The 57671-nt window shown below is 58.3% G+C and carries 54 protein-coding genes and 1 pseudogene (2 of these 55 running past the window's edge); 29 read left to right on the top strand and 26 right to left on the bottom strand.

Features of this window, described 5'->3' with window-relative positions; translation table 11 throughout:
- Positions 1–185, bottom strand: partial view of a hypothetical protein gene (locus ASE04_RS16025; RefSeq protein WP_056818934.1) — the start only. The gene continues 250 nt to the left of window position 1, outside the view; the window shows 185 of its 435 coding nt (coding positions 1–185); its start codon is at positions 183–185; its stop codon lies off the left edge, out of view.
- Positions 186–786: 601 nt separating this feature from the next.
- Here ASE04_RS16025 and ASE04_RS16020 point away from each other — a divergent pair.
- The 3 genes from ASE04_RS16020 (at position 787) to ASE04_RS16010 (ending at position 3044) form a co-directional block, all read left to right on the top strand.
- On the top strand, positions 787–1533 hold the full coding sequence (locus tag ASE04_RS16020; protein WP_056818932.1) for an SDR family NAD(P)-dependent oxidoreductase: 747 nt from the start codon (positions 787–789) through the stop codon (positions 1531–1533).
- A 387-nt stretch (positions 1534–1920) separates the two neighbouring features.
- The gene (locus tag ASE04_RS16015) at positions 1921–2691 is read left to right on the top strand and encodes an alpha/beta fold hydrolase (protein ID WP_443216874.1); all 771 of its coding nucleotides are present in this window, start codon (positions 1921–1923) and stop codon (positions 2689–2691) included.
- 89 nt (positions 2692–2780) lie between these two features.
- Positions 2781–3044, top strand: coding sequence for a LuxR C-terminal-related transcriptional regulator (locus ASE04_RS16010; protein ID WP_056818930.1), 264 nt, complete (start codon positions 2781–2783; stop codon positions 3042–3044).
- Positions 3045–3106: 62 nt separating this feature from the next.
- Here ASE04_RS16010 and ASE04_RS16005 read toward each other — a convergent pair whose 3' ends face one another.
- Complete coding sequence (locus tag ASE04_RS16005) at positions 3107–3358, bottom strand: hypothetical protein (RefSeq protein ID WP_056818928.1); 252 nt, start codon at positions 3356–3358, stop codon at positions 3107–3109.
- Positions 3359–3467: 109 nt separating this feature from the next.
- On the opposite strand from ASE04_RS16005, the gene ASE04_RS16000 reads away from it, so the two are divergent.
- Positions 3468–3902, top strand: coding sequence for a hypothetical protein (locus tag ASE04_RS16000; protein WP_056818925.1), 435 nt, complete (start codon positions 3468–3470; stop codon positions 3900–3902).
- 51 nt (positions 3903–3953) lie between these two features.
- Here the strand turns inward: ASE04_RS16000 and ASE04_RS15995 are convergent, their stop codons facing one another.
- Complete coding sequence (locus tag ASE04_RS15995) at positions 3954–4706, bottom strand: SDR family oxidoreductase (RefSeq protein WP_056818923.1); 753 nt, start codon at positions 4704–4706, stop codon at positions 3954–3956.
- A 265-nt stretch (positions 4707–4971) separates the two neighbouring features.
- On the opposite strand from ASE04_RS15995, the gene ASE04_RS15990 reads away from it, so the two are divergent.
- Both ASE04_RS15990 and ASE04_RS15985 read left to right on the top strand, forming a co-directional pair.
- Positions 4972–5610 carry a response regulator transcription factor gene (locus tag ASE04_RS15990; RefSeq protein WP_056818921.1) on the top strand — a complete coding sequence of 213 codons (639 nt, stop codon included), beginning with the start codon at positions 4972–4974 and terminating at the stop codon, positions 5608–5610.
- Positions 5611–5880: 270 nt separating this feature from the next.
- The gene (locus ASE04_RS15985; RefSeq protein WP_056818919.1) at positions 5881–6642 is read left to right on the top strand and encodes an SDR family oxidoreductase; all 762 of its coding nucleotides are present in this window, start codon (positions 5881–5883) and stop codon (positions 6640–6642) included.
- Between the two features lie 334 nt (positions 6643–6976).
- Here the strand turns inward: ASE04_RS15985 and ASE04_RS15980 are convergent, their stop codons facing one another.
- From ASE04_RS15980 to ASE04_RS15965, 4 genes are all read right to left on the bottom strand, one after another.
- Entirely contained in the window at positions 6977–7945 is a 969-nt protein-coding gene (locus ASE04_RS15980) for an alpha/beta fold hydrolase (protein WP_056818917.1), read from the bottom strand.
- 150 nt (positions 7946–8095) lie between these two features.
- The gene (locus ASE04_RS15975) at positions 8096–8686 is read right to left on the bottom strand and encodes a hypothetical protein (protein WP_156408809.1); all 591 of its coding nucleotides are present in this window, start codon (positions 8684–8686) and stop codon (positions 8096–8098) included.
- A 200-nt stretch (positions 8687–8886) separates the two neighbouring features.
- On the bottom strand, positions 8887–9606 hold the full coding sequence (locus ASE04_RS15970) for a winged helix-turn-helix domain-containing protein (RefSeq protein WP_056818914.1): 720 nt from the start codon (positions 9604–9606) through the stop codon (positions 8887–8889).
- Positions 9607–9668: 62 nt separating this feature from the next.
- Positions 9669–10088, bottom strand: a complete 420-nt coding sequence (locus ASE04_RS15965; protein ID WP_056818911.1) for a cupin domain-containing protein — start codon at positions 10086–10088, stop codon at positions 9669–9671.
- Between the two features lie 88 nt (positions 10089–10176).
- Between ASE04_RS15965 and pdxR the strand changes: the two genes are divergently transcribed.
- Positions 10177–11586, top strand: coding sequence for a MocR-like pyridoxine biosynthesis transcription factor PdxR (pdxR, locus tag ASE04_RS15960; RefSeq protein WP_056818909.1), 1410 nt, complete (start codon positions 10177–10179; stop codon positions 11584–11586).
- Positions 11587–11702: 116 nt separating this feature from the next.
- On the opposite strand, the gene ASE04_RS15955 is transcribed toward pdxR, so the two are convergent.
- The 5 genes from ASE04_RS15955 to wrbA all read right to left on the bottom strand — a co-directional run bounded on the left by ASE04_RS15955 (position 11703) and on the right by wrbA (position 17271).
- Entirely contained in the window at positions 11703–12863 is a 1161-nt protein-coding gene (locus ASE04_RS15955) for an adenylate/guanylate cyclase domain-containing protein (RefSeq protein ID WP_056818906.1), read from the bottom strand.
- 413 nt (positions 12864–13276) lie between these two features.
- Positions 13277–13648, bottom strand: a complete 372-nt coding sequence (locus tag ASE04_RS15950; RefSeq protein ID WP_056818904.1) for a response regulator transcription factor — start codon at positions 13646–13648, stop codon at positions 13277–13279.
- A 72-nt stretch (positions 13649–13720) separates the two neighbouring features.
- A complete protein-coding gene (locus ASE04_RS15945) occupies positions 13721–14359 on the bottom strand; it encodes a response regulator transcription factor (RefSeq protein WP_056818902.1) in 639 nt (212 codons plus the stop codon).
- Positions 14360–14445: 86 nt separating this feature from the next.
- Positions 14446–16518 carry an ATP-binding protein gene (locus ASE04_RS15940; RefSeq protein ID WP_056818900.1) on the bottom strand — a complete coding sequence of 691 codons (2073 nt, stop codon included), beginning with the start codon at positions 16516–16518 and terminating at the stop codon, positions 14446–14448.
- Positions 16519–16641: 123 nt separating this feature from the next.
- Positions 16642–17271 (bottom strand): NAD(P)H:quinone oxidoreductase, encoded by a 630-nt coding sequence (wrbA, locus tag ASE04_RS15935; RefSeq protein WP_056818898.1) that lies wholly within the window; start codon positions 17269–17271, stop codon positions 16642–16644.
- Between the two features lie 373 nt (positions 17272–17644).
- Here wrbA and ASE04_RS15930 point away from each other — a divergent pair, with 373 nt between their 5' ends.
- From ASE04_RS15930 to ASE04_RS15900, 8 genes and pseudogenes are all read left to right on the top strand, one after another.
- The gene (locus tag ASE04_RS15930; protein ID WP_056818896.1) at positions 17645–18073 is read left to right on the top strand and encodes a CBS domain-containing protein; all 429 of its coding nucleotides are present in this window, start codon (positions 17645–17647) and stop codon (positions 18071–18073) included.
- 100 nt (positions 18074–18173) lie between these two features.
- On the top strand, positions 18174–18794 hold the full coding sequence (locus ASE04_RS15925) for a glutathione S-transferase family protein (protein ID WP_056818894.1): 621 nt from the start codon (positions 18174–18176) through the stop codon (positions 18792–18794).
- A gap of 55 nt (positions 18795–18849) precedes the next feature.
- Positions 18850–19488 (top strand): annotated as a pseudogene (locus tag ASE04_RS32060) (mechanosensitive ion channel family protein); the annotation flags it as partial.
- 282 nt (positions 19489–19770) lie between these two features.
- On the top strand, positions 19771–20352 hold the full coding sequence (locus tag ASE04_RS31625) for a cyclic nucleotide-binding domain-containing protein (RefSeq protein WP_244490436.1): 582 nt from the start codon (positions 19771–19773) through the stop codon (positions 20350–20352).
- 128 nt (positions 20353–20480) lie between these two features.
- A complete protein-coding gene (locus tag ASE04_RS15915) occupies positions 20481–21194 on the top strand; it encodes a nitroreductase (RefSeq protein WP_056818890.1) in 714 nt (237 codons plus the stop codon).
- A 107-nt stretch (positions 21195–21301) separates the two neighbouring features.
- A complete protein-coding gene (locus ASE04_RS15910) occupies positions 21302–22225 on the top strand; it encodes a LysR substrate-binding domain-containing protein (protein WP_056818889.1) in 924 nt (307 codons plus the stop codon).
- Positions 22226–22373: 148 nt separating this feature from the next.
- Positions 22374–23294, top strand: a complete 921-nt coding sequence (locus tag ASE04_RS15905; protein ID WP_056818887.1) for a LysR family transcriptional regulator — start codon at positions 22374–22376, stop codon at positions 23292–23294.
- A 643-nt stretch (positions 23295–23937) separates the two neighbouring features.
- Complete coding sequence (locus tag ASE04_RS15900) at positions 23938–26346, top strand: PAS domain-containing protein (RefSeq protein WP_244490425.1); 2409 nt, start codon at positions 23938–23940, stop codon at positions 26344–26346.
- Here ASE04_RS15900 and ASE04_RS15895 read toward each other — a convergent pair.
- From ASE04_RS15895 to ASE04_RS15880, 4 genes are all read right to left on the bottom strand, one after another.
- On the bottom strand, positions 26339–26698 hold the full coding sequence (locus tag ASE04_RS15895) for a response regulator (RefSeq protein ID WP_056818885.1): 360 nt from the start codon (positions 26696–26698) through the stop codon (positions 26339–26341). The genes ASE04_RS15900 and ASE04_RS15895 overlap by 8 nt on opposite strands.
- Positions 26699–26715: 17 nt before the next feature.
- Positions 26716–32328, bottom strand: a complete 5613-nt coding sequence (locus ASE04_RS15890) for a trifunctional serine/threonine-protein kinase/ATP-binding protein/sensor histidine kinase (protein ID WP_056818883.1) — start codon at positions 32326–32328, stop codon at positions 26716–26718.
- Positions 32329–32441: 113 nt separating this feature from the next.
- Complete coding sequence (locus ASE04_RS15885; protein ID WP_056818881.1) at positions 32442–33065, bottom strand: hypothetical protein; 624 nt, start codon at positions 33063–33065, stop codon at positions 32442–32444.
- Between the two features lie 320 nt (positions 33066–33385).
- Positions 33386–33802: an RrF2 family transcriptional regulator gene (locus tag ASE04_RS15880; protein ID WP_056818879.1), complete on the bottom strand. Its 417-nt coding sequence runs from the start codon at positions 33800–33802 to the stop codon at positions 33386–33388.
- A gap of 105 nt (positions 33803–33907) precedes the next feature.
- Here ASE04_RS15880 and ASE04_RS30130 point away from each other — a divergent pair, with 105 nt between their 5' ends.
- The 4 genes from ASE04_RS30130 to ASE04_RS15850 all read left to right on the top strand — a co-directional run bounded on the left by ASE04_RS30130 (position 33908) and on the right by ASE04_RS15850 (position 37367).
- On the top strand, positions 33908–34588 hold the full coding sequence (locus ASE04_RS30130; protein ID WP_200960732.1) for a DUF1971 domain-containing protein: 681 nt from the start codon (positions 33908–33910) through the stop codon (positions 34586–34588).
- On the top strand, positions 34581–35795 hold the full coding sequence (hmpA, locus tag ASE04_RS15870) for an NO-inducible flavohemoprotein (protein ID WP_056818877.1): 1215 nt from the start codon (positions 34581–34583) through the stop codon (positions 35793–35795). Before ASE04_RS30130 ends, hmpA begins: the two co-directional genes overlap by 8 nt.
- 170 nt (positions 35796–35965) lie before the next feature.
- The gene (locus ASE04_RS15865; RefSeq protein ID WP_056818875.1) at positions 35966–36445 is read left to right on the top strand and encodes a carboxymuconolactone decarboxylase family protein; all 480 of its coding nucleotides are present in this window, start codon (positions 35966–35968) and stop codon (positions 36443–36445) included.
- 364 nt (positions 36446–36809) lie between these two features.
- Complete coding sequence (locus tag ASE04_RS15850) at positions 36810–37367, top strand: YceI family protein (RefSeq protein WP_156408808.1); 558 nt, start codon at positions 36810–36812, stop codon at positions 37365–37367.
- Positions 37368–37470: 103 nt separating this feature from the next.
- Here ASE04_RS15850 and ASE04_RS15845 read toward each other — a convergent pair whose 3' ends face one another.
- Positions 37471–37848 carry a GFA family protein gene (locus ASE04_RS15845; protein ID WP_056818866.1) on the bottom strand — a complete coding sequence of 126 codons (378 nt, stop codon included), beginning with the start codon at positions 37846–37848 and terminating at the stop codon, positions 37471–37473.
- Positions 37849–38106: 258 nt separating this feature from the next.
- A complete protein-coding gene (locus ASE04_RS15840) occupies positions 38107–39075 on the bottom strand; it encodes an MBL fold metallo-hydrolase (protein WP_082597366.1) in 969 nt (322 codons plus the stop codon).
- 409 nt (positions 39076–39484) lie between these two features.
- Here ASE04_RS15840 and ASE04_RS15835 point away from each other — a divergent pair, with 409 nt between their 5' ends.
- Both ASE04_RS15835 and ASE04_RS15830 read left to right on the top strand, forming a co-directional pair.
- On the top strand, positions 39485–39895 hold the full coding sequence (locus ASE04_RS15835) for a cupin domain-containing protein (protein ID WP_056818864.1): 411 nt from the start codon (positions 39485–39487) through the stop codon (positions 39893–39895).
- Between the two features lie 207 nt (positions 39896–40102).
- Complete coding sequence (locus ASE04_RS15830; RefSeq protein ID WP_244490424.1) at positions 40103–41044, top strand: SDR family oxidoreductase; 942 nt, start codon at positions 40103–40105, stop codon at positions 41042–41044.
- 229 nt (positions 41045–41273) lie between these two features.
- Here the strand turns inward: ASE04_RS15830 and ASE04_RS15825 are convergent, their stop codons facing one another.
- The 8 genes from ASE04_RS15825 to ASE04_RS15790 form a co-directional block, all read right to left on the bottom strand.
- Positions 41274–42998, bottom strand: a complete 1725-nt coding sequence (locus ASE04_RS15825; protein ID WP_056818859.1) for an ABC transporter substrate-binding protein — start codon at positions 42996–42998, stop codon at positions 41274–41276.
- Between the two features lie 76 nt (positions 42999–43074).
- A complete protein-coding gene (locus ASE04_RS15820; protein ID WP_056818857.1) occupies positions 43075–43356 on the bottom strand; it encodes a DUF2160 domain-containing protein in 282 nt (93 codons plus the stop codon).
- A gap of 15 nt (positions 43357–43371) precedes the next feature.
- Positions 43372–44199 carry a carbohydrate ABC transporter permease gene (locus ASE04_RS15815; protein WP_056819128.1) on the bottom strand — a complete coding sequence of 276 codons (828 nt, stop codon included), beginning with the start codon at positions 44197–44199 and terminating at the stop codon, positions 43372–43374.
- A gap of 25 nt (positions 44200–44224) precedes the next feature.
- Positions 44225–45091, bottom strand: coding sequence for a carbohydrate ABC transporter permease (locus ASE04_RS15810; RefSeq protein WP_037178749.1), 867 nt, complete (start codon positions 45089–45091; stop codon positions 44225–44227).
- Between the two features lie 3 nt (positions 45092–45094).
- Positions 45095–46165 carry an ABC transporter ATP-binding protein gene (locus ASE04_RS15805; protein ID WP_056818856.1) on the bottom strand — a complete coding sequence of 357 codons (1071 nt, stop codon included), beginning with the start codon at positions 46163–46165 and terminating at the stop codon, positions 45095–45097.
- A gap of 12 nt (positions 46166–46177) precedes the next feature.
- Complete coding sequence (locus tag ASE04_RS15800; RefSeq protein ID WP_056818854.1) at positions 46178–47254, bottom strand: ABC transporter ATP-binding protein; 1077 nt, start codon at positions 47252–47254, stop codon at positions 46178–46180.
- 45 nt (positions 47255–47299) lie between these two features.
- Complete coding sequence (glpD, locus tag ASE04_RS15795) at positions 47300–48817, bottom strand: glycerol-3-phosphate dehydrogenase (RefSeq protein ID WP_056818852.1); 1518 nt, start codon at positions 48815–48817, stop codon at positions 47300–47302.
- Between the two features lie 141 nt (positions 48818–48958).
- Positions 48959–49756, bottom strand: coding sequence for a GntR family transcriptional regulator (locus tag ASE04_RS15790; protein WP_082597365.1), 798 nt, complete (start codon positions 49754–49756; stop codon positions 48959–48961).
- 158 nt (positions 49757–49914) lie between these two features.
- Between ASE04_RS15790 and ASE04_RS15785 the strand changes: the two genes are divergently transcribed.
- The 8 genes from ASE04_RS15785 to ASE04_RS15745 form a co-directional block, all read left to right on the top strand.
- Positions 49915–51171, top strand: a complete 1257-nt coding sequence (locus ASE04_RS15785; RefSeq protein ID WP_056818850.1) for an ABC transporter substrate-binding protein — start codon at positions 49915–49917, stop codon at positions 51169–51171.
- 111 nt (positions 51172–51282) lie between these two features.
- Entirely contained in the window at positions 51283–52398 is a 1116-nt protein-coding gene (locus tag ASE04_RS15780; protein WP_056818848.1) for an ABC transporter ATP-binding protein, read from the top strand.
- On the top strand, positions 52395–53285 hold the full coding sequence (locus ASE04_RS15775; RefSeq protein ID WP_056818846.1) for a carbohydrate ABC transporter permease: 891 nt from the start codon (positions 52395–52397) through the stop codon (positions 53283–53285). The genes ASE04_RS15780 and ASE04_RS15775 overlap by 4 nt, the downstream gene beginning before the upstream one ends.
- A 2-nt stretch (positions 53286–53287) precedes the next feature.
- On the top strand, positions 53288–54166 hold the full coding sequence (locus ASE04_RS15770; RefSeq protein ID WP_082597364.1) for a carbohydrate ABC transporter permease: 879 nt from the start codon (positions 53288–53290) through the stop codon (positions 54164–54166).
- 18 nt (positions 54167–54184) lie between these two features.
- Complete coding sequence (locus tag ASE04_RS15765; protein WP_056818843.1) at positions 54185–54679, top strand: GNAT family N-acetyltransferase; 495 nt, start codon at positions 54185–54187, stop codon at positions 54677–54679.
- Positions 54680–55095: 416 nt separating this feature from the next.
- Positions 55096–55845, top strand: coding sequence for a GntR family transcriptional regulator (locus ASE04_RS15755; protein WP_056818840.1), 750 nt, complete (start codon positions 55096–55098; stop codon positions 55843–55845).
- 67 nt (positions 55846–55912) lie between these two features.
- A complete protein-coding gene (locus ASE04_RS15750; RefSeq protein WP_443216871.1) occupies positions 55913–57436 on the top strand; it encodes a putative N-acetylmannosamine-6-phosphate 2-epimerase in 1524 nt (507 codons plus the stop codon).
- Between the two features lie 43 nt (positions 57437–57479).
- Positions 57480–57671: the beginning of an ABC transporter substrate-binding protein gene (locus ASE04_RS15745; RefSeq protein WP_056818836.1), read on the top strand. Its footprint extends 1134 nt past the window's final position; only the first 192 of its 1326 coding nucleotides appear in the window; the start codon lies at positions 57480–57482; its stop codon lies off the right edge, out of view.

Genomic DNA, 57671 nt, shown 5'->3' with positions numbered 1-57671 from the left:
CAGTCGAGGGATTGCCTGGCCATGCGCGCGTGAAAGCCTGCAACGAGTTGGTCGTCACTCGCGGTCGGCTTAACCTTTGGTTGTTCAGACGGAAGCAAGGCCATCTTTTCGTCGGCGATCGACGGTGGCCTGAGGTTCGCGGTTGAAAACACACTATAAATCGAATTGTAGGACCCAACTTTCATGACGCTCCATTTCCCGTTGATGGCGGTAGGTGGGCGCAAGCTGGGTCGAGTGGCTTGCTTCAAGCTTGCCAAAAACGAGTATTGGCTAGCCATGTTGCAACCGCAACCATATGTATATTTATGATTGTGGTGGTGGCGAAAGCTCGCGTCAAAATGCGCACTCAAACGAGCGTATAGCTGTACGGAATGTGATGCCCGTGGCCTATTGCTCTTCTCAGAAGCAAGGGTACCGAGATGACTCGAGGAAGGCTGACAACGGCCGCGGTGCGTTCTCGATGCTCGGTAGAGATCGCGATTTCCCGCAGTGCTCGGCCCGGTTTCCCGGCAGGTGTCGGGACATAGTATTGCGGTCCACGGCAACGGTACGGGTGGTCAATCCGTACCGTTGCCGCACAGCCTAGCGCACGATCATGAGATCGGGCGTTGTCACAGTATCCAGCTGTCGCGATCCCCTTTTCGAAAGGCGCGACCAATCCGCGTAGCTGGCTGCACTGCGAAGTCATTCGGCAACTTCAGGAACGAATGATGTTCCGGTCGGGCGGCTAATACCGATCGTCCCGGACGCGTATCTCAGTGACATCGAGAAACGGAGCAGTGGAAAATGAAATCGTTAGCTGGAAAAGTCGCAATCATCACCGGCGGAAACAGTGGCATAGGCAAGGCGACCGCCAAGCGTTTCGCGGAGGAAGGCGCGCAGGTTCTCATTACTGGTCGCCGCCAGGATGTCGTCGAGGCCGCGGCAGTGGAAATCGGCCAAGATGCCTGGGGCGTTTGCGGAGACGTTGGCGAGCCCGACTTTCATAAACGGTTGGCAGATATGGTGCAGCGGAGGTTCGGTGCCGTTGATATCTATGTCGCAAACGCGGGCGTGATAAACCTCGAAGGCTCGGCGACAGTCACGGAGGCCGAATTCGACCGGCATTTCGACATCAACGCGCGCGGCGTCTTCTTCGGGGTGCAAGCAATTGCACCCTTGATCCGCGACGGCGGGAATATCATCGTCACCAGTTCGCTCGCAGCCACCAAAGTACTTCCGCAGCACACGGTTTATGCGGGCTCGAAGGCGGCGCTAGCGGCTTTCGCGCGGAATTGGGCGCTTGAGTTCAAGGATCGTCGTATCCGGGTCAACATCCTGAGCCCTGGCCCCGTCGAGACCGAAATCCTGGGCAAGCTCGGGGTGAGCGATGCTGACCGCCCCGGGTTCCAGGCCCATATGGCGGGCCTCATCCCCGCAGGTCGCATGGGACGACCCGAAGAGCTCGCCGAGGCAGCACTGTTCCTCGCGTCAAAAGGCTCTTTCGTCAACGGTGTGGAACTGATCGTCGACGGCGGAATGCATCTGACCTGAGACCGAATTTCATCGACCCGCTTCAAGGCGGGTCGATGTCGGACTAGCCCAGCTCAGCCCCTCGACCGCCAATGCTACTTCTACAGCAGGCCGGGCCCGCATTCGTTCGCGGAACACCACCAGCGACTTCGGCGGTGAGAACAACGATCGTGTCGCTTACCGTTTGATGCAGTGTGTCGTTGCGCTTGAGGGGAACAAAAGGCCAAACGAGCTCCATTGATTGCCTTAGCAAACCTTTGTTTGGGTTGAGGTGCGAGGGGGCGGCAACGAAACTGTTTTCGCCGTTTGCCGTCAGATCAGACACGAAACGCTTCCTACCCAAAATGATCCACCAAGTGCCGACGGCGGGTAGGGCCTCTAAACATCAAAGGAAAGCAGATGCGCAACATCGCACGGCTCGCGGTCGCGGCGGGCCTCTATATGGCATCCTCAATCATGGGGAACGCGGATACGCCGAAGCCGACAATCGTCTTGGTTCACGGGGCCTTCGCGGACTCGTCCAGCTGGAACCTGGTGGTGACCCGTCTCAAGAAGGATGGATACCCTGTCGTGGCCGTCGCCAACCCTCTGCGTGGCGTCAAGAGTGATGGGGATTACGTCGCCAACGTTATCAAAAGCGTGAAGGCTCCCGTTGTTCTGGTCGGACACTCCTACGGCGGTTCCGTCATAAGCGACGCGGCAAGTGATGCCCACAACGTTAAGGCGCTGGTGTTCGTCGCCGCTTTTGCGCCCGAGAAAGGTGAGTCAGCTGTAGACCTGTCCAGCAAATTTCCAGGCAGCACGCTGGCACCTACTCTGGCGTCGCCCGTCGTCTTGCCTGGCGGCGAAAAGGATCTTTACATCGATCAGGGCAAGTTTCCCGAGCAATTCGCAGCCGACGTTCCGGCTGCTACTGCACGCCTCATGGCCGTAGCCCAGCGACCGATTACCGACGCGGCGCTGGCCGAGCCGGCTCCCGCAGCAGCCTGGCAGGCTATCCCGTCATGGTTCATCTACGGTGACGCAGACAAAAACATTCCACCAAAGACCCTGCAATGGATGGCTGAGCGAGCAAAGTCGCGAAAGACCGTCGCCGTCGAAGGTGCTTCTCATGTCGTCATGATCTCTCACCCCGGCGAAGTGACCAAACTTATAGAAGAGGCTGCGTCGGCGAACTGATAGCTGGAGGCAGGAGCTACGCTGGCCAAGGCTCCTGCTTCCAAGTCCGTCCGCCAGCAGCCGACAAGAACGAAAGGCGGAGCTCTACCATGGCGCATCAAGCAAAGCTGCCCGGCGTGAACTTGGCCGCACGGCTTGCGCGGCCGAGCGGGATAACGCGACTATTGATCGAAACTCTGACACCTCGCGAACGCGAAGTGATGGAATACGTCCTTATCGGAGAAACCAACAAGCAAATCGCGCAGCGTTTCAAGGTTGGCGAGATGGATGATCAAGCTCCATCGGAGCCGGATGATGAAGAAAATGGGGCGGGTTCGCTGGTGCAATTGCTAAAAATGCACCAGTTCCTCTAAGGCAAATCGAGATGGCGTCAGGAGCCGGCTTCTCTTTGTTCTGAACCAAAAATACTCGGCGATTAACCTCTGGACCCCAGCTCAGCGACGGCCGCGAGGTCGGCGTCACCGTTGCGGGCAACGGTATCTTCGACGTGCAGCAGCAAGTACGGCATACCGGTCTTGGCGAGCGCGGAGTCGACATCCTCCACTTCTGCTTCGGTCTCGATGGCGACAAGGTGCTTTTCGTCGGACACGACGCCCGCAAACTGTAGAAGCGCGTATTTCGCATCGAAAAGCTCCCCATTGGGAAGATAGGCTATAAATTTCTGCAAGGTCTGCTCCCACGCCCTGTTGTTGCGCTCAGTGCCCAAACCTTTGTTTGGGAAGTTTCGAGTATGTCACGGTGATAATTTCTTCGGCAGTCAACCGAAGGAGAATGAAATGCAAATCGTCAAATTTTCTGTGCTCGCAATGGTGTGGTTCAATGTGATCCTAGCCGCCTGGCTTTCGCTGCACATGCTTTATGATCCCGAAGGCTGGTACTATTTCGTTCCGGGCGTAACCGATACCGGGTTTTACAACCAGCATTTCATTCGTGACATCGGCATTATCCAGGGATTCATTGCGCTGGCTTTCGCGATCGGTACTTTCAAGCCCGAGCGCCGAGTCGAACTCTGGGCAGCCGCCACCCTCTGGCTGATTGCCCACGCGTGCTTCCATCTATGGGAAGTCGCCGTTGGCATATGCTCGGCCTCGGTCATCGTGCGTGATTTCCCCGCGGTGAGCCTCCCGGCGCTTTTTGGTATCGCGGGCACTGTTTGGGCTTGCACGAATCCTGGGATGGCGGGGAAAAGAATGGCAGCTGTTCGCCTTTGATCGGAAACCTCCAAAGCCGTTGCCGGAGCCATGCTGGTTCCGGCGATCTTCTCAAGCACGCAGGGTCCTCGATAGCCAGTCGTGGTATGTCAGCTTTCCGCGAGCGGCAGGAATTGATGGCACCAGACCCTCATGGCGCACCGAAACCCCAAAATACGGTGCGTTTGGATCTGCCGTCACTGGCCTGTTATCCTCGGTAATAGTCATCAGTTCGTTCGCGAGTTCTACGAGATCTGCAGGTTCAGGACCTCCGATCTCTACAATCGAATTTCGAGGTTGCTCGGCGATAAGCTTCGCTATCCAGGCCGCCACTTCGTCGCCGGCAATCGGCTGAAGCCGAACCATCGGGAGGCGAATGACACCATTGTCCGCAGACGAGCCTACGATACCGCCCAGGAATTCGAAGAACTGCGTAGAGCGGACAATCGTGTGCGGCAAGCCGGAAGCACGGATCAGGTTTTCCTGGACGAGCTTTGCACGGAAATAGTCATTCTCGACAAGACTTTCGGCTCCGACCACCGAGAGGGCGAGATAGTGCCGGATGTTGTGTTTCCTCGCCGACTTCAGCAGATTGGTTCCTGCTTGCTTGAAGAAGCCGAGCGCGTCTCCACTGCCAAACGAACCGAAATTCGTGACGTCTATTACGGCATCCGCACCATCGAACGCTTCGTCCAGGCCCTTGCCCGTCAACGCGCTTACTCCAGTGCTGCTGGATGCCTCGACGACGTTCCTCCCATCACGTTCGAGATACTTGACCACCCTTGAGCCCATCGTGCCGCTAGCGCCGACCACTACCACCTTCATGTCAAACTCCATAAAATCTGGGACGATGGATCGTAGGAGCTTGTGGTCCGCGTTGCGACTAAACGAAGTTTTGCCTTGACCCAGGGACTTCGATGCCGCGCATTCTCGCAGCCCGCAATGGCCGGAGAAGAGGGTGACGCGGAGGAACCTAAACGAAGGTTTATGATCAAGATCGGACCGAGCTGTGGTATATCTGCGCGCAGGGTCAAGGTTGACCAAGGGCCGACCGTGGCAATCGCAGGGGCCTGAGATGCGGGGTAGCAATATGCAAATCGCGAATGGGAAACCGGGCGTGCCCGCCGAACCCATCGTTTACGTCGTGGATGACGACGAGGAGATGCGCGAGGCGCTCCTTGATCTCTTCCTGGTTACGAAAAAGCGTGCTTCCGCATTCTCTTCCGGTTCGGAGTTCTTCCAGTGCGCCGACACCACGGCGCCGGGATGCGTCGTCGTTGATTTGAGGATGCCTGGCTGTACAGGCCTCGACCTGCAGGATCGTCTCATTTCGATAGGAAGCAAGCTCCCTGTCATCTTCCTGACCGCGTTCGCCGACGTGCCCACCAGCGTTCGTGCGATGAAGGCGGGGGCTACCGACTTTATAACCAAGCCGTTCGTCAATCAGGACCTTCTTCAGGCTGTCGAGCATGCCATCGAGATGGACAGCAAGCGCCGGGACACGGACGCCGAGGTTGAACGGGTAAGGGGGCTTGCCGAAACGCTCACGCCCCGTGAGACGGAGGTTATGCTGGCTGTCGTGCGCGGTCTGATGAACAAGCAGGCGGCTTACGAGCTTGGCATCAGCGAGATGACCGTAAAACTGCACCGTATGAGTGTCATGCGTAAGATGCAGAGCCGCTCGCTACCCGATCTGGTCCGTAAGGCAGAGATGTTGCTGCGGAACTGAACAGCAGGATCCAGTCCCCACTTCCTTCGATAAGAGCGAAAACGGAAACGTTCGCGCACAGCCGCGGAGCCGATGCGGGGTATCCCCAACCTACGTTTAGCTATGCTGTCCGGCTTATTCTCCTAGACTTTCGGCGGGTCAGATCCCTCGGTCGCAGAGCAGATTAACTCTCACGGAGCGGTCGAGCGTCCAAGGCGACAGGGACTGACCGTGTGTGTCTATTGCGCCAGTTCCGGCGCAATGGATGGATCACCATAATAGGAGCGAACAATGAAAATCGTCGTGATTGGCGGAACCGGCCTGATTGGTTCGAAACTCGTGAAGCGCCTCGAGACCAAGGGCCATGAGGTGATTGCCGCTTCTCCGGCGTCCGGTGTGAATGCGGTAACCGGGGAGGGACTTGCTGAGGTGCTCGCGGGGGCGCAGGTCGTTGTCGATGTTGCGAACTCTCCATCCTTCGAAGACAAGGCAGTTATGGAGTTCTTCCAGGCATCGGGGCGTAACCTGCTGTCCGCCGAAGCCGCTGCCGGCGTGAAGCATCATGTGGCGCTATCGGTCGTCGGTACCGACCGGTTGCAGGACAGCGGCTATTTCCGAGCCAAGCTGGTGCAGGAGAACCTTATTCGGGAATCGAATGTTCCGTTTACCCTGGTTCACTCCACCCAGTTCTTCGAGTTTATGTTCGGCATCGCTCAGTCCGGTGTGCAGGGTGACAAGGTCCACCTTTCTCCCGCGTTGATGCAGCCAATCTTTTCCGATGATGTCGCGGACGCGCTCGCGGAAATCGTGTTGGGCTCACCTTCGAACGGAGTGAAGGAGATTGCAGGACCGGAGCCGATCCGCATTGCGGATGCAGTCGAGAAGTACCTGCGTCAGATCGGCGACAAGCGCGAGATCGTCGTCGACAACAAGACACCGTATTTCGGCGCGGTCCTCGATGACAAGACGCTGATGCCGACTGCTGGCGTACTTCTGGGTCGGACGGCTTATTCCGAGTGGGTGAAGACGGCCACCCCGCCACCAGCCCGTTGATTGCAGCCGTAATCGGCGATCTGCCGGGTATCTAAAGTGAATGTGGGATCGAGAAAAGCTTTTCGGTCCCGCTTTTCTCAGTAACCGGTGCCGGTGTTGCGGCAGCCGCAGACGCGTAGCACATTGATCGATGGTCGTTTCATCGACGCCATTTCTATGGCGCTTTTTCTCGATGAGCCGGATTGTTGCCAGCGGTCTGATGTGTAAGCGAATCTCCCGCGGCCGCGCACTGCCTGGAGTCGAGTTGAAGGTGCGCACGGGCTGACGGCAGTATTGAAAAGCTGAGTTTGAGAATCGATGGGGGGCGTTCGTTGCCGAGCGCCCCCCAAGGCTGTTAGGCCTGGATGAATGCAAGGATGTCAGCGTTGATGACATCTGCATGAGTGGTAGCCATGCCGTGAGGCAGCCCCTTATAAATCTTCAGGGTCGGCTTTTTGAGGAGCTTCGCGGAAAGCTCGGCGGAGTCGGCAACTGGGACGACCTGGTCATCATCGCCGTGGAGTACGAGCGTCGGTACGTCGATGATCTTGAGGTCCTCGGTAAAGTCGGTCTCAGAGAACGCCTTGATGCCGAGGTAGTGCGCGTTTGCTGCTCCCGTCATGCCCTGTCGCCACCAGTTCTTGATCATGGCGTCGTTGGGCTTTGCGCCATCGCGGTTGAAGCCGTAGAACGGGCCGCTTGCCACGTCAAAATAGAACTGCGAGCGATTGGCGGCGAGCGCAGTGCGGAACCCGTCGAAGACTTCCACCGGCAGGCCGCCGGGATTGGATGGCGTTTTGACCATAATGGGAGGTACTGCCCCGATGAGCACCAGTCTGGATACACGACCCTTGCCGTGACGTGCCGTATAACGCGCTGCCTCACCGCCGCCAGTCGAATGACCAACGTGGATCGCATTGCGAAGATCGAGGTGCTCGACCACTGCGGCGACGTCTGCCGCATAATGATCCATGTCGTGGCCGTCGCTTACCTGGGCAGACCGGCCATGTCCTCTGCGATCATGTGCGATGACACGGTAGCCCTTGCCGAGGAAGAACAGCATCTGATTGTCCCAGTCGTCTCCGCTGAGCGGCCAGCCATGGTGAAACACGATAGGCTGCGCGTCTCTTGGACCCCAGTCCTTGAAGAAGATCCGGGTACCATCGCTTGCGGTGACAAAGTGGTCGTCGCCGGAGGTCACTGCTTGAGCCTTCTTTTTGTTTGCCGCGGTCGCCGGCTTACCGCCGACCGCCGCGGCTGCAGCGAGTGTCAGTGTTCCTGCCACGACGTTGCGTCGCGTCGCGCTAAGAGAAGATCTGTTCATCGTTTTCTCCACAATAAAGTAAGGATTTATTGTATTGACCGTCAAAATAGAGTGCCAATACAAGAAAATATATTATATGTATTGATTTTATATCGTAACTATACGTACGTTATATATGCGCCGATGGGTGTTTAGCTGATAAAAACATAACTATATAAGCAACCGTGGAGTTACGGAATGACGGCCGTTTGCCGATTCCGGCATTGCCGCCAACGTCTTCTCGACCGGCAGGTTCTCTCGCCACTCGTATAGATCGGTTCCAGCTTGATGATCTCCGACTATGAGGTCTCGCTCAACAGCGAGGAAAAACTCGGCATGTATCCGGTCGCTGAAGCCAGCAAACAACATGCGCTGCATGCGCGAAGTTGAATGCCGTTCTCGGACTTCGATCTCGACGATCCCGATCGTCGCATCCCAATGCGCGACCGTCAGCGGGTTCTTTTCGGATCGGAGAGCGAGATCCGAATACGCGTAGATTTCGGGTAGTTCGAAGAACTCATCAATCTCGGCGCGTCCGACTTGCTCGTGGTCCGGCTGCCAATTGTTGAGACTCAGAGGCCCCATATGATACTCGGAGAAGAGTTGTCCCTCCTCTACGCGATCCCGGCATCTGTAACCAAACCCGTTTTTGCACAACGCAAGTTGGACATCAGCACTGTCGAATGCGAAGGGTCTGTCGCGGATGCGATCAATGATCCGTTTTAGATCTCGCAGATAGTCCGTATAGGAAGTGACAGCCATGATAGGACCCATGATGCCCGCATCCGTCGACGATTGACGTCGTGATCGGACGGCGCTGATGATCAGGTAAAACTGTTCCTGCGAGCGACCGCCAGGAAACGATCTGACGTTCCCTTGAGACGCTTTGCAGTCCCGCTTGACCCTAAATCTCTAGCGACGGTGCTTAAAGCTATACGGAAGTTTGCGGTCGTTCGCCGAGGCTACCGTCGGGGTGGGTTTCTGAGCTCGAAGGCGACCTCGCTATCGAATAAATAGCCAGAGCCGCGTACCGTCCGGATCAGTCGCGGCTTTGCGGAATTGGGTTCGACCTTTCGACGGAGCCGCAAGATCAGGGCATCCAGACTACGGTCGACGATTTCCCCCTCATGAAGTCTGCTTGCGGAAAGCAAACGCGCCCTTGTCAATATCGTCCGCGGACTGGCTAGAAATACCGTCAGCAGGTTGAATTCCGCAGTTGTCAGCTTGATCTCACCGACTTCGGGATGGGTCAGTAATCGTTGACGAAGGAAAAGCTCATAGCCGCTGAACGTGTACGAACGCCGGTCTTGCCGGAGGTTGGAGGCCGGTTTGTTTCGTATCGCGGCCTTTAGGCGGGCAACAAGCTCGCGGTTTCCGACCGGCTTGCAAATGTAGTCGGTCGCGCCGGCTTCCAGGCCGCGAACTTTTTCCTCTTCTATGGTTTTCTCCGCCCCGACGACCAATATCGGCGCGTCGGTAACTCCCGTGAGATGGCGGATGACGCTTACCATTTCGTCGATCGCTATCTCGATCAGGAGAGCGTCCACCACCTCCCGGGCGAGAATGCCCAAAAGGTGGTTGCTTTCGGTGACGTGGGTGGCGCGCATATCGTGTCGCCCCATGAGCTCGGTAAATTCCAACCTCGTCGCCTGATCCCGATCGAGTACCAGGACGTGCTTCATCAAGAGCTCCGCGGATGCTGCTTTTCGAAATTCAGGGTGTCTTGGAGAAAGCTGCGGCGCGACTACGGCTTGATGTCCGTCACCAGGTTCTTCTCATCGCTGTCGACAACGAAAACGGCAAGGAGTTTGGCAGGTTCGGTGGTGCTGGCGTTGGCACTCACTCCGTGGCGATCTCCCGGAAGCTCGGAGAAGTTCTCCCCGGCCTTAAAGATTTTCTCCGGGCCGTCATTGACCTTGCTCTTAATTGCGCCCTCGAGAACCGTCGCGTAGATGAACGCCGATTTGGGGTGAATATGTGCCGATGAAGAGCCGCCCGGTCCATACTCGACGAGTACACCTTTCATGCTTTTTCCCGGCACGTTCGGTAGCGGTTGATCGAAGACGATCGATATTTTCGCGGACGCTCCGTGGACGTCCGATGCGTTTGCCGTATGCGTTGACAACGATGCGGCGGCCAGTATCAAAAGGGCTCGGATAAACATGTCGACTCCTGCAAAGTGAATTTTCGCGACCTTGGTCCACGGTGCCGAAACCCGATAGGCCCAATAAGATAGAAAGGCGTTGTACCGAATGACGGGTGCGTTTCTCCCGTTGGTGAACCGTGAGCATAAGGTCTCGATTACCCAACAGATTTTCATTGGTATGCGCACGGCGATCTTGAGCGGCACGCTCGAAAAGGGATCGCGCCTTTCGTCCTGGCAGGACCTTTCGGTACAATTGGGCGTGTCTCGGGGGACCGTAAAACGGGCCTACGATCTGCTGAAAGATCACGGCTTCATCGTCACCAAGGGACGGGGTGGAAGCTGGGTGTCCACGGCACTCCCCGTGGGGGCGATCGAAACCACGCCGCAGGCGCGCGCACCTCGGGGATTGTTCTATGATTTCGAGGAAGGCCCCCAGTACTTTCAGTTGGGCGTTCCAGCGCAGGACCAATTCCCGTCAAAAGCCTGGCACGGTGCCTGGCGCAGGGCGATCGCAGCAGAAAGTTCGCGACCGCAGATTTACCCCGATCCAAGAGGGCTGCTTTCGCTGCGGCGCGAGGTGGCGGGATATCTGGCGACTGCCCGTAGCTACAGCTGTCATCCCAGCCAGGTCTTTATTACGTCAGGTTTCGCCGGCGCGCTCGGAATTGTGCTTGGCGCCATGGGATTTCGTGGCAGCAGAGCGTTCGTGGAGGACCCCGGATTCCCCCGCACGCGGCACGCGCTGCAGCAAGCCGGAGTGGAGACCATCGCGGCGCCTGTTGATCGCGAAGGGGTGAGGCTCCCATTTGGCGAAGAGGGTGCACAGCTTGCGGTTATAACTCCGGGCCAACAAGCACCGCTCGGAATGCCTCTGTCTGCGACCAGACGCGCAGAGATACTGCATTGGGCCAACGAGACTGACGCCTGGATCATAGAAGACGACTACGCCGGTGAATTGCAGCTGTCGGGGAGGGCATTGCCGGCTTTGGCTGCCGATGACAGATTCGGCCGGGTGTTCCACATCGGGAGCTTTAGCAAGACGCTCAATCCAGGTCTGCGGCTTGGCTTCCTCGTCGTGCCTTTAGCGCTTGCCGACATGTTCGGTGCATTCGTGGGGCATCTCGCGCCGGCCGGCTCGGTTGTCGCCCAGCAAGCGGTGCAGAACTTCATGTCTGGCGGGCACTTCTACAGGCATCTTCGACGGATGAAAGCGTTGTACGCTCGACGGAAGGCGTTGCTGGTCGAGAACCTATGCCGCGAGATTCACCCTGGAATTCGTTGCGAGTATGAGGGAGCGCTGTCGGTTCGATTGTTCTTCCCGAGATCCGCTGATGATGTGGCGATCGCGGCGGAAGCCCAAAGGGCCGGCCTCGGCGTGCTTCCTCTTTCTCCATGGTATCAATCTCATGGCCCCGGAAAAGGCCTGCTCCTTGGAATTGCGAACGTCAGGGACCGCACAGTTCGCGGAAAGTGCGAAATGCTGTCGCAGGTCATTTCATCCCATACGTCAGGTTAGCTTGATCCAAGACCGCGCCGACCAGTGGCCCAACTCTCCTTGGAACAACGAAGTGTCGCGGTGTTAGGCGAAACGCCCTCCGACACAGCAGACAACCCATTTGATAACGCCGATCCTCAAATCCTGAGGGCGTGTACCTCGATCATTTCATCGAAGCCCTTGACGCTGTGCATTCCGAGGCAATCCGTCTGCCCCGCGCATCCGGCGGAAGCCACGAAGTCTCCCGAAATCAACACGGGTCTTTTTAGCTGCTTCGTCAAAGTTTCAAGCCTCGAAGCGAGATTCACGGCGGGACCAATGACAGTGAAATCCAATCTTCGCTTGGAACCGATGTTTCCATACATCACTTCGCCGACGTGAACCCCGGTCCCGAACTGGACCGGAAACTTCGCGGAATTGCGCCGCGCCGAAGCCTCGTAAGCGGCGGTCAACGCTGCGATCAGCCTCTGACATGCGCCAGGTTCGTCAAGGGGAAAAACCGCGAGCAAACCGTCGCCCATGAACTTCAGGATCTCGCCGCCGTGCTTTTCGATCGGATCGGCCACCAGATCGAAGTATTCATTGAGGATGTCGATCACCTGATCTCGGTGTTGGCTGCCGGAAAGAAGAGTGAAGTTCCGCAGATCGCAAATCATAATGGCTGCGCTCAAGGTCGTCCCGCTTCCCCGGGTCGTCGCGCCATCCAAAATTTGTTCGCTGGCGTGCGGTCCGACATAGGTTTGAAGCAGCGTTCGCGCCAACTGGTTTTTGAGACGGATTTCGGTGATCAGTGAGAAAATTGGCAACACGCTTCGTATCAGGGCGATGTCTGCGTCGTCGAACCCCGTCGGCCTGTCCGTGGCAAACGTAATCAGATGCCGGCGGCCTTGTGTGTGGTCGAGCGGCCAGGCCGCATAGTCGGTGTGACCTTGCTGGCGTAGCTCTTCGTATATGGGAAATATGTGAGGTCCGTGGATTTGAATCTTCTGACGGACCTCGTTTCCGGTGGCTATCACCACGCGAAACGGACTTCTCAAGAAAACGTCGGTGGCCTCAACGTCATAGGCAACCGTGTGAACATCCGCGTCGGGGTGTCCTCTGGTCCAGATGACGCGAGTGCCCAGCCACTGCGGATGATGAACTCTGAAGTGCAAGGTCGCACGGCTTAACGCGATGCCGGCTTTCACAAGGCGCTCGCAGAGATGCACGAATATCTTTTCGGACGCGGCTTCGTCTCGAAGGCCTAGCGAGAGCCATTCAATGACCTCTAACTGCCGATCAGGTGTTTTCGCGTTCATCTCTCGCTCCTCCCGTCGAAGGCAATGCCAGACCCAGGTCAACGAGACCAGAGCTCACGTATAGCCGCATGTTCGGTTTCTCATGCCCGCTTGGACTGCAAATTAGGTGCAGGATCCTCATGGACTTTCATTCTCGCGATTTTCGAGGTCCGGCAAACGGTCGGAAGTGTGATGTTGAATGGGAACCCCGAGGGATATGCTTGGGGTATATAGATCGGAACTAGAGATCGTTCGTTGGCAGAGAGGCGGTTCCGCGCGGCCTCCTTCCATAGCGATTTCGCCAGGCGGATGAAGCCCCTGAAGCCCCGCTCTCCAAACACGATGCTGCACTCCCGTTGCAATGCACAGGAAACTACGCGCTCCGGCAATCGAAATGAACTATACGTCCGTTTGGGCGCTGAGATCCGCTATGCTTAATACCTGCTCTTGGTGGAGATAAATGCGAGAAGGTCGGCGGAGTTGATGGGCTTTTCGAGAAAGCCCGCTGCGCCGCCACGTATCGCCGCCGCCTTGGTCCTGCTGTCAGCGAACGACGTCATGATACACACCGGTGGCCCGCCCTGTTCGACCAGCGATTCCAATAGTTGGAGACCGCTGGTGCCGGGCATTTTGAGATCGGCGAGCACGCAATGCACTTTGGTCGCATCACCGGATGCGAGAAATTCGTCCGCGGAGCTATAGGTCTTGCTGTCGATGCCCATTGCGTCGAAGAAGTCGTGCAGTGACTCAAGTACGAACCGATCATCGTCAACGATTGCGACTGTGGGGTGTGGCTTGGGACGCATTGAACCTCTGATTGTGACGTTGGCCGTGACAGGCCTGTCCTTGTGTTGTTTGTCGGGAGGTTAAGACTTTTCCTAGCCGATGAGTTCAAACTGGCGGACGAGTTCCGCGAGGGATTTCGCGCGCATCTTTCTCATGCCGCTGCCGCGGTGAAGCTTGACCATGATTTCGCTGATGCCGAGTTCGAACGCGATTTGCTTGTTCATCAATCCGCTCGCCACGAGACCGAGGATCTGTATTTCGCGTGGCGTGAGCGCCTCCGCGCGCGTTCGCATCTCCATCCGGTGGGCTCGCTCTTGCTGCTTGCTCTCATCCAGATATAAGGCGGACTTTATGGCATCCAGCAGTTCTTTCGTTCGAAGCGGCTTTTCAAGGAAGTCGACCGCACCGGCTTTCATCGCGGTCACGCTTGTCGCCACGTCGCCGTGTGCGGTCATGAAAACCACGGGAAGGTCATAACCGTCGCCAGTCAGCTTCGCCTGGAATTCAATGCCATTGACACTCGGTAACCGGACGTCGAGGAGCACGCATCCCGAGGCGGCTGTCGACGCTCTTGCAAAAAAAGAAGCCGCGTCCTCGAACGCTTCCGCCTCGATATCCAGTGCTTGGAAAAGGTCGAGCAGCGACAGTCGAAACTGTTCGTCGTCCTCGACGATGTGGACGACCTGAGGGGGCAACACTAGGCGCTCGGCGGGTTCGGCAACCTCTGCCATGACGGGTCCTCCAACCGGAATTGATGGCATCAGATCAGCATTCATTGTACCATCCTGTCCTCCTCAATCAAGTAAACCAAAGTTTGCTATCTATCTGCAATTAAACGAGGAAATGTTTCAATTGCAACCTCTTGCGAGGTGTCGGCGACCGGTAACGCAACGGTAAACACGGCACCTCGCACTCCCTCGTTGGCAACCGTTATCGTTCCGCCGTGATCGGCAATGATCGACCGGCAAATGGCGAGCCCCATTCCCATCCCGTCCGGTTTCCGCGAGAAGAAACCGTCGAAGATCTTGTCGATGTCGTCAGGTTGAATCCCTCCACCGGAATCCCTGACCACGAGCGATACCGTGTCCGCCGTGGGGGCTGTCTCGACCGAGATCTCGCGAATACCCGGGTTGGTCGCCACTATCGCCTGTATCCCATTGATCAGAAGGTTAACGATCACCTGTTGGACCTGGACGCGGTCGCCCAAGACTCGCCGCAGGCCGCCTGCAAGCCGTGAGCTAATGGCTATGTCATGCGCTTGGCTTTCCGATCTCACGAAAAGAACGGATTCTCGGACAATGTCGTTCAGATCGACTAGGTCGCGGACGGGATCGGATTTTACGGCCATATCCTTTATTCGCCGGATCACCTCGTTAGCCCGATGCGCGTTCTCCATGATCCGCGCCATGATGGTCTTGACCTTCGGCAAGTTTGGTTCGTCTCGGGCCAGCCACCGGATTCCTGTATCGGCATCGGTAACGATCACGGACAGCGGCTGGCGCACCTCGTGGGCTATCGATGTCACCAATTCGCCAAGAGCTGAAATGCGGGCGGCGTGAGCGAAGTCGGCTTCTATCTTCCTCAGTTGTCGTTCGATCCGACGCTGCTCCGTGACGTCGATCATCATGATCAGCGTCTTGTCCAACTTCTCGGGATATTGGGGAAACGTGACATAGAACAGAACGTCGAGCAACTCGCCGTCGAACGTGAGGATTTTCATTTCTTCGCTGTAGTTCCTTTCACCACCGAAGTGGGCAATCACCACGCGAGCCGCTGCAGCAGGTGTGCCGGCGAAAAGATATGATACGTCCCGCAGGCAGTCTTCTCTTCGTTGTCCTCGAAAGAGACGCATTGCACTGTCGTTTACCTCGGTGACCACAACCGCCTCGCTGGCAAAGCGAACCATGTCGGGTTGCGTTGCAAGGTAGTCTTCGATGTTATCGACGCCGGATGCCTTGAGCCTCTCGATGACGCCACTCATGACACGAGCATCTACCTGCCACACGGGGAGAGGAATGTTGTCGATGAGGTTGCGGTAGCGTTGCTCGCTCGCGGCGATTTCCCAGTAGGTTTCCGGATCGCTCCACGAGCCTGTCACGCTGACTGAAAGGAGAGATGGATGATCTGCGTCGGCCTGCCAGACGGTAAGTGTGTCGGGTCCGACGATCCTTCTAAGTATCGCGGTGTCGCGTTCCGCTATCGGCAGTACCGCCAGCGTCATTTCGAGCAGGGCATCCCTGTGGTTCTTCGGCCAGCAGCGGTACGCACTCTTGCCGATGACCGCGATCGGGGAGCCCTCGTTTGCGAACAGCTTGGCGGCAGTGAGGTTAAGGTCTTTGATTTTGAGATGGTCGGCTACCAAACGAGGATCGGTAGAGGATAGATGGCTCGCTCCGCTCTCGGTGTCGCCGTTCATTTTCCGGAGCGCGGAGGTCGCACCCGATACATCGATACTCCAAACGGCTACCCAGTCTCTTTGGATGCCGACCGAATGGCCCTCGACTATGCGCGGATCTGCCCGGCGGGCGAACTCGATGAACAGGTCCTTGGCGGTGTCATCGCGTCGATGGGCCCTTACTCGAATTTCGACGAGCACAGGCACCCCATCCGCCATACGTCGCTGCACAATACCCTGCCATGAGCGCCTTAGCACTATCTCGTCGCGTGTCGGTCCATCGCCTGATGTCCGAAATAGCTCTGCCGCGGTCTTTCCGACCGCCTCTAAATTCACGATGCCGTATAGCAGGTGCGACGCCTCGTTCCAATGAACGATGCGACCGTCCGCGTCATAGACAACAATGCTTTCGCTTGACCCGTCGGTGATTTCGGCGGTCAGCTTGTCCATGACACGCCTTGTGCAATCGACATCCATGTTGATCTGATCGGCCATAGCACTTGTTCAACAATCCGCTGGTAGCTACTCGCTCTTACTCGGATTGCTCCGTTGGTTCCGTGGACGCCGTTCGGCGGTGTTGAGGGGCGGCGTGTCGACGACACACCGCCAGCCCCGTTGTCAGGCAGCAGCGGCGGGAACTTTCGCGTGGATCAAACCACGAGCCACCGCGGTGACGCGGCGACCTTGAAACCGCGCTACAGCCAGATGGTCATCATCGGGCTTCAGGCTGTCGCGGGCGGAAACGTGTGTTGCGCCGTAGGGAGTGCCGGCCTTGAACATGGCTGGATCCGAATAGCCGAGCGGGACGATGATGAGCCCGAGGTGGGCCATCGGAGTATAGATAGAGAGAAGGGTGGACTCGTTGCCACCATGGAGGGAAGAGGTCGAGCCGAAAACCGAACCAACCTTTCCATTGAGCTTGCCCTGGAACCAGAGGCCGCCGAGGCCGTCGATATAGGCCTTCAGTTCGGACGAGATAGAGCCAAAGCGGGTTGGTGTTCCGAATACGATGGCATCGGCCCACTCGGCGTCTGCTTCACTCGGCGCTTCGTACTTGCTATTCATAGCCTTGGCATTGTCGCTCCAGCCCGGCACTTGCGACATCACTTCGTCGCTGACGAGTTCGCGAGTGCGGCGGACGCGGACTTCGGCGCCCTCTTCGATCGCTCCCTGTGCAATTGCGTTTGCTAGAATTTCGGTAGAGCTGTTCCGCGAATAGAATGCGATCAGCACCTTGGGTTTCGACATATCTGCCTCCGGCTTGCTGCTGTTGGCCCGTGCCACAGCGTTGCGCGGAAAATGGCGAACCCTAACGGCCGGAAGAAGCCGTCAAATGCCGGACTGTGCGTCCAAAAATTTGGACGATGATATTTGGGATCTCCGCTTCATAGAAAGTTCCCCGCCCGCAGCGGGCGAATCCGGCCGCCAGCGTCCATGATTTTGGACGCTCCGTTTTCGCTGCGCCGACTTCTGGCCAAGCGATTGTGGCTCTACGGTTCGGCAAATCGCGCCATTCAAAACGCGAAGAAACGATAAAAAGCAAAGATGGGGACGAGGTCGAAGCAGTTCCGAGGCGCGACGGGTTTTGCAGTGAAACACCGATGAATGGGAGGAGGGCAATATGTCTGTACATGCGATTTTGATGGAAAAGGGATGCGATGTCGTCACCGCTTCAAGCACCGATACCGTGAAAGATGCGTGTCGTTTGCTTTATTCGAACCACATCGGCGCGATAATCATCGTTGATCGCGAGAGCCGCATCGAAGGCATTTTCACCGAACGGGATGTCGTTGCGGCGATCGCTCAGCATGGAACTGCTTGCATGGATATGGAACTTTCGGAAGTCATGTGGAGGAACGTGGTTTCCTGCACCCGAGCGACGAGCATCAACGGGCTGATGGATGTCATGAACAAGCACAGGGCGCGACATCTCCCTGTGGAGCAAGAAGGCCATTTGGTGGGCATTGTCTCGATTGGTGACGCCGTGAAGCATCACATCAGGGCAATCGAATACGAGTCGAATTACATTCGCTCATACATCATCGGTTGAACCGGGAACGTAAAATGCAATCTCAAATTTGATAGCCAGGCCCGTGGGTTAGAGGCTAAGCTGCGACTCGTTCGATCAGAGAGGCGAGGGGACGCACGCGATGCTTAGGCTCTATGACAGCCGTTACTCCGGCAACTCATGGAAGATAAGAATCCTGCTCAACCAACTGGGGCTCCCTTTCGAGAGACGCACGCTCAACCTAGAATCTGGCGAGACCAAGACCGACGCCTTCTTCGCACTGAGCCGTTTCAGCCGCGTCCCAGTCTTGGAACTCGAAGACGGCCGAACGGTGGTGGAGTCGTCCGCCATCCTTTTGTATCTAAGCGACGGTACAGAATATCTGTACGACGATCCGTACCTTCGATCTCAAGTCATCGGCTGGATGTTCTTCGAGCAAGGCGATCTTCAGCGCTATCTCGCCATGGCCAGAGTCTATCATATTCGTGGCTTGGCCGACAAAATGTCCCAGCAGATCGAGCGGCTGCATGCAGACGGCTATCTGGGGCTCGAAAAACTGGAGCGTTGGCTCGTTGGCCACGAGTGGCTGGCGGGTGATCGCTACACCGTCGCCGACCTGGCGGTCTTCGCCTATGTTTCGCTGGCACACCAGGGCCAATACCAAATGGAGCGGTTTCCAGCCATTTCCGCATGGCTCGCGCGGGTGAAGGCGCAGCCGGGATGGATCGATATATTCGACCAGAGCCCCTACCAATTGGTTTAATATCGGGGCAGCCCTCCAGGAGATAGGATTGATGGCAAAAATCCTCTGAAGGGCGATGGGCACGAGGTTATGTGGCCCGTCGCGAACGCGGGTCTCAATGCCTCAAGATACGTTCTTGCTCACTGTTTTGATCAACCTGCTCGGCGTCGCCGGTATTGTCGTCTGGCATCTGCAGGGACGCTCCAGGCCGAATGAACGCCTGGTAACCCAGATCGTATTTTTCCTCGCGATGACCGTGACACTCGTATTCGCGCGGATCGTGCCCTTTCGGTTTGATGCACCGCATCTTGACAGCAGTGGCTCTCTCACGGTCCTCGCCAAAATACTCTGGTGGACACACCTCTGTTGGGCGACCATCGGTTTTGTTCGGATTTACATCGTGCTTGACGGCAGGCCACGGGAAGCCCGCCTGATACAGGACCTCCTTGTCGCGATCGTTTACCTGGGCGTGTTGCTGTCCGTTATGGCCTTCGTTTTCGGGGTTCCGATCGGAACCCTTTTGGCGACGTCTGGGGTTTTCGCCATCATTCTCGGCCTTGCTCTGCAGAACACCCTTGGCGACGTCTTCTCCGGCATCGCCCTCACGCTTGGGAGACCTTACACGATTGGAGATTGGATATTGCTTCCAGACGCCACCGAGGGCCGTGTGGTCGCCAGCAATTGGCGTTCGACCTACCTCCTCACGAGCGCCCACAATCTTGTCGTGATGCCGAACAGCGTGCTTGCCAAACAGGGATTGACGAACGTTAGCAAGCCCGATGAAACACATCAGATCGTTCTCGCTGTCCGGATTGTCCCGACACATGCTCCCGCGTTTATTCAGAAGGTAATGTTGGAAGCGCTCAGCAGCTGTAACAGTATCGTCCAGGAGCCCCCATCGAGCGTGTCCCTGATCGGGATCGATGCATCCGCAATCGATGTTCAACTCTACTTCAGGGTCATGAACCCCGGACAGCGAAGTTCCGCTCGAAACGACGTGATCGACCTTGTTTACAGGCACTGCAACGCGAACGGCCTTGTCTTCGCGCGACCCCTGGGCACACAAGTTTTTCAAGATAGCGAGATCGCTGTCCCAAAGACTTCCGCACTGGCATTGCTTAGATCGATCGCGCTGTTCTCGGATTTGTCCGAGGGCGAACGGGAGCAGCTGTCTGCCGGCGCCGTCGAGAAGAAGATCGCGGCGGGGGAGGAGTTGCTGGCAAAGGGCTCGGTGTCTGGTAGGATTCTCCTTATCGGCGAAGGCGTCGTGCTGTTACGCGACCAAGGCGAAATCGTAGCGAGACTTGCGCCGGGCGACATGCTGGGAGCCCGAGGCGTGCTTGCAGGCCAACCCGAGAGCCATCAAGCTTTAACACTTACACCCGCTACACTCTATGAGATTGAAAAGGCGACCTTCGACAACCTCGTTACTGGCAGAGCCGGATTGGTCGAGGATTTGGCGCGGCGCGTAGAACATCATGGCTCGCAGAATGTTTCTGGGTCACCGCTCCCCATCAAGTCCGACGGAACGCGTGCGGACCTTGTCCACGCAATCCGGACCATGCTCGGGGGAAACTAGCGAAGTGAAGGAGCCGGGCGCGGGCATCGTTCAACTGAGTTGGACCATGCATACAAGCTCTGCAACTTCTGACACGTTGAAGAGCGATTAGTCTTCCAAGAGCTCAGGAAGACGAAGGGGGAGCTGTCATGCACGTCAATCCGAAATGGGACGAACCCGATTTCGATCGAGCAACCGTCGTTGATCAGATCATGCTGGAAAGGCGCGCCAAACGAGGATTTCTGGGTACTCCTGTCCCCACCGAGACTGTCATCGACATCCTCAACGCAGCCCGTTTCGCTCCGAGCTCGAGCAATACGCAGCCATGGCGATGCTATGTGCTCACGGGCAGCGCGCGCGACCGCATCACCACGAGAGCGGTCGAAAACTTTCGCGCCGGGCCCGAAAATCTGGTACCGGAGTACCCGTTTTTCCCGCAGCCGCTGCATGATCCGTTCATCAGACGCTTCAATCTTTTTCGCGGCCAGCTTGGGGATGCTGTCGGCGTCCCTCGGAGCGACAGATACGGCAGACTGAAGGATGTGGAACGGCAGTTCAGGTTCTTTGGAGCGCCCGTCGGTATGATCTTCACGATGGACAGGAAGCTCGAATGGGCGAGCTTCATCTGTTACGGATGCTTCCTGCAAAACCTGATGCTTGCAGCCAGAGCAAGGGGATTGGATACATGCGCCCAGCAGATTTGGTCGCTCCAGCATCATTTGCTACGCGAAGAGCTCGGATTTCCGGAGTCGGATATGGTGATAGCAGGCATGTCTTTGGGATGGGCGGACGATAGTCTTCCCGAAAACAACATGACGAACCACAAGTTGGCGATCGAAGACTTCGTTGAATTCGTTGGCTGAACGCACCAGTGACTTGACGTCACACCTAAGAGCCGCCGATTAATTGGGTCGTTGCGATGTCTGGCGATGACCTTTCGTGCTTTCATTCGCCAAACTGATAGGCGCCCATGCTCGACCTCAAAGACGTGTACTTCTTCGTCCAAGTCGTTGATCGCGGCGGGTTTACCGCAGCTGGCGAGAGCCTTCGTGTACCGAAGTCGACCCTCAGCCATCGAGTCCGGGAACTGGAGGACTCACTTGGCGTGCGGCTCATAAATCGCACATCCAGACAATTCGGTATGACGGATGTCGGAGCTGAATTTTACCAGTATGCGCTTCAACTGCTTCATTCAGCGGACACCGCCGAAGAATCCGTTCGCCAAAGACTGCACGAGCCAAGCGGAACGATCAGGATTACGACAGCGGTCGAGATTGCCCAGTTCGCTCTACGCGACGTGATTCCAACCTTCCTGAATCGATACCCCAAAGTGAGGATCGTGGAGATCGCTACCGATCGGCTGGTGGATATGGTTGCCGAGGGATTCGATCTGGCTTTGCGCGGGCATGTGGCCTCCCTCCAAAACTCCACTCTCGTTCAGCGGGGGATTGCCAGTGTGCCGTGGTATCTCTTCGCAAGTCCGGAGTATCTCCGCAACGCAGGAGACGTGACAGAACCAGAGGCGTTGTCATCGCACTCGACATTGGCGAACGACCGCCATGGTGCGGATTTGTGGCGCTTAAAGGGACCGGCAGGCCGCGAAGTCGAGGTTCCAATCGAGCCGAGGTTTCTCAGCAACAACATGATCGCCTTGAAGGAGGCCGCGTGCGCGAACCTTGGTGTCGCGGCACTCCCCGGATATATGTGTCGCGAGGAGATCGAGGCGGGAAGGCTTTATCAGATATTGCCCGGATGGATGGCGGCAGATGCCCGCATGAGCGCGTTGATACCCTACAGGAACGGGCTCCTTCCGGCGGTGCGGTCGCTGGTGGATTTCCTGGCGACGGAGGTCCCAAAGGTGACAGCCTTTACGCCACGGCTTGCCAGTGAATGAGCGACGGTATCGTTCCGGTCTACCCAAACATCAGTTTGGTACTCTTTGCGCAGCGGCGGGTCTATCGTCCGATGTCGGTCGGCCAATGAAGCACAGCCGGCACACACAGCGGTGGCACGGCCAACACTCGGTATAGGCGGAAATCTCGGTGCATGGTCTTCTAAATGAAGCCGCGGCATTGCTCGCGTTTTGTCGAACGGTCGAAACGGGATCGTTTACCGCTGCTGCGCGCAGCATGGGAACGAGCCCATCATCCGCATCAAAAGCCATATCGCGGCTCGAGGCAATTTTCGGTGCGAAGCTCCTGCGCCGCTCCACCCGAACGCTAACGCTGACGCATGAAGGAGAGGCGCTATACAAGTGGGTGCAACCAATCCTCGCCCAGATCGAGCAAGCTGGGGACGTTCTCCAATTTAATGAGAACACGTCGGGCCAATTGCGGGTCAGTTTGCCCGGTGAATTCGGCCGCCAGCTTCTCGCGCCGATTTTCGAAAGGTTCATGGCGACACATCCGAACATCTCACTGCAGTTGGACATGAGTGACCGCCACGCCGACGTTGTCCGTGATGGCTATGACGCAGTCTACCGAGTCGGTTATGCCGACGAGAACTCGCTTGTTTCCCGAACTCTGACGCACTTGGAAATGGCCGTGGTGGCTTCGCCGTCGTTCACTCAGACCCACGACAGTTCGATTGGCATCGACACGCTTCGCGAGTTGCCGTTTGCTCGATATTCAATTGACGGACGGGTCTATGCCGTTCAACTGGCCGATGGAACCGAGTTTGTGCCGAAGGGCCGACTGGACCTCGATACTGCTACGGCTATCCGCCAGGCAGCGAAATCGGGGCTTGGCCTTGCGTATGTAATCAAGCTGATAGTGCAGGCCGACCTCGCTGGCGGCTCGCTGGTGGAGGTCGTCCCGTCGACGATGCTGAAGCCGATGCCCTTCCAGGTTCTTCACACGTTAGGCAGGATGCCGACACAGCGATTGCAGGTGTTTACCGACTTCGTCGCCGAGACGATTAAAGAACTGCAATTGTCTGCGCCCACGTCGTCGTTCAAAATGTAACCGGCGCGCGTCAACATCTCTTCGACTTTCTGCTACGGTATGCTCCTATTCGTTGGGAGGGGCCCGGCGGAATTTCGCTTCAGCTAAGCGTGACGAGGCAATGCAAGAACGTAGTCCGCCATCGGCGAACGACTTAGTCGGGCTTACCCGTTGGCAGCGTATAGCCGCGGCTAGCACCGTGGCTTTGTTGGTCGGCGCAATCACCCTGTTTCTGTCTGAAACGATGCTGGGTTTTGTCCCCGCCGTTGCAACGATCCTTCTGAGCGTTCGAGGTCGAACACTTCACCTTGTCCAGTTGGGCATTCTCACCGCGTTCGTTTGTGCGCTCTTGACACTGCTGGTGGTTGGCCGCCAACCAACCGCTCTCGATGCAGTTCTGTTTCTCGGAGCATCGCTTTGTACCGTTCTCGCATCGGCGCTGATTCCCATAGCCGTGCGTCCGTTAGACGCAGAGATCGGTCGCAGGCGGGATCCCCGCCAGGCCTCGGCGAACGAGAATTCACAACTTGACGCCTCGGAGCAACGGGCGATGGCCTTTGCAGAGTCTCGGGCATTCTGGACTGACGTGGCGCAAGTCCTTCGCTTTAGGTCCACTCAGGCCGACGGAGAATCCGGATGGTCAGAGCTGCGGGCCGAGCCTCATATGAAGTCCAGCCTGCACATACCGCCACTCGCGCCCACAATGGCGCAGCGGGATTTGGATCCGATGGATTTCGGCAAGCCGCATTCCGATGCCATCGCGGCAGCTAGGACCATCGAGAATCTCTTTGGAAACGGTTGGGCGTTCGGTCCCGAGGGCAATTGGATATACCTTCCGATTTTCGCGCAATCCACGCTTGGGGTTACGCCCGAAGAACTGAATGCGTCTCGCGCTGACGGTGGTATTGCCTGGAAACGGCTTCTTCACCCCGAGGAATATGACAGGGTCGCAGCCGCCTGGCAGCACTCGCTAGATACTGGCGAGCCGTTCAATTCGGAGTTCCGCATCAAGCGTAAAACCGGATTTGCTTGGGCAAGAACCGCCGCACGTGCGGCCCGGAGCGCGGACGGTAAAATCACCGGGTGGTACGGTACATCTATCGATATCGACGTCCATCGCAAGACCGTCGATGCCCTTCGTGACCGCGAGCAGGAATTGCTCGAGATAGTGAATTTCGTTCCAAGCAATCTGTGGAGGCTACAGCCTGACGGAGAGCCGACGTTTTTCAACAAGCCAATGGTCGAGTTTCTCGGCATGGATGTAGGTGAATTAGATTCAGCGGATGGTACTCGTCTTGAGGCCATGATCCGGCTTGCTGTCCACCCTGAAGACCAACAGAGGTTCAGCGCCGAACTCGCCCAATCACTTTCCAACGAGCAGGGCTTCTCCTCTCAGTACCGCCTGCGCCGGCACGACGGTGTCTATCGATGGATGTCGAGCCGGGCTGCTGCTCTTCATGATCGAAATGGCCGCCTGGTTCAATGGAACGGGCTTTGTTTGGACATCGACGATCAAGTTCGGGCCGAGGAGGCCCTCAAACGGAGCGAGTGGCATCTTCAACAGCTGATCGACGCGTTGCCAGTGCATGTTTGCAGCTGGACGCCCGAGGGTGAATTGCTCTACGTCAGCAGGCGGTATTTGGACGAACTTGGACTGTCCACGGTCAACCTTTCAGAGTTTGCGAAGACGGCACTGGAATACGTGCATCCGGAAGACGTTGGGTCGGTCGAGGCCTCATTGCGTGACGTCGAAGGCGGAAGGGCGTTTTCCATTCGATATCGCAGGAAGATACCGGATGGTGGATATCGTTGGACTGATGGCAGGTTCGAGCCCCTCCGTGACGAGGCCGGGCATATAACCGAATGGTTTGGCCTGTCGATAGACGTAGACGACGAGATGGCGGTTCAGGAAGCTCTGAGGGAGAACGAGCGATCCCTGAAAGAGCTGGTCGAGACTCTTCCGACGATGATTTATTGCGCAACGACGGACGGCAAGCCGATTTATCGTTCGCGGAAGCTACAGGAGTTCCTCGGTTTCGGGATTGAGGACAAGGATGGTCTTGGCGGGTCGCGCCTTGAGGGAACGCTCGATGCGATCATTCATCCCGACGACCTCGATGCTGTGCGACAGCGTTATGGTTATTCTTTGCGCACTGGCGAACCCTACGTAATGAAGCATCGGCTAAGGCGATACGACGGTGAATATCGTTGGGTCGAAACCCGTACCGCCGCGATGCGAAACACCGACGGCGCTATAATCCAATGGAACGGCGTCTGCGTCGATATCGATGACTGGGTCCGAGATCAGGAGCAACTTGGTCTCGCCCAGCGCAACCTTGCGCGCGCGAGCCAGGCAGCAAGCCTGGCCGAGTTGACCGCTTCGATCGCTCACGAGGTTGGGCAGCCTTTGGCCGCAGTCGTTTCCAGTTCGGATGCAAGCCACCGTTGGCTTTCCGCAGATCCGCCAAATGTCGAGCGCGCGCTCAAGGCTCTGGAACGGGTCATGCGAAGTGCAGAAACGACAATGGATGTCTTCAACCGAGTACGTGCGCTGTTCAAGCACAGCAACGATGCCAAGCAGCCTAGCTCTATCAAGCAGGTGGTGGGATTGGCGCGCGAACTGCTTGCGGAAGACGCTATTCGCAGAGATGTACGCCTGGACGTGACGATCGAGCCCGATTTGCCGAGCATCGCACTCGATCGCGTGCAGATTCAGCAGGTCCTCGTCAACCTCATGAGAAACGGTCTGGAAGCCGGGTATCACGGAACGAGCCGGGCAAGGCTCTCGATCGATGCCAGACGGGAGGGCGCTGCAATCCAGATAGCGGTCCGTGACAATGGGCCCGGCCTAGTCTCTACCGACCGGGTCTTTGAACCTTTCTTCACGACGAAGGCTGACGGGATGGGTATGGGACTCGCCATCTGCAAGTCGATCGTCGAGGCCCATGGCGGTCGGCTCTGGGCGGAGGCGTCCGAACCTACAGGAGCGGCGTTTATCTTTACCCTGCCGTTTGGTGCGGTTGTGCCCGAGCCAGAAGCGGAACCGTCGGGCGTGCCGCAGGCTGCTAAGTGATGGCGGCCTCGATGGCGGCCTTCAGTTCCCGACCCGCAAACGGTTTGAAGAGACAGGCCCCCGCCGATCTCGCCTCCGAGATCATCGTTTCCTGCGCGTGACCCGTCATGAACACCACCGGGATGTTGATCGACCGGCTCGTCAGTTCTGCATTGAGTTCGACGCCGTTCATTCCAGGCATCGATATGTCGAGCAGCAAGCAATCCGTCTGCGACAGTGACGACGAAGCAAGAAATTCAAATGCGGATGCGTAGGACGTCGGCGAAAAGCCTAGTACCTCGAGAAGATCGATCAATGACTCTCGCACCGATTGATCGTCGTCGATGATCGCGATTGTTGGCGGGGAGTGCATGTCGATAACGTCCCCATTCAGGAGTTGCGATCTGGCCGCGATGCGTTTGCTTCAGAATTGCTTTGCTTGTCACCCGAACTGCTGGCACGTTTGAGGGTAAAAGAAAAGGTCGCGCCGCCTCCTGAATTTGCCGCCGCCCAGATTTGCCCTCCGACGCTGTCAACGATCGCTTTGCTTACCGAGAGTCCGACGCCCATGCCATTCGATTTCGTTGTATAGAACGCTTCGAACAGACGTTCGCTGTCGTCAGCGTCGATACCGCATCCGTTGTCGGTGATGTCGATCCGCACCTCATCGTCGCCGTAAGGTCTGGTGGAGATGCTGATGGACCGCCTGCCTCCGGGCAATCCCTGAACGGCATCGACCGCATTTAGCAGAATGTTCAGCACGACCTGCTGAACCTGTACTCTGTCTCCAGAAGCTGATGGCAATCCTCGTTTAAACGATGTGTGCACCAGTGTGTCATTCGCTTGAAGCTCGTTGCCGGCGAGCGTCAGAACCTCGCGTATCACGTCATTCAAGTCGAAAGATTCGATGGCGGGCGTCGTGCTGCCGAACAGGCTACGGAGACGCCTGATGGTCTCGGCCGCGCGATTCCCGTCCCTGAGGCTGCGTGCCGCGGTTCGCCGTGCGCCATCAAGGTCGGGTGGGTCGGAGTTGAGCATGATCTGGCAGGTTTCTGCGTTTGCCACCACGCCCAACAACGGCTGGCTGACCTCGTGCGCGATCGATGCAGCGAGCACGCCAAGTGTGGCGGTGCGCGAAACATGGGCGAGTTCCGCGCTGATACGCGCAAGCACGTCTTGCGTTCGTTGCATTTCGCTGACATCCTGCAGCGAGCCGAGATGCCGACGGCTGCCATTGGCGTCATAGCCGCTGCGCGTCACCAAACGGACATCGCGCGTGCTGCCGTCGTGCAATTGCAATTTGAACTGACGATCGATGTCAGCGCCGAAATCGCGAGCGCCGTCGACGAGTTGGAGGAAATCTGGCCGCTCCGCAGGTTGGACGAGGGCTCCCAGTCCACCAATGGTCAAGACGTGATCCTGGGGGAGGCGGCATATGCGATAGATTTCCTCGGAGCATTCGAGTTTGTCCAACTCGTTGCTCCAGTAAAAGCTACCTGTGCGGCTCAGACGTTGCGCTTCGCGCAGCCAAGCCTCACTTCGTTGAAGTTCGGAATAGAGTCTTGCGTTGCCAAGCCATATGCCCGCCTGCGAGGCGAGGAAGCCCAGGACTGATGTGCGATCTTCAGAGAAGACATCGGAGACGACGTTATTCTCGACATACAGCAGACCAATCAGGTCTGTCGCATTGAATACCGGCACGCATAGGATCGATCGTGGTTGGTTCGCCTGGAAGTATTCGTCAGCGGGGTCGAAGATTCCTGCCGCCACGTCATGCAAAGCTAGGGGAGACTGCGTGCGCAGGACATATTGGAGAACGGACGCTGGAAGTTCGGATGCCGTAGGTCGCCTCCGGTCCTGTCTCACGTCTATCTCGGACTCCCGTGTCGCCGCTGTTGCTTCTATATAAAGCTCGGTGCCTGACAGGAGCATCAAGACACCGCGCTCGGCACCGGAATGTTGCACGGCGAGCTTCATCAGCTTTTCGATGAGGCCGGCGAGCACAGTCTCGCTCGACAGCACGCGGGATGCCTTGCCAACGGCATCAATATCCAGCGACGCAACGGGTAACGTCAGAGACGCATGTGATTGCGGCAGTGATGCGCGATCGGTCAGGTTGATAAAGCGGAAGTCTAGCAGCCTCGCCTTCGCAACCGCGCCCCACCTAGAGAAGGCCTCCCTCGCGCGCCTGAGATAGGCTTCGGCCGGGATGTCCAATCCATGTGTGACATAGAAGCGTCCCGCCAGCTCGCTGGCGATTGCTTCCACCTGGAGAAATCCGTTCGCCCTGGCGGTTCGGATGGCCTTTTCGTAGAGTGATTGAGCCTCCGCGCCTCTACCTTCCAACTGAGCAATCTCGGCTGCGAGCAACGCTTCCCGGCAAGCGAAGGTTTCCTCGCATCCGTTTGCCCATGTCGCCAGCCGCGTGTGGCGCCTATGCAGTTCCTCGAGGTGCTGTTCGCGGCGGCCGGCGGGGATCACATCACGAACTGCCAATGCAGAAGCGTTGAGGCCAGCGTAAAATTCAAACTCGGCTTCCTCGATCGAAGATCGCATGGCCCATTTGATCGGCTCGACGTGGGAGGCGGCTTCCCGCGCGGCAGTAAAGTCTTCCGTCAAGTAGTGTTCGACCAGGCGGAAAACCCAGTGATAACAGACCATCATCGCAGCACCAGGCTGAGGCTCGACCTGCCTGATCGCCCAATCATCGACATCTGCACTTCCGTCGGCTGCGATCCCCCGCAGCTTCCTTATGAAGCGTGCTTGGCTGAAGAAATTCTCGTGCGGCAGGCCAAGCTCAACTGTGCGGGCGAAAGCAAGGGCGTTTTCCGCCCGTTCTTGGACCTCGCTGAGCGGTTTGCCCGACATTATTTCGTGCGTGATGTGGTTTCGAGCGTTGTAGGCGGCGAAGGCGAGATCACCCGTCGCCGTGCTTATACGAAAAGCCTCCTCCGTAAGCGGGGCACTGTACGACAGTGGTTTGATCCAGGGAACCGCGAAGCCTGCGAAGAGGGAATAGACGCGCGCTTTATATCTGCCGGCTCGGCCCTGATCCACGAGCCTTCGCGACAGTTCGCCGAACTTGTACGCCGTTGCGTAGTCACCGAATTGAACACCGAGCGCCATGTTCAATGCCGAAAAAGCAACACTGGAACTGTCGCACAAGCCGTGTTGTAGGCTAAGGACGGTCATTCGCAACAACAGGAATTCCATCAGCCGACGATCAACTGCATAGGCCGCTGGGAAGACCTCGGTCATGACCGCCATGCAAGACATGATGTGTTGGTCGGTCATCTCGGGAGAGTCGGCAAGCTCCTCGATCGGACGCTCGAGTAGCTGCCGATGAAGTTCCTCGAACTCGCTGACAACATCAGCGTGGTTCGGCTGGAGCGGCCAGGCAATACCCGCATCCAACAGAAAGCCAACTCCAGTTTCCACAGCCTCCACGTTTCGTCCGGTAGTGAAGAACAGCAGCACTGTCAGGCATATCACCGCCGCGCGGTCCGCGAAGCCAATCGTCCCTTCCATTAGCGAGGCAAGACGCTCCTCAGCGGAGGAGAGGTCTCCTGTGACTATGTCGCACTCTGCAAGGCCCAAACCCAATCTAAACGATAGAGCACGCATCTGCTCCGCGTTGGTATCCAGAATGGATAGCCCTTTTTCGAAGTATGACTGCGCGGATGTAAAGGCGCTTGCCAACTTCGCTCTCTCCCCTGCGGCGAGAAAGACGTTGGCAACGCCTAAGCGCTCGTTGTTCGAAATGGAGCCGAGGGCTTTGTCGAAATGCCCTGCGATCTCATAGATCTTCTCGTCGAAGTTCCCGTCGGTCTTGGCGAGTAGCAGTCGTCCGATCCTCAGGTGCTCCCCGATGCGCTCGCTGCCGCCTATCGAGAGGTATGCCGCCTTCTGGATTTCGTCGTGAATGAACGAAATTGAACTGGAGGATATTCGTGCCATGCCGGCTTCGGTAGCCGGACGTAGTATCGGCCCAAGTTCGTCTATGGAGATTCCGAGAGCGAGCGCAGCTGTGTCAGTGACGGTCGTGTTGCCCAACAGGGACAGAATTCCCAGTGCGGTCTTCGTGTTTTCGGGTAGCCCATCCAATTGAAGCGAAAGTAGCTGGGCAACGTTCTGTGTAACGTTTTGGCCTGTGACTTCCTCATCGTTCCAATGCCATTCGGAGGTTTCAGGATGGAAGGTTAGAACTCCGTCGGCGGCGAGTTTCCGAATAAACTGCAGGGCAAAAAACGGATTCCCGCCAGTCTTCTCGCCAACGATAGCAGCCAACATTGCTACGCGATCCGGAGAGCAGGAGAAGACATTCGCCAACAAGCGCTCCAGGTCGGTCGGCAACAATCGCTCAAGCCTGATTTCGGTAACCCGCCGAGGCATTTGCCTAACACTGGGCAAGACGGTGGCGAGAGAGTGCGTCGAGTCGATCTCATCATCGCGGTACGCGATGATGATCAGCGTGTGACTTAACTGATCCTCGGTCGCGAGGACGTGAATCAGATCGAGAGTGGCGGGATCAAGCCACTGCAGATCGTCGACGAATATCACGAGCGGATGCTCTGCGGTTGCAAAGACGCTCAAGAAGGCCTTGAAGAGGCATTTGAAACGGACGGCGGCATTTGTGAGTTCGGCGGCTATCACGGCCGGATGGTGTCCGATGACGTGCGCAAGCTCGGGGATAAGATCGATTATCGACCCGGCATTGTCCCCCAGGGCCCTGACGAAGTTTGCCCGCCATTCATCAAGCGATGGCTCATCTTTCGCCAGCAGTTGTCGGACTAGCCCGCGAAATGCCTGAACAATTGTTGCATAGGGGGTGTCCCATCTATTCTGGTCGAATTTGCCTTCGGCGAAAAGGAACCCCCGGCCGACAAGGGTCTGCTGAATACCGGCGATGAGAGACGATTTGCCGATGCCTGCCTGCCCCGTCACGAGAACGAGTTCGCTGTCTCCACATGCTGCTACGCGCTCGGCCGAGTTCAGGAGAAGCTGCCGGGCGATATCGCGTCCGTACAATGTTGCCTCGTGACCCGAGTGTCTGAACAGGTCGCCACGGGCAACCGGAAAGCGGTCAACCTTTCCTTCTGCGGACCATTCGACCAGGCAGCGCCGAAGATCGCTCTCCACTGCCCGGGCAGACTGATATCGGTGGTCCGGATCCTTTTCGAGCAACTTGAGCAGGATAGCGTCCACCTGCTCCGGCAACCCATCCGACCTCACGCTGGGCTTTGGAGGGCGGGCGGTCAGGTGGCGATGCGCCCACTCCAGCGGATCCGAGGCTGCGAAGGGCAATGTATTTGTCAACAACTCGAAAAGCGTTACACCAAGGCTGTAGAGATCGCTGCGTTGATCAGGTTGGCGATTGGTCCGTCCGGTTTCTTCAGGAGACATGTAGGCTGGCGTTCCCATTGGGAGTGCCGGCAAGCAGGCAGCACCAGGATGAACCCGGCCGGCACGGCCGAAGCCTGTCACGGCAATCTCGCCAGACGTCTTCAGAAAACAGTTCTCGGGTCTTACGTCGCCATGGATCAATCCGCTCTCGTGGACGAGCCGCAATGCCTTGGCGACATGGCAAGCCAATTCGAGTTTTCGTTCGACGGAGAAGAAGCGACGGTCCCATTCGGGAGTTCGAAAGACACCAGCTAGGGGAACGCCGCCCGGGTCTTGGATGGCAACTCCGATCCGCTGCGCACCTGTACTCACGTCGAGCGGATGGAGTATGGCCGGGTTTTGCACAAAACCGCTCAGGAGATCGAGCTCGCGGGTAAGCAATTCGGCCCATCTTCCCGAGAGGTCACTGCCGGCAGCTAGAACGAGCACGGCTTGGCCGCTCCGGTCGCTTACTCGATACCAAACTCGGTCAGCTTCGGAATGGAGTTTCTCGACTACGACAGGAGCATCGCTAAGTATGCCAGCTGCGACCGAGGCGGCGAATGCGAGGTCCGCTTCGGTCGTCAGATCGGATGGTGCTACTGGATGGATCGGCGACATTCATACATTTTACATGAATCGCCCCCACCAAACGAAGGTAAACCAACGTTCTATTGCGTTGGTCTACCTGAATTGCATCGGCTGCTAATACGGCCGTTCACCACGCCCGTTGGCTACACGTCTGCCGACATTTTTCCTGGCCACGTGAAGTAGTAATAGCTGCCGTCAACTTTCTCGAAGTAGGCGTTCTGCCCGGTTTTTGCGTCGATATAGGACCCATCTGCCGATTTTACAAAGTTGCCTTTTGCGTCGCGCTTCAGGTGTTCGTCCAGGAACTTGTTCCAGGCCTTCGGGTCTCCTTTCTCAGGTTTGGAGGCGTGGTTTGTGCTATTCGGCTCATAGGCGCTTACGGTTTCGCCGGTTGCCGGATTTGTGACCGTGAGCGTTCCATCTTTCAGCGCTTTGAGCATTTCTTGGTTGTTGACGTAACTCATCGGCTCGCTGCTGCTGTCACCAAGCCGCACCTTGAGTTTCGTCATGAAATCCTTCGAGCCGATCGATCCCGTCGTGTGCTGCTGCGTCTCGCCGCCGGCTTCATCACCCTGATTTTGCAGAGCCTGAAGGATTGCTGCCAGCGTCTTGGAATTAAGCCGGGTCGACCCGCTGTTGTCGAAGCCCAGAGAGGTGAGAAGTTTTGAAGTAGGGCTGGTGTTCGTTTCCGTGGTCGAATTGTTTTGAAGGACACCAAGTGCGAGCCGTGTGGAGTAACTGCGTGCCAGCGCTATCGCGGAAATCATGAGACTAACCTTTCCAATATGCCTTTGTGAATGGCGGACATTCGGACGCGGCGCTAAGCCGGACGTCGGACCACGCTAGGGCTTGATCACATCTTCGACCCAGCCTGCCGGGAGTGCAATTCCCCGTTGCGCACTCAATGGCTATGAACGCGAGCTTGCGTCTGGCTGGAAATTGCGGACGCGAAATCCGCCGTCGAAAACGACGAGATGTAAGATAATATTCATATAAAACAGGTGTTTAGCTGTTAGTGATCTTGAGTGTCGCAGGCCGGCAATGTTGCGGTTGCAACCTTATTGTTGGGTATCGTCGGGCGCGACGCTCACGCCGCAAGCAGCGAGCGAAGCAGTTCCCTGCGACGAACAAGATCGGCGACGGTGTACTTGTCGAAAACTCCGACAAATGCGGCCGTCGCTTCGGATAGAATGCTGGGCATTCCGCAGCCGCTTCTGACCATGCAAGTTGGGCATTCCAGCAAGTCCGTGAGGCCCTCGGTATGCCGGAGTAGGGCGCCCAGATTGATGTCCGGAGCTTCGCGCGACAGTCTTAATCCCCCGTTGCGCCCCCGAACCGTCTCGACGAACCCGGCGGCGGCAAGGTCCTGCACTACCTTCATCAGGTGGTTTTGGGAGATCGAGAAAGCGCTGGCGATAGAGCGGATCGAGCATATCTCACCTTCTCTTGCTCCCAGAAAAATCAAAACGCGTATCGCGTAGTCTGTGTAGCGGGTGAGGCGCATCACGGTTCCTGCGTCAAAAAGACCAAGCCTAAAACATGCATTTAAATAGCATGTTTTCCATTCCGGATATACATGCATCTGAGATGAATGTTTAGGAGCGGGCTAGTGGAAGGTCTCGACCAGCAACAAATCGGACAGGTGGTGCGACGGTTTTACGATCGCGTCCGCGTTGACGAGGAACTCGGGCCGGTCTTTTCGGTCGTTGAAGATTGGGATGAGCACTTGGTGCGGCTGAGCGAATTCTGGTCATCGGTGACGTTGATGACCGGGCAGTACAAGGGAAACCCGCTGGCAATGCACCTGGTTCATATCGATCGCTTCAAGCCCGAGATGTTCGAGCGTTGGCTCACGCTGTGGAGGGCGACGACAGATGAGCTGCTCTCCTCCGCCGATGCCTCCCTGCTGCAGGCCAAGGCTGCGAGGATCGCTGGTCGGTTCCGCATGGCGATGTTCACAACATTCGATGAAATGTCCCCGGTCTCGCATCTTCGGCCATACAGAACGTCGTGCGAGTTCACGGATCAGAGCCTGCCGCCCGTACTTCATCATGAGCACCGTCTTGATCAGGAGACCTGGGCAATCGTCCGTGTTCGTACGGGCGAAATCCAGTACCTCGAAGGCGCCCACTCCAAAACTCTATTGATCGAAGCCGGAACGGCGACCGTGGTCCCTCCCGACACGCCGCACCGTTTTGAGATCGTAGGTCCGGTCGCGCTCACCTTCGAATTTTACGACCGAAACCCAGCCTCGCTGGTTCATTTGAACGAAAGGAAGATCCATGCCTAAGCCCCTGTCACCACGGACGATTGAGCTCGTCAAACTGAGCGTCCCCGCCATCGCGGCTCACGGGTCGGACATCACCCGCCGCATGTATTCGATCCTGTTCCAGGATGATCACATTCGCGAACTTTTCAATCACGCAAATCAGGGCGAAGGCGGCTCCCAGGTAAAAGCGCTCGCGGGCGCCATATTGGCCTACGCGCAGAACATCGAAAACCTTGGAGCCCTCGTCCCTGTGGTTGAGCGGATCGCCCACAAACACATCGGCTATCACATACTGCCCGAGCATTATCCGTTTGTCGCCAAGGCACTCCTGACGGCTATCGCGGACGTATTGGGCGAAGCGGCTACGCCCGAACTCCTCGACGCCTGGGGCGAGGCGTATTGGTTCTTGGCGGATATCCTGAAAGAGAGGGAGCTGGAAATCCGAACCCAGCTCGAAGCCCAGACTGGTGGATGGACCGGTTGGCGTCCGTTCAGGATCGAGGCGAAGATCAGGGAAAGCAGCGTGGTCACCTCATTTATCCTCCGGCCCGAGGATGGTCGGCCGGTCGTGCGGCAAAAGCCCGGACAATACCTGACAGTCCGGCTTCCGCTTGCTCCGGGCGAAACAGTGAAGCGCAACTATTCGATATCGAGCGCTCCTAACAACGAGACGTATCGAATCTCGGTAAAGCGCGAGACGAACGGGCAGGGGGCGTCGAAATATCTCCATGATCAGATGGATGTGGGCGCAGTTCTCGAAGTTACCCCTCCTGCGGGGGATTTCTATCTGCCTGAGGAACCAACAAGGCCCGTGGTACTTCTGTCGGGCGGCGTTGGGTTGACGCCGATGGTAAGCATCCTGGAGGCGATTTCATCGGAATATCCCGAGCTGGAGACGCATTTCGTGCATGGTGCGCTCAATAGCCAAACCCACGCCATGGACCGTCACGTTCGCAAGTTGGCGAGCAATCATGGCCGCGCGACCGTGAAGACGTTCTATAGCGAGCCCACGGCGGACGATGCGGAAGGACTTTCCCATGATCACGACGGCTTCGTCAGCGTTTCATGGCTGAAGGAGAATACCCCATTTGATGCGGCGGACTTCTACATCTGCGGCCCGAAGCCGTTCCTGTCCGCGCTGGTCCCGGGCCTGCTCAAGGAAGGCATTCGTCCGGACAGAATACACTATGAGTTTTTCGGGCCGACAACCGAGCTTATCGCGGCCTGAAATCGAGTGTTCCCGGCGGCGCGCTTCGTCCCGCCGGGAACACTCTGCAGGCGTAACCCCAACGCGTGTATAGCTATCCCGATCCCGCGCCGTGTCCCACGATTGGTGTGGCCCGCAGACCTAGTAGTGGTCGTGAGGGCACTCAACGAATCTCAAAGTGGAAGAAAACGATGACACAGCGGATCAACTACGCTCAGCTCTCCCCCGAGCTTTTCAAGAGCCTCATGGGCTTCAGCATGGAAGTGAAGAACGGCTCCATCGAGCAATCCATCATCGACCTGGTCGACATTCGTGCCTCCCAGATCAACGGATGCGCATTCTGCCTCGACATGCACTCGAAGGAAGCCAAGATCCACGGCGAGCGCGAATTGCGCCTCTACCACCTCGCTGCCTGGCGCGAGTCCACGCTCTTCAGCCCGCGCGAGCGTGCCGCGCTGGCATGGACTGAAGCGGTCACCAAGCTGCCCGAAGGCGGTATTCCCGACGACCTCTACGAACGCGTCCGCGGTCAGCTCTCCGAGAAGGAAATCTCCGATCTGACGTTCCAGATCATGGTCATCAACAGCTGGAACCGCGCCAGCGTTGCGTTCCGCGCGGTTCCCGGCTCTGCCGACAAGGCGTTCGGCCTCGACAAGGCAGGCCTCGCATAATAACGCAGTGCGCATGCGGTCGGGCAACCGGCCGCGTGCGTCTCCGCGCGATTGCATCGCGGGAGCAAACCGGTTCTCGGCGTGAACGATCGTCCGTCGCTCGAACATTTCGAGACGCAGCCGCAAATGCTTCGACAGCTAACGGAGCAGCTCAATTCCCCAAGCTTGTACGATGACATTCTGGGAGCGCTGGCCGGCGACGGCAAACCGGTGTCGGATCTGATCGAGGGCACATTCAGATAGGCGTCAACGCAAACCATTGTTTGGCTGACGCAATCAGCGAACTGCTGATTAACTTTCGAGATCGCTTGGCCGCAGGCAGTGCCGCCGCCCCAAGCATCTGAAGCTCGAAAGGATGTAACTCTTGGCCGACGAATTGCAGCAGACACTGACCATCGAGACTGCACCCCGGAAAATTGTCGCGGGACGCTATGTGGTGGATCCGATGCATACCCGCGTTCTTTTCAAAGTCCGACATTTTGGTGTCAGCAATTATTGGGGAGAGTTTCTGGGGCCGATGGGCTGGCTCGAGATCGACCCCGAGTTCCCTGAAAAGACCGCGCTCCAAGTTAGAGTGCCGACCGCTCAAGTAAGGACGAATAGCGGGCATCTCGACGAGGAATTGAGAGGGGAAGAATGGTTCGATGCCGACAGGTTCCCGTTGGTTGGACGCGGGCTCAAGATGGTGAGTGATAACCACGCCATATTCGAAGGCGATTTCACGTTGCACGGCGTCACCAAGCGAGTCGTCTTCGGTGTCGATTTTATTGGATCGGGGAAGAGCCCCTTCACGGGAGCCCCGACCATCGGATTTGAAGCCGCTGCGACGATCAGTCGGACGGAGTTCGGTGTCAGCGCGAAGTATCCGATTGTCGGTGACAAGGTCGAGATCATCGTTAGTGCAGCGTTCGACTACGCCTGATCCGGGGACGCAATCTCAAACGAGATTGCAGCCTTCGTTGTTGGCCGCGGAGGCAGGCAGACTGTGCAAGGCGGCCGCGTCGAACTTCGGTTCTCCGCGACCACTAGCCCGCTTGCAACTTAACCCAAGGATGCTGCAGACGGCCGTAAACGACTGTCTCGGGCTCCAGACCCGAAGGGTCTTCGAAGCAACCCAAACCGACCGCCGTGAAGCCGGGATAGGCGTCTGGCATCCAATACACGGTCGTTCCGCAGCCGGGACAGAAGTTGAATGTCACATCGTGGCCGCTATCGCCGGCCCTTGTATAGCCCTTCGCTTCTCCGGCACACTGCACATTTTCCGAGTTGAAGAGAACAGCCACACCGAAGGCCGAGCCGGTGCGCCGTTGGCAAGATCGGCAATTGCACAGAGCGACCATCGCTGGCGGGCCGTTGGTGGTTGCCGAGAGTTCGCCGCAGCAGCATGTTGCCAGCCGTGTCATGTCGTCATCCTCGCAATCTAGTGAGTATAATCCTGATCGAGATGCCCGCGCTCGACCAACCGGGATCAGGAACCCTTGGTAGAAACGAACGAAAGGATGTCCGGCTATTGCCGGACATCCAATCTCGCATCGAATTTTGGACAGCTGCTGCTGCCGCAAATGCCACCGCACTTCCCCCGTTTCGAGGACGTCATTTCAGCGGCGGAGCGTTTTGTCTCCTCGAGATCGTCAGATCGATCTCCGGCATTGCGGTTTTTTTCAGTAGTCCCAGAAGACCGGGACCCACCGGAATACGTCGCCGGCGACGGCGACACGTCCGAGCGATGGGAATGGCAGATGGGTGGCGACGAGAAGCTCACCCGTTCCGGCGAGTTTACGCAGGAGATTGATGCGGACACGGGCTGCCTCCTCGGGGTCGTGTTCGAAACCGTTGAACCATTCCGGCTGGTCGAAACCGACCGCGAAGATCGCATCGCCGGCAAACGTCAGCGCCTCGTTGCCCGAAGCCAGGCGAACGATGCAGTGGCCTGGGGTATGGCCGCCGGTGCGACGGGCGATGACACCAGGTGCGATTTCCTGCTCGTCCTTGAAGGTCCGAAGGTTCCCCCGATAGTCCGCGAGGAAGCGCTTTGCAGTTGCGCGCAAGGCGTCCGGGAAGCCATCCGGCATACGCGTCCTTGTGAAGTCGGGATTTTCCCAGAAATCGACTTCTGCCTGCGCAACGTGAATGCGCAGATCGGGCCGGAGGCGCTCCTTGATGCCGCCGACGACGAGGCCGCCAACGTGGTCCATGTGCATGTGGGTGAGGACGATATCGGTAACCGAGCCGAGATCGATGTCCGCGGCTTGCAGGCGCTGGATCAATTGGCCGGCGCGCGGAAGGTTGAGGTTCGGATCGAGACCGAGGCCCGCGTCGACGAGGATTGTCTTGTCACCGCTCTTGACGACAACCGCGTTTAGCGGCCAGTCAAACGCGTCCGCTGGCAGGAACATGTCCGCCATCCAGTTCGCTCGAACGGCTGCGTCCGCATTGTGCCCCATCATTTCAGTCGGCAGGGGCAGGACGCCATCGCTGACAACCATGACGTCGATATCGCCGATCTTCAAAGCATAGCGCGAAGGCACCAGCTCCTCGGCTCCCTTCTTGCCCGGATGAAAGGTGGTATCCGCCGGGACTTTGAGCTGATTGACAGCCGACGGATGGTTCTCGGTTAGTGCTTGCGACATAACGCGCTCCTGTGTTGGTTCGACGCTCGGCCAATCGCTTGCCCTCCGCAGACCGCGGATTTCGTTTGGTTGCGAAGGCCCGGGACCGCGCTTGTTTCGGACGCTGAAGACCCCGTGGATGGCTGGGAAAGAAGTACAGGCGCCGTCGGTGCTCGGTAATCCAAACTTAGGTTTTATGGATGTCGCCGGCCGTGGCTACCCGCAAAGATAATGCCGGCACATAGGCGGTACCGGGACGCGATCTGCGAGTATCTGACGCTAGCGCTGGCGAACTCGACGGTCCGAAGCCCTACGTTCCACAGGCCCCAGCGAATGCGGCAAACCTTCGTATATCTCAAAACTGAGGCGTGAACGCTGTAATGTCAGTAATCACCCAACCCTACAACGCAGCTAAGAGGAGACACAGACCATGCTTAGAACACTCTCGGTCCTACTCATCGCTTCGTCGATAGCAATGCCAGGTCTTGCGGCTGACAAACCGCATAACGCCAAAGTTACCGTGGTTTTCGACCACGTGCTGCCGAATGTCCCCGGTAAAAGTCTTCGTGGTGTCCTCGTTGAATATGGTCCAGGTGGCTCGAACCCCTCACATACTCATGCGAAAAGTGCGTTCATTTATGCGACCGTGATTGAGGGGAAAATCAAAAGTCAGGTGAACGACGGAGAGCCTAAGGTTTACAACACCGGCGAAAATTGGATTGAGGTACCCGGAGACCACCACAAGATCAGCGCCAATGCCAGTGACACCGAGGATGCCAAAATCCTGGCGGTTTTCGTCGTCGACACCAAGGAAACTGAGCTGACGACCCCGGACAAATAGGACTGCTAGGGGGGCAGCGATACGATTTGCTCGTTCAGCCGAGTCTTGCATTCCTCGGGAAGCGTTGGCGTCTTCCAGACGCCCGCGCTGCCGTTTGTTTCCGGTCTGTGCCCGACTTTGACACGCAAGTCGGGATGCCTTCGGTGTGATCGATGACATTGGTGGCAGCGATCTATGCCATAGCGAGGTCGGGCAATAGGACACACCTTGCTCACCTCGAATGCCGGCAATGCCTTTGCACTTCAGCCCTTGCAGTCGAGGTGGGTAAACCAAAGTATAGGTGGGCGGTCGGAGGATTCTCCTGGCGCGACACTCCTTATACGTGCAAGGCCTGAACTTGGGGACGCGTCGTCCCCGTTTAATGCATCTTTACATCGTCACGGGGGATTCACGATGAAAGCTTTGGTTGTCGGTGGAAGCGGCCGCATCGGCTCAAGGGTTTGCAAGATTCTGAAAGGCGCGGGTCACGACGTCATCGCCGCGTCGCGACGCACCGGCGTCGACACCATGACGGGCGAGGGGCTTGCTGCCAGTCTGAAGGGGGTGGATGTCGTCATTGACACCTCGGATTCGCCGTCGTTCGAAGAAAGCGCGGTCTTCGATTTCTTTACGAAATCCTCTTCGAACATCGCTCGCGAAGCAAAGAGCGCCGGTGTCGGAAGTCTGGTCGTGCTCTCGGTCGTCGGCATCGACCGACTGCCGTCCAATGGGTATTACAGCGCGAAACTGGCGCAGGAGGAGACTGTCAAGAGCTCCGGGATGCCGTTCGCTATTGTGCGGGCCACACAGTTTCTGGAATTCCTCGACGTAATTGCCAGCGCGTCTACCCAGGGCAATGTCGTGAAAGTCTCCACCGCATATCTGCAGCCGATAGCGGCTGATGATGTCGCCAAGTTCGTCAGCGCGGTCGCGATGGAGGAGCCACGAAACCAGACCGTCGACGTTGCCGGGCCTGAAGCCTTTAGAGCGAGTGACATCATGGCGTCCTATTTGCAGGCGAAGCACGATCCAAGGATCGTGATCGGCGATCCTCAGGCGACCTACTTTGGCTCGAAGCTCGAAACCAATTCGCTGACACCTGTCGGAACGCGAGCTGCGCTAGGCACAATCACTTTTGAAGCCTGGCTAGGTGCAACTGCAAATACTTGACGGCTTCGCGATCCGATTAGGCCTTGCGAATCTTCATATCGACACCCCGAAAAGCAAGGCCTGGAAATTCTATTGAGCTGCTTTCTGGCCGAAGTGCCATTGGTCAAACAGATCGCTTCCGCTCGATCATTTCCTAGCAAGGGCTCTGTAGAAAACATCGCTTGCGACCTGGCAGCAGGAAGCCAGATTGGATTGGCCGGGGACGCTAACCCCCGGCCAGGACAGCCCCTTAGTTGGACTGCCAGCTCTTGACCAGCTCGTCGTAATTGACAGTAACTGGCTTTTCCTTCTCGTTTTCGATCTTCAACTGGGGAGCGAGGTTGCCCTTGGCGACCGCGTCCTTGTTCCAGTATTCGAGATCATGCTCCTCGGCGAGCTTCGGGCCGATATCGCCCTGGACCTTGGCGCGCTCTAGGCGCTGCAGGACCTTTTCCTGCTCGGCGCAAAGCGAATCCATGGCTTCCTGGGCGGTCTTGGCGCCGGAGGACGCATCGCCGACGGCCTGCCACCAGAGCTGTGCCAGCTTCGGATAATCAGGAACGTTGGTGCCGGTCGGCGACCACTGCACGCGGGCCGGCGAGCGATAGAACTCGATCAGACCGCCGAGCTTCGGAGCGCGCTCCGTGAAGCTCTTGTCGCGAATGGTGGATTCGCGGATGAAGGTGAGACCGACGTGGCTCTTCTTCACGTCCACCGTCTTCGAGGTCACGAACTGCGCATAGAGCCATGCGGCCTTGGCGCGATCGTCTGGTGTCGACTTCATCAGCGTCCAGGAACCGACGTCCTGATAGCCGAGCTTCATGCCGTCCTTCCAGTAGACACCGTGCGGGCTGGGCGCCATGCGCCACTTCGGCGTGCCGTCCTCGTTGACAACTGGCAGGCCCGGCTTGACGGCATCGGCCGTAAAGGCGGTGTACCAGAAGATCTGCTGGGCCACTTCGCCCTGCGCCGGCACGGGGCCGGATTCGGAGAAGTTCATGCCCTGTGCTGCCGGGGGTGCATAGGCCTTCAACCAATCCAGGTACTTCTGGATCGAATAGACGGCTGCCGGGCCGTTGGTATCACCGCCACGCGCGACGCATGAACCAACTGGACGCGAGTTCTCGTCAACCTTGATACCCCACTCGTCGACAGGCAGACCGTTCGGCAGGCCCTTGTCGCCGTTGCCGGCCATCGACAGCCAGGCATCGGTGAAGCGCCATCCGAGCGACGGGTCCTTCTTGCCGTAGTCCATGTGGCCGAAGACCTTCTTGCCGTTCACTTCACGACCGGTGAAGAACTCGGCGATGTCCTCATAAGCCGACCAGTTGACCGGAACGCCGAGATCGTAGCCGTACTTCGCCTTGAAGTCGGCCTTGTTCTTCTCGTCGTTGAACCAGTCGTACCGGAACCAGTAGAGGTTCGCGAACTGCTGGTCGGGAAGCTGGTAGAGCTTCTTGTCAGGCGCGGTCGTGAACTTCGTGCCGATGAAGTCGTTGATGTCGAGGCCGGGATTGGTGACGTCCTTGCCTTCCTTCTCCATCCAGTCGGTCAGCGAACGGGCCTGCTGGTAGCGCCAATGGGTGCCGATCAGGTCCGAATCGTTGACATAGGCGTCGTAGATGTTCTCGCCCGACTGCATCTGCGTCTGCAGCTTTTCGACGACGTCGCCTTCACCGATCAGGTCATGGGTGATCTTGATGCCGGTGATTGCCGTGAAGGCAGGCGCCAGAACCTTCGATTCATACTCATGGGTGGTCAGTGTTTCGGAAACGACCTTGATGTCCATGCCGGCAAAAGGCTTGCCCGCATCGATGAACCACTGCATTTCCTTTTCCTGGTCCGCGCGAGAAAGCGTCGAGAGATCGCCGACTTCCTTGTCCAGAAATGTTTTTGCCTCGTCCATGCCGGCATAGGCGGAACCCGCCATGGCCAACAGGATGCCTGCTGTTGTCGCTAGTAGATGCCTTCGCATGATATCCTCCCAGGGTTTGCGATTGCAGTCTTCACGTCAGGCGGCCAGTACCCCCGGCCATCTGTATCTCCTTGGCTCAGACGTAGCGGAACACGCCGATGGCGTAGACTACGGCAAGGCCAAGAGCCCACCACAGGTTGGGTCCAACAAGACCCAACCATGCGAGATGAATAAACGCTGCTCCCAGCAGCGATATGAAGAGACGGTCTCCCCGCGTGGTCTCGAACCTCAAGACCCCCACACGCGGCGAGCCGCCCGGCGCCAGATATTCCCATACGCTCATGCCGATCAGAAGCACGAGGATCGTGAGAAAGAACAATGCGGTCGGCAGCGTCCACGCCATCCAGGAAAAATGCATGAGTGGTCTCCCTTTTCAGACGCGGCCAAGCGCGAAGCCTTTGGCGATGTAGTTGCGGACGAAATAGATGACGAGCGCGCCGGGAATGATGGTGAGCACGCCGGCCGCCGCCAGCACGCCCCAGTCCATGCCCGAGGCCGACACCGTGCGCGTCATGATCGCCGAGATCGGCTTCGCCGCCGTGGTCGTCAGCGTGCGGGCAAGCAGCAACTCCACCCACGAGAACATGAAGCAGAAGAAGGCCGCCACCCCGATCCCCGATGCCACGAGCGGCATGAAGATGCGGACGAAGAAACGCGGGAACGAATAGCCGTCGATATAGGCCGTCTCGTCGATCTCTTTCGGCACGCCGGACATGAAGCCTTCGAGGATCCAGACCGCCAGCGGCACGTTGAACAGGCAGTGAGCCAGCGCGACCGCGATATGGGTGTCGATCAGACCGAACGCCGAATAGAGCTGGAAGAACGGCAGCGCGAAGACGGCTGGCGGCGCCATGCGGTTGGTCAGGAGCCAGAAGAACAGGTGCTTGTCTCCGAGGAACCGGTAGCGCGAGAAGGCATAGGCCGCAGGCAGCGCCGCCAGCACCGAGATGACGGTATTCATGGCTACATAGGTGATCGAGTTGATGTAGCCGTTGTACCACGACGGATCGGTGAAGATGATCGTGTAGTTCCTGAGCGTCGGGTTCTGCGGCCAGAGCGAGAAGGTGCCGGTGATCTCGGCATTCTCCTTGAAGCTCATGTTGACCAGCCAGTAGATCGGCAAGAGCAGGAAGATGATGTAGATGGTCGAGACGACCCAGGAGAAGTTGCCGGCCGGCTTGTATTTCATCGTCTGTGTCATTGCTTGAGCCATGGTCCTCTCCTCCTCACGCGTTCTCGTCGCCGCTGGTCATCACGGTGTAGAAGATCCATGAGAGCAGCAGGATGATCAGGAAGTAGATGATCGACATCGCGGCCGCCGGACCGAGGTCGAACTGACCGACGGCCATCTTCACCAGATCGATCGACAGGAAGGTGGTCGAATTGCCGGGGCCGCCGCCGGTGACGACGAAGGGTTCGGTATAGATCATGAAGCTGTCCATGAAGCGCAGCAGCACGGCGATCAGAAGCACGCGCTTCATTTTCGGCAGCTGGATATAGCGGAACACCGACCAGCGCGACGCGCCATCGATCTTCGCCGCCTGATAATAGGCATCCGGGATCGACACGAGACCGGCATAGCACAACAGCACCACAAGGCTCGTCCAGTGCCAGACGTCCATGACGATGACGGTGATCCACGCATCGACAGGATCGCGGACGTAGTTGTAGTCGAGTCCGATCGCCTCCAGCGTATGGCCGAGCAGGCCGATATCGACGCGACCGAACACCTGCCAGATGGTGCCGACGACGTTCCACGGAATAAGGAGCGGCAATGCCATCAGGACTAGGCAGACCGGCACGCCGATCCCCTTCTTCGGCATGTTGAGCGCGATGAAGATACCGAGCGGGATCTCCAAAGCCAGGATGATCAGCGAGAAGGCAAGATTGCGCTGCAAGGCCGCCCAGAAGCGGTCGGATTGCAGCGTCTGAACGAACCAGTCCGTGCCCGCCCAAAAGAACTCGTTGTTCCCGAACGTGTCCTGCACCGAGTAGTTGACGACGGTCATCAGCGGGATCACCGCCGAGAAGGCGACGAGCACCAGCACCGGCAGCACCAGAAACCAGGCCTTGTTGTTCCAGGTCTTGTTCATGGCTCAGCCCTCCCTGCCGACACGCCAGGAATCGGCGTAGATGTTGATGGCTGTGGGATCGAAGGTGACCCGCGCTTCCGCGGGGATTTCGGCATCTTCAGTCACGACGATGGCGATCGGCTGGCCCGCGAAATCCGCCCTCACGATCTTCTGACGGCCGATATCCTCGACCCGGTTGATCGTGACAGGCATGCCCTCGCGCCCGATGCGGATGAATTCAGGGCGTATCCCGAGCTCCGTCTTCGCACCAGCGGCAGCCTTCGGCGCGTAGTCAAGCGACAGGCTTTCAGCCCCCATCGTCACTCTGTTGCCGTCGAGCTTTGCCGGCAGCACGTTCATGCCGGGCGAGCCGATGAAGTAACCGACGAAGGTGTGGCTCGGCCTCTCGAACAGCTCGGCGGGCGTGCCGATCTGCACGATCTGGCCTTCGTACATCACGACGACCTTGTCAGCGAAAGTCAGCGCCTCCGTCTGGTCATGGGTGACATAGACCATGGTGAAACCGAACTGCTTGTGCAGCCGTTTCAGCTGCGAACGCAGCACCCATTTCATATGGGGATCGATGACTGTCAGCGGCTCGTCGAAGAGGATGGCGTTGACGTCGCTGCGCACCAGCCCGCGGCCGAGCGAGATCTTCTGTTTCTGGTCGGCGGTGAGTCCCTGCGCCTTGCGCCGCGCCATCGGTGTGAGATCGATCATCTCGAGAATTTCGCGAACCCGACGGTCAACCTCGGGCTCCGATACGCCGCGATTGCGCAGCGGAAAGGCCAGATTGTCGTACACGGTCATCGTGTCGTAGATGACGGGAAACTGGAACACCTGTGCGATGTTGCGCGCCTGCGTCGCGAGATTGGTCACGTCCTTGCCGTCGAACAGGATGCGGCCATGCGACGGCTGTAGCAGGCCGGAGATGATGTTGAGCAGCGTCGTCTTACCGCAGCCGGAAGGACCAAGCAGCGCATAGGCGCCGCCATCGTTCCATTCGTGGTCGACTTCGCGCAACGCGTAGTCCTTGTCCGATTGCGGGTTCGGCCCGTAGGCGTGGCGGATGTGGTCGAGCGTGATGCGTGCCATGTCCCTACCCCTTCAAGCCGTTGCGCCGGACGAGATCGCCCGGCCGCTGGTGTCGAATGCCATCAGGTGGCGTCCATCCAGAAACACGTCGATATCGGTGTCCGGATCGATGTCGTGAATGCCATGCGCCAGCATCACCCAGCGCACGCCCTCGTAATCGAGATAGACGAAGCTCTCCGAGCCGGTGATCTCCGACAGCTGCGTGCGCGCTTTGAGCCGCACCGCGCTCGGTGTCTGCGGCGAAAGCCCGAGATGATGCGGATGAAACGCCACCGTCACCGGCCCGTCGGCCATGCCGGCCAGATGCCCCGGCACCGCAAACACATCACGCCCGTCGCGCTTGAACGTCGCGCCCGCTTTCACCACATCGATGAAGTTGAGCGGCGGATCGGCGAAGGTCTTGGCGGTGGTGAGATCGCGTGGCGTCCGGTAGACCGAAATCGTCGGCCCGAACTGCGTCACCCGCCCTTCCGACAACGTCGCCGTATTGCCGCCGAGCAGCAGCGCTTCGGATGGCTCGGTCGTGGCATAGACGAAGATGGCGCCGGATTGCGCGAATATCCTCGGCAGCTCGGCGCGCAGCTCCTCGCGCAGCTTGTAGTCAAGATTGGCCAGCGGCTCGTCCATCAGCACGAGGCTGGCGTTCTTCACCAGCGCGCGGGCAAGCGCCGTGCGCTGCTGCTGGCCGCCGGAGAGATTGAGCGGCGTGCGATCGAGATAGGGCGTCAGCCGCAACAGATCGGCGGCCTTGCGCACCTCGCGATCGATGGTGGCGGCATCCTTGCCCGATATCCGCATCGGCGAGGCGATGTTCTCGTAGACCGTAAAGGCGGGGTAGTTGATGAACTGCTGGTAGACCATCGCGACATTGCGCTTCTGCACCGGCATGCCGGTGACATCGACGCCATCGAAATGGATCGTCCCGCTGGTCGGCCGGTCGAGCCCGGCCATCAGCCGCATCAGCGACGTCTTGCCAGACAGGGTCGGCCCCAAGAGCACGTTCAGCGTGCCGCGTTCAAACGCGAGATCGGTCGCGTGGATATGAGTATCCCCGCCAACCGTCTTCGCGACGTTTCGCAATTCCAGCATTCCGGCTCCCGTGCCTCCTCACAGCGGGGACCACATGCCGCTCTTTTATCCGGCCATCTGAGCCGGTAGCGCGGCCATGTACTCCTCCAGCAACCCAGCCTGTTCCTTGCTCAGGCGCAGGCCTTCCTTCGTTCTCCTCCAGAGCACGTCATCGGCGTGCCTAGCCCATTCATGCTCGATTAGGTAGCGAACTTCAATCTCATAGAGATCGCCACCGAAACAGCGTCCCAAATCCTCGATACTTGCCGCCCGTTCGAGCATCACGGCGGCCTTTGTTCCGTAGCAACGCACCAGCCGGCGGGCATGCTGATTTGCGAGGAACGGGTAGCGGCCCTTCAGATCACCGACTTGCGCCTCATAGCCGGTCACTGCAAAATCGCCGCCCGGCAGCCGGCCCTTCGCCGTCCACGGCGCACCCTTGGGGCCGATCGCTGTGGCGATCTTTTCCAGCGCGTGCTCAGACAGCCGCCGATATGTCGTCAGTTTGCCGCCAAAGACATTGAGCAGAGGGGCGGTTGCCCCGGTGCCCTCGACGATCAACACATAGTCGCGCGTTGCTTCCTGCGCTTTTGAGGCGCCGTCGTCGAACAACGGCCGCACGGCCGAATAGGTCCAGACGATATCCCCTGGGACAACTGGTTCCTTGAAATATTCGCTCGCCGCCTTGCAGAGATAAGTTGTCTCTTCCTCGGTGATTTTCACATCCTTGGGATCAGCCGAATAGTCGCGGTCGGTGGTGCCGATCAGCGTAAAATCCTCTTCGTACGGTATCGCGAAGATGATCCGATTGTCGGGATTTTGAAAGAAGTAAGCCCGAGGATGATCAAACTTCTTCCGCACGACGATATGGCTGCCCTGCACCAGCCGCACATGCTGAGCCTCGTTTTGTCCGATGGCCGAGTGAATGACCTGATCAACCCACGGGCCGGCTGCATTCACCAGCATTCGCGCTTGAAAACTGCTCGGTTGGCCGCTGGCGGTATCGACCGCGTCAATCGACCAAAGGTCATTCTCGCGTCTGGCCGCGACGACTTTCGTTCGCGGCATGATCAGTGCGCCGCGGTCGGCCGCATCCCTTGCATTCAGGACAACCATACGGGCATCGTCGACCCAGCCGTCCGAGTATTCGAAAGCCTTGGTAAAGATTGCTTTCAATGGTTTGCCGGCCGGATCGCGACGCATGTCCAGAACCTTGGTTGGCGGCAACAGTTTCCGCCCGCCGAGGTGATCGTAGACAAACAATCCAAGACGAATAAGCCATGCCGGACGGATGCCGCCTTTATGGTAGGGAAGCACGAAGCGCATCGGCCGAATGATGTGCGGCGCCGTTGCCCAAAGCACCTCGCGCTCCATGAGCGATTCACGCACGAGCCGAAACTCGAAGTGCTCGAGGTAGCGAAGGCCGCCATGGATGAGTTTGGTCGCGCCGGATGATGTTCCCGAAGCGAAATCGTTCATTTCTGCAAGTGCGACCGAATAGCCGCGCCCGACCGCATCACGGGCGATCCCACACCCGTTGATGCCTCCGCCGATGACGAAAAGATCGTAAATCTTCCGGCTCACGTTCCCCCTCCGAGCCAAGATTGCGAAAGTTAATGCAGTTAAAATGAAGATTATTCGAATGTCAAACGAATGCGAACGTGTTTGAGTGTCTGGCCGCTTGTTTCATCCCGAAGGCAGGTATTCGGAACAGGGACCGTAACGTCAGTACTGTGTAAAATCTCCAGTCTCGGACTGCAGCAGTGTCAGCGGATACCGCGCGGGATGATGCACGAGGGCCGTCATGTTGACCGGCCGGTTCCTGTCATCGAAGGCGATCTGGTCGACGGTGAGGACAGCTGCGGGCGGTGACAGTTGCAGAAGGCGTGCCTCGTTCACATCCGCGAGCCGCGCACTCAGCGTCGTTTGTCCGCGCTTTGGGAAAATGCCGTAGCGTTCGCGCAACTCTTCATAAAGCGAGCGGTTTGCAATTCCCCAATCCAGATCAAGCAGCCCGGGAACGCGCGCAGCGGGAATCCAGTCGGTCTGGATGACGGCGGGAATATTGTCGAGCAGGCGCAGTCTCGACAGAAGGACGACCTCTGCGCCGGGTGCTAGAAACAGCGGACGACTGATTTCCAGCGGAGCGTAAACAAGGCTCGCTTCGATGAGCTGATGGCCCGGATTGTGACCATTGGCCAGCGCGATGCTGGTAAAGCTCTTGAGGACTTGCAGTTCGAAACCGCCGCCACGCTCCGTGACGTAGAGGCCCTTGCCCGGCTGGCTATGCACCACGCCTTGCTGGATCAGTTCGCGAATCGCGTGACGGATGGTGATGCGGCTGACGGCGTAGAGATCAACGAGTTCCCGCTCGGAAGGAAGCTTGCCGCGCAGCGGCAGTCTGCCATCGCTGATCGCCGCCAGCAGCGCCGCATAGACCTGCTTGTGCAATGGACGGGGGTCGTCGCGATCGATCACGCCTTGTTTAGCAACCAATGTATCTTCGGTCTCGAGCGTCTTCAAATTCGGTTGTCCTCTGATCCGCCTGTCCGCGTCACTATCCTCAACGCAATTCTTTAAAAAGTCCATGTTGACATAACTGGTCATAACCAGTCCTATTGTCGTAAGGGACCGAAGAGTTCCGACGATGCCAAGCTCTAATAACAATCAAGGGAACCATCATGCTTAAGAAGAGCCTTGCCGCCCTCGCATTCTCCGCCGCCCTCTGGAGCGGAACGGCCAGCGCCGAGACGATTTCAGTCTTCTGCGCGCCGACGGAGTTCGAACTCTGCACGAACGTCGCCAATGCCTGGAAGGAGAAGACGGGCAACGAGGCGAAGATCAACAAGATGCCCGCGTTGCTTGACGACGCGATCCCGATCTACCAGCAGCTGCTTGCGGCGAAGTCGACCGACATCGACGTCCTGTTCCTCGACGTCATCTGGCTCGGCATGTTCAAGAACGGCCTGCTCGATCTGAAGACGGTGATCCCGCAGGCGGACCAGGACAAGCATTTTGCCTCCACGCTTAACGCCGCCAAGCTGGATGGCCACCTGATAGCCATGCCTGCCTACATGGACGTCGGCCTGATGTTCTATCGCAAGGATCTCCTGGAGAAATACGGCAAGCAGCCGCCGAAGACCTGGGATGAACTCGCCGCATCCGCGAAGGAAATTCAGGACAAGGAACGCGCTGCCGGCAATGCCGAAATGTGGGGCTACGCCTGGCAGGCGAAGAGCTATGAAGGCCTCACTTGCGATGCGATCGAACTGATTGCGTCGAACGGCGGCGGCACGATCATCGCCGACGACGGCAAGGTGACGATCGACAATCCGAAGGCTGCCGAAGCAATCGACAAGGCCAAGGGCTGGATAGGATCGATCAGCCCCGAGGGAACGTTGAACTACGACGAAGAAGCCTCGCGCGCCGTCTTCGAATCCGGCAATGCCGTCTTCCACCGCAACTGGCCCTACGTTTGGGGCACCTCGCACAAGGAAGGCAGCGCCATCGTCGACAAGGTCGGCGTGATGCCGTTGCCCGTCGGCGCGGAAGGTCAGAAGTCGAGCGGTTGCCTCGGTCCGATGTACTACGGCGTCTCGAAGTACAGCTCCAAGCCCGACGTGGCCGCCGACTTCGTGAACTTCATCACCGGTCCCGACATGCAGAAGAAGCGGGCGCTGCAGGATGCGGTAAACCCGTCTATCCCGGCGCTCTACAGCGATACTGAGGTTCTGGCGAAGATCCCGTTCCTGAAGGACAATCAGCAGGCTTTCGCAGACAGCGCCGTGCGTCCCTCGGGCTATACCGGCACTAGCTACAATCGCGTATCACAGGCCTTCTATCGCGCTGTCCACGATATGCTCTCCGGCAGCGGCGACACCAAAGCCGGACTGACATCGCTGGCAGGGCGGTTGGAAAAACTCAAGGAAAGCCGTTGAGCGTAGTCTGAACGCGGGGAGGGCAGGTTTGACGACCTGCCCTCCCGACGCGCGCCGCCAATCGCCGCTGATAAGGGGCGAGCCTTTCATTGTGATAAGTCCGGGTGAAAAATGGCTTCGGTTTCTCTTGAATCCGTATCGAAGAACTATGGTACGCATACTGTCATTCAGGACGTCGACCTGCAGATCAACGATGGCGAATTTGTCGTCTTCGTCGGCCCGTCGGGCTGCGGCAAGTCGACACTTCTCCGTATCGTTGCAGGCCTGGTCGCGGCCTCGAAAGGGGTTGTGACGATCGGCGGAGAGGATGTGACCGATGTTCCGGCGTCAAAGAGAGGCGTCGCATTCGTTTTTCAGTCCTATGCCCTCTACCCTCACATGAGCGTCGCGCGAAATATCGGTTTCGCGTTGGAAACGCTTGGTGTGGCCAAGGATGCGATCAATCAGAAGGTTTCAGCCGTCGCGCGCATGCTCAAGGTCGATCACCTCATGGAGCGCCGGCCACGCGAGTTGTCCGGCGGACAACGGCAGCGCGTGGCGATCGGACGAGCGCTGGTGCGCCAACCGGAGATATTCCTGTTCGACGAGCCGCTCTCGAACCTCGATTCCGATCTTCGGATGGAAATGCGCATGGAGATCGCCAAGCTCCATGACGATCTGAAGACCACGATGATTTACGTCACCCACGATCAGTCGGAAGCGATGACCCTCGCTGACCGGATCGTGGTGCTCAACCATGGCCGCATCGAGCAGGTGGGAACGCCTCAGCAGCTTTACCATACACCCGACAACCGGTTCGTGGCGGGCTTCATCGGCAGTCCGCGGATGAATTTCCTGGCCGTTTCGGCGCAAACAGGAACCAATGCAGGCGCGATCGTCGGCCCGGGAAATCTCTCCCTCTCGTTGGTCGCGCAAAATCCGTCGGGACCAATCGCGGAGATCGGCGTCCGTCCGGAAGCCTTGCGCCTCGTCGCGGAGACGGATGGCCGCATTGCCTGCACGCTGGAGCGTGTCGAGGACCTCGGCCATGAGCATTTCGGCTATTGCCGGATCAAGGACGATACTGTCTGGGTGGTCAGGCTTCCAACCGCTCCCTCGCCGGACAAGATCGGTACGCGCGTCGGGCTTGATTTTGCGGACTCCGCTATCTTCGCATTTGCTGCCGACGGCAAGCGCGTGCTTCTGAGCCATGCGTCGGCTGGAACCGGGCAGGGACGTGAACCATGAGCGCCAAACTTGCCCGCCGCGATCACCGGGCCGCTTGGCTCTTCCTTGTCCCTGTCACCGCAGTTATTCTCCTCGTCGCAGTCTGGCCTCTGAGCCGAACCTTCTTCTTCTCGTTCACAGATGCCTACCTCGATGATCCCTCCGTCTACTCCATGGTCGGTTTCGACAATTTCATGGAGGTCATCAACGATCACAGCTGGTGGGTCGCCGTCAAAAACACGCTTGTCTTCACGGTGATCTCGGTCGCCATCGAGACTGTGCTGGGCCTCGCGATCGCGCTGCTTCTCAATGAGATCATTCCCGGTCGAGGTCTGGCGCGCGCCGCCATTCTCGTGCCGTGGGCCATTCCCGTCGTCGTTGCCACCAAGATCTGGGAATGGATGCTGAACGACCAGTTCGGCGTCATCAACAAAATCCTGTCGGGGCTTGGGCTGGTCGATCATGGCATTGCCTGGACGGCCAGCAGCTCGCTGATCATGGGCGTCGTCATCTTCATCGACGTGTGGATGACGACACCCTTCATGGTGCTGTTGATCCTCGCCGGCCTCCAGCTGATCTCGCCCGAGATATTCGAAGCGGCCGAGGTCGATGGTATCCCGGCCTGGAAGCGTTTTTGGTCGATCACACTGCCCATGCTGCGGCCGGCCATCGGGGTAGCGGTTCTCTTCCGTGTCCTCGATGCGCTGCGCATGTTCGACCTTGCCTATGTGCTGGCGGCCAGCAACGAGCACGTCATGACGGTGTCGATCTACGCACGAGACCGACTGATCAGCTTCCAGGAGCTCGGTGTCGGCTCCGCGGCATCGACATGGGTCTTCCTGCTCGTTGCGCTGGTCGCGATCATCATCATCGGGGCTCTTCGCCTCGACAGGGCAGCGGGGACCTGAACATGGCAAATGCAATCGCCCAACGCTCTATACGCAAACCGGCGTCCTACTACAGAATGAGACGGCGCGTTTTCAGGGGGCTGCAGATCTTCGCACTCCTTCTGGTGCTCGTCTACACACTGTTTCCCTACTACTGGGCCTTCGTCTCGTCGACGAAACAGGGGGCGGCGCTCTATCGCTCGGCGCTGCTGCCGGCGCTCGATTTCACCTACTACCGGCAGTTGATCGACAATCCCGTTTTCATGAGTTCGCTTGTGAATTCGGCCTATGTCGCGGTGTCGACGACATTGCTGTCGCTGATCATCGGCCTTTCGGCAGCGTACGCGCTCGGCCGGATCGAATTCCCCCAACGCCGGGCCGTGCTTATGATCGTCTTGATGATCTCGATCTTCCCGCAGGTCGTGGTCCTCTCGGGCATGTTCGAGCTGATCAACTGGTTGGGACTGTTCAATCGTCCGAGCGCCCTGATCCTTACTTATCTTTTGTCCACCGTGCCGTTCACAACGTGGATTCTAACGACGTTCATCCGGGAGTTTCCGCGCGAACTTGAGGAGGCCGCGATCATCGACGGCTGCTCGCATTTCCGCATCCTCATGAAGATTCTGCTGCCGCTGATGGGGCCGTCGCTCGCCAGCACCGGCATTCTTGCCTTCATTCTGGCTTGGAACGAATTCCTGTTCGCGCTGACATTCACACTGACCGACGAAAACCGCACGGTGCCGGTGGCGATCGGCCTGATTGCCGGCACCAGCCGCTACGAATATCCCTTCGGACAGATCATGGCGGCATCCGTCACGGTAACGCTTCCCCTTATCGCCGTGGTGCTTCTCTTCCAGAGGCGCATCGTGGCCGGCCTGACGGCTGGCGCGGTCAAGGGCTGAGATGGAAAGGAAAAAACCATGGACATGCTGGTCAAGCTCTACGAGCTGAAACGTGACGCGGCACTGGATAGCCGCATGGCAAGCCAGAGCGTCGTGATCAGGCGCGTGCTGCCGCCGGAACTGCCGGTGCTGGCATCGTGGATTGAACCGCGTTTCGGAGCGGGGTGGGTGGCCGAGGCGACGGCCGCGACAATGCGCCAGCCGACGACTTGCTTCATTGCGATCGAGGATGAGCGGCTGATCGGCTTCGCCTGCCATGACGCAACCGCGAAGGGCTTCTTCGGCCCGACCGGCGTCGATGAGGCGGCGCGGGGGAAGGGCGTCGGCCACGCCCTGCTGCTGGAAACGCTGCTGGACATGTATGCGCAGGGATACCCGTATGGCGTGATCGGCGGAGCGGGCCCGATGGAGTTCTATCGCCGAAGCGTTGGCGCCATCCCGATCGAAGGGTCGGTTCCCGGTATCTACCGCGGTATGCTGCCGCAGGCGCACCCGAATGAGGTCTCGGACTGAGCTGTGAGGCGTTCAGGCAGACGCCTGTGCCAAGACGCGGGAGGCGGGTGTAAGACGTGATCCCGGATCATGGTTCTCGCTGGGAAGCCGCTATCCGATCCAATGCGCCCGAGCCATTCCAGCGCCTACCTAAACGGACTTGAGTTTCCATGCGCGGCCGTCTCGCAGGACCTAACGGCCTGCCTCGGTACGGAGGCCTTCAATGATCTGGCGCGCAACTTCGCAAACAAACTCCTCGGCCGTAGCGCTCTTTCTGCGGCTTGAAACCTCAGCAGAGCCGTGCATCCGTCGGACCTTCCCCCGACTGAAAGAGCGTCACGCCTTCTCGATGGCCAGCTCCATGAAGTGCAATTGTCACCGGCCGATAATACCAGTATATGTCCAACGGATTTTTTTAGCGGACATTGGCGAATTTTATGGCCCAGAACCAGGTGATCGATGCGATCGAGAAATCACTTGATCAGATCCCGGGGAATATCCCCCTCTACAAACGCTTGAAGCTCGCCATTGAGAAAGCGATCCAGACACAAACGTTTCAGTCGGGCAGTGTGTTGCCGGGTGAGCGGGTGATTGCCACGTCGCTTTCGCTGTCGCGCGTCACCGTCCGCAAGGCGCTGTCCTTGCTGGAGGAAGAAGGGTTGCTCAGCCGCCGGCACGGCTTCAAGACTGAGATCGGATCGCGGGTCGAAAAGTCCTTGGCGACCCTGACCAGCTTCTCCGAGGATATCCGTGCCCGCGGCCAACTGCCTGGGTGTATTTGGATATCGAGGCAGATTACCCGTGCGTCATCGACTGAAATGATGGCGCTCGGGATCGCCGGAGATGCAAATGTCGTCAGGATCAAGCGTATCCGGACCGCCAATTCGCTTCCGATTGCGGTGGAGACCTCGGTGGTTCCGGTCCGGTTTCTGCCGTCACCGCACCTGATCGACCAATCGCTTTACGAGGCGCTGCAGGCCCGTGGCTTCCTGCCCGAGCGGGCGGTTCAGCGCATGCGTTCGCGACCGGCATCGGCCGATGATGCGACCCATCTTCACTGCGAAGCTGGAGCGCCGCTTCTCGTGACGGAACGCCGCTGCTTCCTGGGGGATGGGCAGATCGTCGAATTGTGCGAGACCAGGTACAAGGGTGACGTCTTCGATTTCGTCTTCGAACTCCGCAGGTAATACCAGTCATAAACTGGTTGCCATCTGGTATTTTCCAATTATCGTGATGCCCGAAATGGAGCATCCCGTGACGCACGACGACCTGAAGAATGCCCTCATCGTTTCCTGCCAGCCGGTTCCCGATGGTCCGATGGATGATGCCGCGTTCGTCATCGGCTTCGCCAACGCCGCCGCGGCAGCAGGTGCTGCCGCGGTGCGGATCGAATCCGTCGCTTACGTGAAGGCGGCCCGCTCGCATGTGGCTGTTCCGATCATCGGGATCGTCAAGCGCGATCTCGATGACAGCCCGGTTCGGATAACGCCCTTCATCGCCGATGTCGAAGACCTTGCCGATGCCGGCGCTGATATCATCGCCGTCGACGCCACTGATCGGGTCCGCCCGGCAGCCTTCAGCGCTCTTGTCGCCGCGGCAAAGGCCAAGGGCAAGCTGACGATGGCCGACTGCTCCTCGTTCGAGGATGCCAAGCGGGCGCTGGCGGAGGGGGTCGATTTCGTCGGAACCACGCTCTCCGGTTATGTCGGTGGGCTGGAACCTGTAGAGCCGGATATTGCGCTGATTGCGGCAATGCGGACGCTGACGCCCCATGTGATCGCCGAAGGCCGCATCCGCACGCCGGAGCAGGCAGCCGAAGCGGCGTCCGCCGGCGCCTTCGCCGTCGTCGTCGGCTCGGCAATTACACGCACCGAACACGCGACGACGTGGTTTCATGAGGCCGTCAGTGCGGCCTTCTCGCAGCGTCAGGACGCCGACAAGCCCGTACTCGCCATCGATATCGGCGGCACGAAGACGATGGTGGCGCTGGTCCAAGGTGACAAGGTCGTCGACGAACGCATTGTGCGAACGCAGCGCGAGGAAGGGCCCGATGCCTGGCTGGATGCCATCGCCGCGGAGATCAACGGGTGGAGCGACCGGTTCGCTCGCGCCGGCATTGCCGTCACTGGTTTCGTCGAAAATGGCTGCTGGTCGGCGCTCAATCCGGCGACGCTTGGCATTCCAGATAATTATCCGCTGATCGAGCGCGCAACCGCGCGCCTTGGCGCACCGGCCTTCGCCGTCAACGACGCCCAAGCGGCAGCCTGGGGCGAATACCGGTTCGGCGCTGGCCGCAGGGAGGACATCGTCTTCCTGACGATCTCGACCGGGATCGGCGGCGGTGTCGTCACCAACGGCAAGCTCGCCTCCGGTCTCGCCGGCCATTTCGGCCTGACCAGAAGCGCCTCGCATGGCGCTGCGCCCCTTGAGGACATCACTTCGGGGCTCTGGATTGCAAAGCAGGCAAGAGATGCCGGCCATGCTGTCGACGCGGTGACCGTCTTTGCCGAAGCGGCGGTCGGGTCGGCATGGGCAAAGGCCATCGTTGAACGGTCGGCAGCGCAAGTCGCACTGCTTTGCCGCGACATCAAGCTGATGCTCGATCCCCAACGCATCGTCATCGGCGGCGGCATCGGCCTCGCGCCCGGCTATCTCGACCTCGTGCGTGGGGAAATCGGCGGCCTCAACGCCAGGATTACTCCCAACCTCGTTGCGGCCGAACTCGGCAGCCGCGCGGGCATCATCGGTGCTGCCGACCTTGCGCGGCAGCACCGCTAAAAAACCATCAGACAAAGCAACCAAACAAAGAAAGGGAACACTGATGAAACTGCAAAAGATAATCGCTCCGGCTCTCGCCGTGCTTCTTTCGAGCGCGGCTCTGCCGGGCCTCGCCAATGCAACGGTCACCGTGCTCGGCTGGCCGGGAGGATCGGAAGAGACCGCTCTTCGCACCACAGTCGAAGCCTACAACAAGTCCGCGTCCGACGCCGACAAGGTCGAGTTGCTGTTCTTC

Origin of the sequence: Rhizobium sp. Root708 (genome assembly GCF_001429725.1) — a bacterium.
GTDB lineage: Bacteria > Pseudomonadota > Alphaproteobacteria > Rhizobiales > Rhizobiaceae > Rhizobium.
Note: the sequence above shows the minus strand (reverse complement) of the source record. Positions and strands in the feature narration are given on the sequence as shown.

Bases quoted from the DNA above. Each gene is read 5' to 3' on its own strand.
- ASE04_RS15985 (WP_056818919.1), top strand. From the start codon at position 5,881: ATGAAAATCGTCGTGATTGGCGGAACCGGCCTGATTGGTTCGAAACTC.
- ASE04_RS15865 (WP_056818875.1), top strand. From the start codon at position 35,966: ATGACACAGCGGATCAACTACGCTCAGCTCTCCCCCGAGCTTTTCAAG.
- ASE04_RS15900 (WP_244490425.1), top strand. From the start codon at position 23,938: ATGAAGTCCAGCCTGCACATACCGCCACTCGCGCCCACAATGGCGCAG.
- ASE04_RS15955 (WP_056818906.1), bottom strand. From the start codon at position 12,863: ATGAACGCGAAAACACCTGATCGGCAGTTAGAGGTCATTGAATGGCTC.
- ASE04_RS15805 (WP_056818856.1), bottom strand. From the start codon at position 46,165: ATGGCACGCATCACGCTCGACCACATCCGCCACGCCTACGGGCCGAAC.
- pdxR (WP_056818909.1), top strand. From the start codon at position 10,177: ATGACGGGTGCGTTTCTCCCGTTGGTGAACCGTGAGCATAAGGTCTCG.
- ASE04_RS15880 (WP_056818879.1), bottom strand. From the start codon at position 33,802: ATGCGCCTCACCCGCTACACAGACTACGCGATACGCGTTTTGATTTTT.
- ASE04_RS15765 (WP_056818843.1), top strand. From the start codon at position 54,185: ATGGACATGCTGGTCAAGCTCTACGAGCTGAAACGTGACGCGGCACTG.
- ASE04_RS15820 (WP_056818857.1), bottom strand. From the start codon at position 43,356: ATGCATTTTTCCTGGATGGCGTGGACGCTGCCGACCGCATTGTTCTTT.
- ASE04_RS15965 (WP_056818911.1), bottom strand. From the start codon at position 10,088: ATGTTTATCCGAGCCCTTTTGATACTGGCCGCCGCATCGTTGTCAACG.
- ASE04_RS15995 (WP_056818923.1), bottom strand. From the start codon at position 4,706: ATGAAGGTGGTAGTGGTCGGCGCTAGCGGCACGATGGGCTCAAGGGTG.
- ASE04_RS15940 (WP_056818900.1), bottom strand. From the start codon at position 16,518: ATGGCCGATCAGATCAACATGGATGTCGATTGCACAAGGCGTGTCATG.
- ASE04_RS15990 (WP_056818921.1), top strand. From the start codon at position 4,972: ATGCAAATCGCGAATGGGAAACCGGGCGTGCCCGCCGAACCCATCGTT.
- ASE04_RS15925 (WP_056818894.1), top strand. From the start codon at position 18,174: ATGCTTAGGCTCTATGACAGCCGTTACTCCGGCAACTCATGGAAGATA.
- ASE04_RS15910 (WP_056818889.1), top strand. From the start codon at position 21,302: ATGCTCGACCTCAAAGACGTGTACTTCTTCGTCCAAGTCGTTGATCGC.
- wrbA (WP_056818898.1), bottom strand. From the start codon at position 17,271: ATGTCGAAACCCAAGGTGCTGATCGCATTCTATTCGCGGAACAGCTCT.
- ASE04_RS15885 (WP_056818881.1), bottom strand. From the start codon at position 33,065: ATGATTTCCGCGATAGCGCTGGCACGCAGTTACTCCACACGGCTCGCA.
- ASE04_RS16010 (WP_056818930.1), top strand. From the start codon at position 2,781: ATGGCGCATCAAGCAAAGCTGCCCGGCGTGAACTTGGCCGCACGGCTT.
- ASE04_RS15930 (WP_056818896.1), top strand. From the start codon at position 17,645: ATGTCTGTACATGCGATTTTGATGGAAAAGGGATGCGATGTCGTCACC.
- ASE04_RS15835 (WP_056818864.1), top strand. From the start codon at position 39,485: ATGCTTAGAACACTCTCGGTCCTACTCATCGCTTCGTCGATAGCAATG.
- ASE04_RS16000 (WP_056818925.1), top strand. From the start codon at position 3,468: ATGCAAATCGTCAAATTTTCTGTGCTCGCAATGGTGTGGTTCAATGTG.
- ASE04_RS15890 (WP_056818883.1), bottom strand. From the start codon at position 32,328: ATGTCGCCGATCCATCCAGTAGCACCATCCGATCTGACGACCGAAGCG.
- ASE04_RS15895 (WP_056818885.1), bottom strand. From the start codon at position 26,698: ATGCACTCCCCGCCAACAATCGCGATCATCGACGACGATCAATCGGTG.
- ASE04_RS15775 (WP_056818846.1), top strand. From the start codon at position 52,395: ATGAGCGCCAAACTTGCCCGCCGCGATCACCGGGCCGCTTGGCTCTTC.
- ASE04_RS15945 (WP_056818902.1), bottom strand. From the start codon at position 14,359: ATGGCAGAGGTTGCCGAACCCGCCGAGCGCCTAGTGTTGCCCCCTCAG.
- hmpA (WP_056818877.1), top strand. From the start codon at position 34,581: ATGCCTAAGCCCCTGTCACCACGGACGATTGAGCTCGTCAAACTGAGC.
- ASE04_RS15780 (WP_056818848.1), top strand. From the start codon at position 51,283: ATGGCTTCGGTTTCTCTTGAATCCGTATCGAAGAACTATGGTACGCAT.
- ASE04_RS15840 (WP_082597366.1), bottom strand. From the start codon at position 39,075: ATGTCGCAAGCACTAACCGAGAACCATCCGTCGGCTGTCAATCAGCTC.
- ASE04_RS15755 (WP_056818840.1), top strand. From the start codon at position 55,096: ATGGCCCAGAACCAGGTGATCGATGCGATCGAGAAATCACTTGATCAG.
- ASE04_RS15970 (WP_056818914.1), bottom strand. From the start codon at position 9,606: ATGAAGCACGTCCTGGTACTCGATCGGGATCAGGCGACGAGGTTGGAA.
- ASE04_RS15770 (WP_082597364.1), top strand. From the start codon at position 53,288: ATGGCAAATGCAATCGCCCAACGCTCTATACGCAAACCGGCGTCCTAC.
- ASE04_RS15825 (WP_056818859.1), bottom strand. From the start codon at position 42,998: ATGCGAAGGCATCTACTAGCGACAACAGCAGGCATCCTGTTGGCCATG.
- ASE04_RS15810 (WP_037178749.1), bottom strand. From the start codon at position 45,091: ATGAACAAGACCTGGAACAACAAGGCCTGGTTTCTGGTGCTGCCGGTG.
- ASE04_RS15980 (WP_056818917.1), bottom strand. From the start codon at position 7,945: ATGAACAGATCTTCTCTTAGCGCGACGCGACGCAACGTCGTGGCAGGA.
- ASE04_RS15845 (WP_056818866.1), bottom strand. From the start codon at position 37,848: ATGACACGGCTGGCAACATGCTGCTGCGGCGAACTCTCGGCAACCACC.
- ASE04_RS15815 (WP_056819128.1), bottom strand. From the start codon at position 44,199: ATGACACAGACGATGAAATACAAGCCGGCCGGCAACTTCTCCTGGGTC.
- ASE04_RS15975 (WP_156408809.1), bottom strand. From the start codon at position 8,686: ATGGCTGTCACTTCCTATACGGACTATCTGCGAGATCTAAAACGGATC.
- ASE04_RS15800 (WP_056818854.1), bottom strand. From the start codon at position 47,254: ATGCTGGAATTGCGAAACGTCGCGAAGACGGTTGGCGGGGATACTCAT.
- ASE04_RS15915 (WP_056818890.1), top strand. From the start codon at position 20,481: ATGCACGTCAATCCGAAATGGGACGAACCCGATTTCGATCGAGCAACC.
- ASE04_RS15950 (WP_056818904.1), bottom strand. From the start codon at position 13,648: ATGCGTCCCAAGCCACACCCCACAGTCGCAATCGTTGACGATGATCGG.
- ASE04_RS16020 (WP_056818932.1), top strand. From the start codon at position 787: ATGAAATCGTTAGCTGGAAAAGTCGCAATCATCACCGGCGGAAACAGT.
- ASE04_RS15785 (WP_056818850.1), top strand. From the start codon at position 49,915: ATGCTTAAGAAGAGCCTTGCCGCCCTCGCATTCTCCGCCGCCCTCTGG.